Genomic DNA, 44,886 nt, shown 5'->3' with positions numbered 1-44,886 from the left:
CCCCTATTCCCCTTCCCCCACTTCCCCACGTCCCCATTTCCCGCAATGGGTGCAGCATGCCCGCGCATGCGTTCTACTCGATCCGCTCCAACGCGCCAGCCCCTCGTTGGCATCCAAGCAGGATTAAAGGGCCCCGCATTCGAGCGTGGATACGCGATTGATATCGTGATCTACGTCAATGATAAGTGAGGTTGCGCGTCGGTCTCGGCGTTAGGGCAAGAAGCCGAGCGAAACTAGCTGGCATACAAGTGAGTATCGACCAGCCGGCGACGAAACTGAGTTCCCAGCCCCTCGTTAAGGTGACGTAAATCTAGGCACCCGCCGGCTTTATCAAATTGGAATCGGAGGCAAGGGAATGGTACTGTACTGGACACGGTGGCGGAGCGCCTTGGCGCAGCAAGGGGCGTTGAAGCCGACAGCACGACGGACGACGAACGACGGACCAATGTCACGCAGCGTGTCGTAGGCTTCATGATGGCGGGCAACGCCGAGGCGCTCGCGGCGAGGAAGGGCGGGTGCACTGCCTCTACTAGCGCAGCGCCACAGCCTCGAAGCGCGCCACCACGGCATTGTCGGCGCCGAGCAGGTCGAGCTGGCGGCCCGCAAGGCGGGCGCGCCGTACCGTTTCCAGAGCCTGCAGGAACAGCGTTTCCTGGGCCATGCCCTGCGCGCAGGCCATCATGGTACCCGCCAGGCCTTTGAAGCGAAGCTGGTCGCCATCGGCTTCATAGCCGCCCATCAGGCTGTTACAGCCGCCATTGCCTGACAGCCGCGCTTCGCTCGTGGCGAGGATCACGTGCGGTTCGCGCTGGCGCTCCGCCACGCTGACCGGCGCATCGCCCTGCCGCGTGAGCTTCCAGTAGGTCGCGCGCAACGGGCTGTCAGGCACCTGTGCAGCTGGCTTTTCCGACAGCTTCTCCTTGCCCCTGGAAGCCGATAGCAGCTGCAACTGCAGCGCTCGATCGACAGCGTAGCAGCAAGCTGCTGGGCGACGCTGGACGGCGCGGGAAAGAAGATCGTCGGGCGCAAGCGGCATATTGCCGTGGATGCGAACGGCCGGTTGCTGATGGCGAGCTTGACGCCTGCAGACATCGCCGAAAGTACCGGGGCGCTGGCGGTCCTGGAGGCCCTAAAGAAGCGCTAGCCGGGACTGAAGCATCTGTTTGCAGATGGCGCATACGATCGTCGCACGTTGATGAATAAGGCCGCGGCGCTCGACTTCGTCGTGCAGGTGGTGCGCCGTCACGAGGATCAGGTTGGCTTCGCGGTGCTACCCCGGCGTTGGGTGGTGGAACGTACCTTCGGTTGGATGGTTCGCTGGCGTCGCCTGGTCAGGGACTACGAGCGGCGTCCCGATGTGTCCGAGGCCATGGTCTATATCGCAATGGGCGGACTGCTGATACGCAGAATTGCCGATCCTTGAATTATCAAACGGGCTCTCGGGCCGAGCGTTGTAGCTGCCATCCGTAAGAGTGGCGTTGAAGCCCGCCTACGCGTCGGCATGCAGGATGCCGCGGAAGCCGGCCAGACGAGCTTGGGGGTGCAAGCACTGGCGATTTGCAGCGCGCATCCGGGGCGCCAGTTCGTTCTATGTTCTGTTGATCGGTATGTTTCATGCCTAGTCCTATGCTGACGTCGAGATGCCAATGGAGTTGGAAACAACGAGCTATCCGAGCGACCCGACATTTGGCCAGCCAGGCGGCGCGGCCCTGAGGTATTGCAGGGTGAGCATCAGTACCCCCAGCAGACCGGCGATAATCCCAGCCAGCATTCCCAGGTAGCCAAGCAGGTCCAGAAGCAAGCCCGCCAGCATGGGCATCACCATCCGCGTCAAGGCGAGCAGACTGGACTGAATGCCATAGTCCAGGGCAGTCATGCCGGGGCGGGTGTGGTACATCATCAGGCCGAACAACAGGCCCGCGGCGGCCCCCATCGCCATGGCAATCGCTAGGGTGGTGGCAATCAACACCGAGTGCGGAGCGTGGCCGGCGACCGCAGCCGCCAACGCCACTACGGCCGCCAGATTGAGCAACGCGCCGGCAGGCAGTGCTGCGCGTACCCCATACCGTTCATCATGCTGGCGACGGCACCGACAAGGCCGCCCGCAACGCCCGCTACCCAGGCAACGTTCTCGGCCTTCATCCCTTGGTCGAGCAGGAGCGGCTTCAGGTAGACCCAGGTAGTCCCTATAAACGGGAAGTACAACAGCGACAGGGGAATCCATGCGGGATGTTCAGCAAACGAAAAATAGGTGATCCATTGCTTGAACCCTATGCGGGTCGATGCCGGGATGAGGTTGCGGGGCGCGCGGCCGGCGATGAGGCAGAGCAAGAGCAACAGGCAGACGCCCGACAACAAGCCACCGGCCAGGATTCGGAACGGCCACTCCCAGCCGGCCCGAGCCTGCACCACGAGCATGACGCCGCCACCGACGATGGCTCCCAGGGAAGTCGCTGCCGAGCGGACGGCACCAGAGCGAATACGCTCCGACTCCGGCAAGTATTGAATGGCCAAGCCATTGACCGGAACGTCGGCCCAGGTACCCGAATCAACTGCGCACCGGCACGATGCTGAACCGGGAGACACCCTGGGTTGCAGCCATTTCGGCCGCCAGTCCGGCCGGCGATAGCGCGCGCGCCTTGTCCGGCGCGACCAGGCTGACTCGCCACACGGCCTGGTTGTCGGCAAACGTGATGGTCAGGCTGTCGTGCAGCACGCGATAGCCGCGGGACTTTGCCCCGTCGATCAGCAGATCGATATCCGGCGCTTCGCCGGGCTGGAAAGTCAGAGACACATCCAGCGTCGTGCGCCCCGGAAGCCTGGACTCAAGTCGGTGCAACAGAGACATCGAGCTTACGCATAGCACGGCGAGCAGCAACGCGGCGGCATAGAAACCAACGCCGAGCAACACACCTATGGCCGAGGCGGCCCAGATGGATGCCGCGGTGGTGAGGCCGCGGATGCGCATGCCGTCCTTCATGATGACCCCGGCGCAGAGGAAACCGACGCCGGTGACCACGCCCTGGATAGTATGGGTCGGGTCTGCCTGGATGTGCGCTGTGGCGCCGCCGTACCAGAGCAGCGCGTGGCCGACGAACACCGTCAGCGCCGTGGACGCCATGCACACGAGGCCGTAGGTGCGCATGCCGGCGGCGCGGCCGTTGTACGAGCGCTCGTAGCCAACCAGCATGCCGAGCAGCAGTGCGCCCACCATGTTCAGCCCGATGAACGCGTTGGCGGCGAGAAAGGCGCCGCTCCAATAGTGCTGCAGATCTCCTAGCATAGGATTTCGCGATCAGGCTGCGAGCCAGGCATTCAACGAGCGCAAGGTGTCCTCGCTCAGTTCCCCCGCCGCGGCGGCAAGCCGCAGACGGCCAAGGAGGTAGTCCAGGCGTGCCTGAACCAGGTCAAGCTCAGCGGCGAACACGCGCTGCTGCGCGTCCAGTACGTCGGGCTCCGTACGGGTGCCAACGTCCCGGCCAAGCGTCGTCGCCGCGAGCGCGCTACGCGCCGAAGTCAACGACTGCTCGAGCGCGGCGACGCGCGACACGCCCGTTTTCACCGAGAGAAATCCGTCCTGCACATTCAAGCGCACGTCTCGCCGGGCGGCGGCAACCTCCTGCTCTGCCTGGCTCTTCCTCGCGACGGATTCCCGCTCGCGCGAATCCAGTCCGCCGCCCGCGTACAGCGGCATGTTGAGCTGCAAGCCGATCGTCGCGGTTCGGGTGTTGCTGGCCGCAACCCAGGGAGCCAGGTTGCCGGTTTGCCCTTGTGCGCCATAACGTGCCACGAGCGCGACGGTCGGGCGACTGCTGACGCGGTACTTGTCGATTTCCGCGCCGGCAATGTCGAGCGCAGACTGCTTGGTCTTGACGAGGTAACTCTGATCTTCACCCCTTGCCTGCCACGCCATGAGATTGTCTGGTTCCGGCGGTCGCGGCGCGAAATTGGGCGCCAGCCCGCTGAGCTGATCGGGGGGCATGCCGACCGTTTCCAGGAAGCGCGTGCGTCGCTGCTCTAGCGCAGACCGCGCCGTGACTTCGCGACTCTCTACGCCATCCAGGCGCGCCTGGGCTTCATGAAGATCGGTGATCTTGCCCTGGCCGATGTCGAAGCGCGCCTTCGCGCGGTCACGTTGCTGTCGCAAGGCCGCCTTCTCGGCCAGCACTACACGCAGCGTTTCCTCACCCAATACCACGCCGAAGTATGCCTCGGACACCCGCAAGGCCAGGTCCTGGCGGGACTGGTCGAACTGCGTTTGCGCCAGGTTCGATTGCTCGTGCAACTGCTTCCTCGTGGCGACCGCGGTCCTGTCGTACAGCGGCTGAATGAGCATCACGCCGGCCTGCCGCGCAGTGCCTGAACTATCGGCGGATACCAACGGCGCAGCCTCGGCCGGCGGGTTGCCGGACGAACGATTGTTGATCCGGTCCAGTGCCGCTTGCAGGCTTACGCGAGGACGCAGCAATGCGTCGCCCTGCACAGCCATCTCCCGCCCCGCAGTGAGTGCATCACCTGCAGCCAGGCTTGTCGGATCATGCGCCAATGCCTGCTGGTAGGCCCCCACGAGATCGATAGCGCCCGACGCTCCGGCGTTCAGGAAAAGCATGCAGCCCAACGCCACTTGCCCGGCCCGCAGGGCCATACTCAGTCTTTTCATCGAAATAACTCTCATCGTCATACTTGCGATCAGACGGTCTCCGGGCGCTTGGCCCGGTACCAGGTCGCATACAGAGCGGGAAGGAAGACGAGCGTCAGCACCGTGGCAACGGCGAGGCCTCCCATGATTGCCCACGCCATGGGGCCCCAGAACACGGAATGGGTAAGCGGCACCATCGCCAGAATTGCCGCCAAGGCAGTCAGCACGATCGGACGCAGCCGCCGCACCGCCGCTTCGACGATGGCTGTCCACAGTGCGACGCCCGCGCCCACGTCTTGATCGATCTGTACGACCAGGATCACCGAGTTGCGGATGATCATTCCAGCGAGGGCGATCACACCCAACATGGCGACAAAACCAAATGGAATCTGGAATGCGGCCATGATCGCGCTGACACCGATCAGCCCGAGCGGTGCGGTCAGCAAGACCATCGCCATCTTCTTCATGTCTTGCAGTTGAATCATCAGCAGCACGAGCACCGCGATGATCGTCACAGGCATCACCGCGAAAACGGAATGCTGGGCCTTTGCGCTCGATTCGTAAGCGCCGCCGATCTCGATGCCATAGCCGAGCGGTAGCGCCTTTTCCAGTGCGTCGATCTTCGGTTGCAGTGCACGCGTGACGTCGGGTGCCTGCGCCCCGGCGATATCGGCACGAACGGTCAACGTTGGCACGCGGTTACGCCGCCACAGCTCGCTGTCCTCGCTGTCAAGCGTGAGCCGGGCCACTTGCGAAACCGGCACAAACTTGCCATCGCGCACATAGATTTTGGCGTCCTTCAAGTTATTCAGGTCCGTGCGTTCCGCTGCGACAAGGCGCGAGACCACGTCGATACCCTGGTCTTCCTCGCGGTACTGCGTGATCGGCGTGCCCGACAGCGAAGCCTCAAGAGCCGCCTTGATCTGGCCTGAGCTGATGCCCAGTGCACGCGCCTTGTCCTGGTCGACGTCGACCTGCACGCGCTTGATGCGTTCGCCCCAGTCCTGGTTGACCTGGCGCACGTGGGGCTCTTCACGCATGATGTCCGCCACCTGCTGCCCGATTGCACGAATCTTGGCGTTGTCCTGCCCGTACACGCGGAACTGGACCGGGTAACCGACAGGCGGACCGTTTTCCAGTCGATTGACGCGCCCACGCACATTCGGGAATTCTCCGTCGAACAGCTTCTCGAGCTTCTCCTTCGCCCGCTCTCGTGCCTCGCCGCCCTTCGTCATCACCAGCATCTCGCCCAGGTTCAGATTGGGCGTCTGCACATCGAGCGGCAGGTAGAACCGTGGCGTACCGTTGCCAACAAAGCTGGTCACCGCCGCAATGTCCGGATCGCCTTTGAGCAGGTCTTCCAGCTTCTGGACCTCGCGCTGACTCGCCTCAAAGGTGGAGGCTTTCGGCATCCACAGGTCCACAATGAGTTCGGCCCGGTCTGACGCGGGGAAGAACTGCTGGGGTATCGCCTTGAACAGCACCAGTGCGCCGACAAATGCCGCGAGCGTGATGCCGAGTACCCATGCGCGCTGCTTAAGGCAGAAGTCAATGAAGTGGCGGAACTTGACATAGAAGCCGCGCTGGTAGACGGCATCCTCGTCATGCGATGCGTGCGCATGCTCCCTCAACAGCTTGAAGCCGATGTAAGGCGTAAAGAGGACGGCCACGATCCACGACAACAACAGCGAAATGCCCACCACCTGGAACAGCGAGTACACATATTCGCCAGTGCCCGACTTCGCAAAGCCGACCGGAAGGAAGCCCGCAGCCGTGATCAACGTGCCGGTGAGCATCGGGAAAGCCGTGGCCGTGTACGCGTAGGTGGCGGCGCGGAACTTGTCCCAGCCCTGCTCGAGCTTCAGTGCCATCATTTCGACGGCAATAATGGCGTCATCCACCAATAGTCCGAGCGCAATGATCAGCGCACCCAGCGAGATGCGCTGCAAGTCGATGCCCATCACATACATCGCCAGGAATGTCATGGCCAGCACGAGCGGGATGCTGAGCGCGACGACCAGTCCCGTGCGCAAGCCGAGCGACAGGAAGCTCACGACGAGCACAATGATCACTGCCTCGGCCAGACTCTTCTTGAACTCAAAAACGGAATGCTCGACGATACGTGGCTGGTCGCTTACGGCGTGGATCTGCACACCCACCGGCAAGGTGGACTCGATGCGCTTCACCGTTTCGTCCAGCTTTGTTCCAAGCCGGATCACGTCGCCGCCCTTGCGCATGCTCACCGCAAGTCCAATCGCCTCGTTGCCGTTGAAGCGCATCCTCGAGGTGGCAGGCTCCACAAAGCCCCGACGGACGTCGGCGATATCGCCAAGGCGGAAGGTACGCTGGCCGGCACGGATGCCGATGGCGCGAATTCCTTCGACCGAGTCAAACTCGCCACTGACAGCCAGCCGCACCTGTTCCGCGGTGGTTTGCACCGTCCCGCCCGATGTCACGACATTGGTTTGTTGGAGCGTCGACGCAATCAGTGCCGGGTCGATCCCCAGCGAGGCGAGCTTGGCGGTGGAGACTTCCACATAGATCTTCTGTTCCTGCTTGCCCACCAGATCGACCTTGTTGACGTCGCCGACACGAAGAAACTCGTTACGCGCGGCATCCGCAATCCGTCTCAGATCGTCATAATCGAAGCCGTCACCAGTGATGGCATAGAGGTTACCGAAGGTGTCCCCGAACTCGTCATTGAAGAATGGTCCCTGCGTGCCCTGTGGCAGGGTATGCCGGATGTCGCCCATCTTCTTCCGGACCTCGTACCACACGTCCGGCACTGCGCCCGGTGGTACGTCCTCGCGCAAGTTCACCTTGACCTGCGTTTCGCCCGGCTTCACATAGGTGGACGTATAGTCGATCTCCGCCACCTCTTGCAGCTTGCGCTCGATCTTGTCGGTGACCTGATCGGCCATCTGCTGGGCGGAGCTCCCCGGCCAGTACGCCTGGACGACCATCGTCTTGATCGTGAACTCCGGGTCTTCCTTCTGGCCCAGGCTGCCATATGCCAGCACGCCGGCCACGGACAACAGCAACAGCTGGAACGCGATCATCTGCTGGTGCTTCAGTGCCCATTCGGACAGGTTGATGCCTTTCACTTCACACCCCCCGCCTTGGCGACAGCTACCGCCTCGGCCACCTTCACCTGCTGGCCAGGCTGCAGTATATGCACGCCGGCACTCACGACGGTCTCTCCTCCCGCCAGTCCCCCAACCACGATCACGCTGTCGTTCTGCGCGGCGCCCAGCTTGACTTCACGCGCGATCACCCGCGACGTCTTCGGGTCAACCACCCACACCTGCCGGCCATGTTCATGATCGACAATGGCGGTCAGCGGCACGCGGACAACGCCGTTGCCGTCCACGTCCGGTGCTATGACAGACGCTGTCATCCCTAGCCGCAGGAGGTCCGGATCCGCGTCCTGAATGGAAATGCGTGCCGAGTACGTCCGCGTGATGCTGTCCGCATCCGGCGCAAGCTCCCGGAGCTTGCCGGTCCAGGACTTGTCCGGATGCGCCCAGGCCGTGATCGTCAGTGTCGACGCCTTGCGCAGTTCGTCTACTCGCGACTCCGGAATACTGATCGAGACCTCGCGTTCGCCGTCAGCCGCAACGGTCGCGATCGACTGCCCGGCCGCGACCACCTGCCCGGCCTCCGCATTGATTGCACTGACCACACCATCGCGGTCGGCCAGGAGCGTCGTAAAACCGCGCAGGTTGGCATTCAGCTGCTGGTGCGCCTGGGCAGAACGCAGTTGGGCTTCCGCCTGGTTGAGCGCCAGCCGCTGCTGGTCCAGCTCGGCTTGCGAGGCGAAGTTCTGCGCGAGCAATTGCTCGGTACGCCGAACATCCACCCGCGCCTGGGCTACCCGGCCTCTCGCCGCATCGGCCTCCGCACCCGCCGCAGCCACCTGCAACGTCTCCTGGGTGGGGTCGAGCTGGAACAACGGCTGGCCGCGCTTGACGTGGCTGCCCACTTCCACCATGCGCGCGACGATCTTGCCGGCTGTGCGGAATCCAAGCTGACTTTCGTAACGCGCGCGAATCTCGCCTGAGTAGGTCGCGCCGACCGACCCGGCGGTACGTCCGGCGACCACTGTCCGCACCGGCCTTACGTCCGCGTGCTCAGACGCAGAGTGCGGTGTACAGGCGGCTAGCAGATGTGCCGCGATGATGATAAGAGCTGCCGCTCGATAGTTCCTGTTCAATTTCTGCCCTCAAGTAAGGTCCGTCGCTCGCCTGCGAGTCATCAGCGATCCACGCCGCCGAGCCGCCCCAAGGACTCGTGCTGGCGTCTGCGACGGCAGGCCTGTTAGGGCTTTCGCCCTTCCCGATAGGCCGGAATATACATCATACTGACTTACATGTCATGATGACGTACAATTTATTTTATGCGTGGAGCGGGACGACTATGCCGTACCGGATTCCACATGAGACGAAGAAGGTGCATGGCGACCACAAGCAAGTGGACGCGCGCAGACAAGCACTGGATGCGGAGTGACGCGATGGGCCTGGACTGAAGGCGCAGGAAGCGCGGCTATGTCGACTCATTGACCATGAGGAAAAAAACAGATCAATGACCCCGATACAGAAGAGATTGGCAGCTGAAACGGAACCGTGGGAGACTCGCGACCACCGTCAGCGAGTTGCGGCAAAGCGGCGGCAGCGTATGCGCTCTCTGTTGCTGAACAGTGCGATGCGCTTGATGATAGAGAACAGCGCAGCAACGCCCTCCATCGATGACATCATTTCGGCCGCACGGGTGTCACGTGGAACGTTCTACAAGTACTTTCCGTCGTCTGACGCGATCGTGCGGGAGCTTGTCGGTAAGATTGCTGAACAATGGGAGCGGGCCGCCGACCCTGTTGTGCGCGGCCATGACGACCCGGCCGAGCACATCGCCAGGGGAATACGGCTGGCGTCGATACTTACGATACGCCAGCCGGGAGTGGCTGCAATCCTGGGTCGGCTGGGCTGGGCTGGCTACCAGGCGCCCAATATGCTGGAGTTTGTCCGCAGGGACATAGAGGAAGGTATTCGACGCAAGCGCTTCAAGCGCATGCCGACCGCCCTGGGGTTCAATATCGTTGCCGGCGCGGCAATGAGCGCGATGCACCACATGCTTGAAACCGAATGTCGCGAAGATTTCTCGGAGCTCGCCGCTGCGGTGGCATTGCGCGCCTTAGGCGTGGAGGAAGCGGTGGCTGATGCGATATCCAAGTCGCCGCTGGATGCGAGTGAAGTGCTATTCGATGGCTTGCTCACCGAAGCGAGCGGCGAAGTACCGTAGTGTTGGCTACGCTCGCAAGTTGGAGGGCTCGGCCATTTCTGCGAGCCTCTCCTGTGCCTTTTCGAGCAGTGATTCCGGCGGAACGACCAGCTTTGGCAAAGGCGCGGAGGTCAACTTTGTGGCACTCGATGCGGACACGCCGAGCGACCGCAACACCGCCCGGACAATCCGCTCGGGATAATCCTTGGTCGTTTTTCCCTGGGCCATACGGTGAACGGCGATTACCCCCGCGCCTGCCACCATGTCCAATGCAACATCGGCCGACGTCTCGTCAAACGTGCCCGTCTTCAGGCCTTCCTTGACATCCGAGGGCAGGTACTCGTACACGGCACTCTTCTTGCCGACCAAGGTCAGGCCTGTGCCGGATAGAAACTGCGCCACCACAGGATAGGATCGCGCAAGGTGCAGATACAAGCGAAAACCCGTTGCAACACGCAACGCCGGATCTTCGATATCGCCGACCACGCTCTCGATCATTTGCACCATGTCGCGACTGAGCGCTTCGCTGACAGCCACCAGCAGATCGTCGTTAGTGCGGAAGTAGTTGTAGAAGGAGCCTTGCGAGACGCCAGCTGCCGCGATGACTTCCGGAATCACGCTGACTCCGATACCTCTTTGCGCAAAGACGATCATCGCACTTTCAATGAGACGCATGCGCATCCGTGCACGCCGTTCGGCTGCAACGCGAGGGCGATGGTCTTTAGGATCAGGGGCGGCAGGCATCTTCAATTTTAGGACCTTATGTGATCGGATGATTATATCAATACGCCGCTACAACGCCGGCACCATGGCGTAGGCCACGTCCGGCCCTCCTTGACACGAACAAGCTCAGTGCCGTTCTCGGCTCGCACCGAGTGCGCAGCGTCTGCTGTCGCGACAACCAGCCGTTTGGCCGCGGCACGGATGTCATGCGGCGGGCCATCGCTAATTTCGACTTCGCAGACAACGTTCATGGACAGCGTTCTGAGGAAAGAAAGAGCCTGCATGCAGCTGGAAACGGTGGGACAAGGAGGTGCTTTGCAGCAGACGTGCCCGCCGCAACTCTTATAAGATACTTACTGTCATGATGACATTCAAGTCATTTTGTAGCAGAATGCGGGAATCTCGAATGAACCCGGTGCGCTCGACGCACTGCTTGCATCAATGCATCAGAACCACATTCCGCCGCCAGATCCACCGCAGGACATGCATCGGCTTGTTGCGTGCGAGCATTGCGACGCACTCCATATGCGCGTGACACTGCAACCGGGCGAACGTGCCACTTGCCTACGCTGCGGCGGCGCCCTCTATCGCAACAGTTCGCACGCCTATCGCCGCCTGCTGCCGCTTGTGGTGACCGCTCTGATCCTGTTCATGATCTCGAACGCGTACCCGATTGTCGCCATGGAACTCAAGGGCTCCCGCGTGGAGACCACGCTATGGGGCGCCGTGCAAGCACTCTACGCGCATGACATGTCGCCGGTGGCGATGCTCGTGTTCGCCACGACGATCCTGCTTCCGCTGGCCGAGTTGCTCATGATGTGCTACCTGCTCGTGCCAATGGCGCGGCACCGCATGCCCCCCGGTTTCGACCGCCTTGTGCGCGGCATTCTCCTGACGCGGCCGTGGGGCATGATCGAGGTATTCATGATTGGCGTGCTGGTGACGGTGGTAAAGCTGTCGACCATAGCGCAGGTGCTTGCTGGCGTCGCGCTCTGGTCGTTCGGTGCCCTCGTGGTCGTACTTGCCGCGATCCTGTCCTTTGATCCACGCGACCTGTGGCATTACCTCGACGCGCAGGGTGCAGATGACATACAAACCTGCACGCCGGACGCCGCACCATGACCGCGACTCAATTGCCCCACGCTACCGCTGCTTCGCGCGGACTGCTGTCATGTCACGCTTGCGACCGGCTCAGCCCGATGACGCTCGAGGCCGGACCGTGTCCGCGCTGCGGCGCCTTGCTGCATCATCGCAAGCCAGCCAGCGCGTCGCGCACCTGGGCCTTCCTGTTGGCCGCTTACCTTCTGTATATCCCAGCCAATCTGCTCCCGGTGATGGTGACGCAGTCAATTCTCGGTACACAGCGCGACACCATCATGTCCGGCGTGATCTATCTGTGGCTGTCCGGCTCGCACATGCTGGCGCTCGTGGTGCTGATCGCCAGCATTGTTGTCCCGCTGCTAAAGATGATGATCCTGACATTGCTGCTGATATCGGTGCGCCGCAGATCGACCTGGCGCATCCGAGAACAGACCCGGCTCTACGCGCTGGTCGAGGTCATCGGCCGATGGTCCATGCTCGACATCTTCGTCGTGGCACTGCTGGCCTCGTTGGTGCAGGTCGGGGCGCTGGCCGCGATTGCGCCCGGGGGCGGGGCCCTGGCCTTTGCCTCGGTTGTCGTGCTGACCATGCTCGCGTCACTGAGCTTTGATCCCCGTTTGCTGTGGGATGCGCTTGACGCATCGCCTCCCCCAATCGAATTTCCGCACTCCGATCATGCCTGAACACACTAATCATCCCCCACCTCATGATGTACCGCCGCCCGTGCGCAAGCCTCGCGCGCGTTGGCTACCCTCGCTCGTCTGGCTGATCCCTCTCGTTGCGGCAGTGGTCGGGCTCTCGTTGTTGATCAACACGCTAGCATCGCGCGGGCCCGAGATCACCGTCACATTTCGCACCGCCGAAGGCCTGACACCGGGCAAGACCCCCGTGCGCTACAAGGACGTCGATATCGGCTTGGTCAAGACGGCACGGCTGGCAGCGGACCGTTCGCATGTGATCGCAACGATTGCGTTGACCAAGGACGCGGAGACCTTCGCCGTGGCCGACACACGCTTCTGGGTGGTGCGGCCTCGCTTTGCAACCAGTGGCGTGTCGGGGCTCGAGACGCTGCTATCGGGCGCATATATCGGCGTGGATGCCGGCAAGTCAGGCGAGACGACGCGCAGCTTCACCGGACTCGAAGTCCCGCCGACTGTCACTGCCGACGCCTCAGGCAGGCAGTTCGTGCTGCGTGCGCAAGACCTGGGCTCGCTCGACATCGGCTCACCGGTCTACTATCGTCGCGTGCAGGTCGGGCATGTCGTAGCGTATCAACTCGAGCCGAACGGCCACGACATCACGCTGCGGATCTTTGTCAACAAGCCTTATGACAAGCTCGTCTGCGCCGATACGCGCTTCTGGCATGCCAGCGGCGTCGACCTCAAGCTCGATGCGAACGGGCTGAAGTTGTCCACGCAGTCGCTGGTCACCGTGATGCTTGGTGGCCTGGCCTTCCAGGCGCCGGAGCACTCGACCGCGCACGCCACGGCCGCCGAGAACACCGAGTTCCTGCTTGCGGCGGACCAGTCGGAAGCCATGAAGGAGCCGGAGGAACTCGCCCCCGCACTGGCAGTGCTCAACTTCGATCAGTCCGTGCGCGGCCTGTCTCCAGGTGCGCCAGTCGATTTCCGCGGTGTGACCGTCGGGCAAGTGCGCTCGATCGGTATCGAATACCAGCGTGACAAGAAGGCCTTCCGCATGCCCGTGGTGGTGGAACTCTATCCGTCTCGCATGGGTCTGCACGAGAAAGACGTAGCCGACGACGTGCGCAAGCTCGCCATCGTGCATAGCCTGGTACAGCGCGGCATGCGTGCGCAGTTGCGCACCGGCAACCTGCTGACAGGCCAACTCTATGTGGCACTCGATTTCTTTCCGAAGGCAACTCTGCCGGCTGATCTGGACCTGAACGGGTCGCTGCCTGAGTTCCCCACCACGCCAGGCACCTTCGACGAGCTGCAAGCCAAGCTTGGCGACATTGTGACCAAGATCGGCAAAGTGCCGTTTGACCAGATCGGGCAGGACGCGCGCACGGCGATGGTGTCCATGAACAAAATGCTCGTCAACGCGGACAAGCTCGTGGCACAGGTCAATGGCGATGTGGCACCTGAAGTGCTCGCCGCGCTGAAGGATGTGCGCCGCACGCTCGCCACTGCCAATGGCGCGCTGGCGCCCGACGCATCGCTGCAGCAGGATACGCGTCGGATGATGCAGGAACTCACGCAAACGGCAGTCTCGCTGCGCACGCTGACCGATTATCTCGAGCGGCATCCAGAAGCACTGCTGCAAGGCAAGAGGGAAGAGAAATGATGAAACGTATGACGCTGTTTTTTACGCTGGCCGCCGCGGCCACGACCATGATGTGCGGCTGCGCGTCACCCGAGGCGCGCTACTACACGCTGGCCGCCAGTCACTCCAACGCCTCGCCGGCCGTGACAGGGCGAGCCAGCCGTAGCAGCGAACCGTTGTGGATCGAGGTCACGCCGGTGCGCGTGCCCGAGCGGTTGAACCGCATTCAGCTGGTGGTGCGTGACGGCACCAGCGGGGAGGTGAAGCTGCTCGACACATCGCGCTGGACGTCCCCATTGCCCGACGAGCTACGCGATGCGCTGTCGCAGCAACTGCAATCGACGCTTGACGCGGTGGATGTCTACCAGCACGGCCTGCCGGCGACGCGGCCGGCCTTCCGGGTAACGGCCGAGGTGGTAAACCTCGACGCCAATGTGGGCAAGTGGGCAGCGGCGACCATCGCCTGGACCGTGCGGCGGCTGCCGGATGGCAAGGTTCTGAGCGGCCGCACCGAAACTGAGGTGCCCGCGCCCGGGCAGATGGAGGGCGTGGTGAATGCGTATCGGGAGATCCTCGCAGCAACCGCGGCCGACATAGCAGCCGGCGTGCAATCCCTTGACCACTAGACGTGACACACCCCGCACATTGTGCGCGGCGAAGCGGGCGACCAGCCCGCTTTTTTTGCGCCATCTAGGTGTTAACGACATACATGTCATTATGACACTTAGACTATTATTAAATCCGTAAACGACGTCGCCCGCCAACACATGCCGACGTCGCAAGCGCCGTGGCCCCTCCTTGGCGGCACCAGCATGCACGGCGCAAATCAAAAACAGCGACAAATGGACCGCTCAGCGGTTGGAGACCTCATGCCCAAATCGACTGGAATACTCCGTCAGCCGGAGTCGTACCCTGAGAGTCGGCTGCCACCTGGCGTGCAGCGACTGATTCGCCCACAGCCATGCGGCAGAGCCGTGGAGCTGGCGTTTCTTCGCTGGGAAAAGAAGGACCTGCCGGCGACTGAACGCTTCTGGCGCGATTTCGGCATGCATCTGGTCAGTGTCTCGCCTGACCGGATCACGGCCCGTGGCGTCGGGACGGCCCCTTGCATTGCCGTGGCCGAACGTTCGGCGGCGAGCCGCTTCGTTGGGCCTGCCTTTCGCATGTCCGACGATACCGACTTGCATCGGTACATCGATCGCTTTGGCGCCACGTGGTTGTCCGAACAGCAGATTCCCGGAGGCGGGCGCGGTGTCGAGCTATTCGATCCTTCCGGGCGCAGTGTCTGGCTCGTGCAAGGCCAGCAGCGTGTCGAACCTCTGCCCATGCGCTCGCCCATGACATTGACCAACACGGCGCAATATGCGCCGCGAGTCAACCGCACTGTTCGCGCCCCGATTGAGCCGGCCAGTATTGTCCGGCTGGGACATGTTGTATTTCAAACCGTGGACTTCGCCGCCATGGCGGGGTGGTACATGACCGTACTCGGCGTCATTCCGACCGACGTGCAGTACCTCGCGGATGGCAGTCCCAATCTGGCCTTCTGCCGGCTCGACCTTGGCCAGGCGCCAGCCGACCACCACACCCTCGTACTGGTGGGTGGCATCGAAGAGAAATACGAGCACAGCGCGTGCGAAGTCATCGATCTCGATGCGCTCGGGCAAGGTCAACAGGTGCTGCGTGCGCAAGGCCATTCGCACATGTGGGGCATCGGGCGGCATTTGCTGGGAAGCCAGTTGTTCGACTACTGGCGCGATCCGGACGGTTTCGAGCTGGAGCACTACACCGATGGCGATCTGTTCACCGCGGACTTCGAAACCGCTTACTCGCCGCTAGATTTCGGCGGCATCTGGGCCTGGGGCGCCGACGCACCGGCTTCCATGAAACCAAGAAAGACTTTGCGCAATGTGCTGAAGGTGCTGAGGCTGGTACGGCGCAAGGCAATTGCGCCGGCGCGGCTCAAGCTGATCGAAACAGCACTGGGTGCACCCGCCAGGCCCTGGCTTTAGAACCAAGCAATTCCCTAGGAAGTGTCATGTCTCGTACCGTAATTCGCTACATTCATTCGGATGGCCCGCAATGGGGCATTCTCTTTGGCGCACGCATCGCGCCGTTGCAGGTCAACGCCGCAACCACAGGCGAGTTGCTTGCCGAACACTGGCAAAGCATCTGGCAATTGCCGGCGACACAGGCGTCGATACCGCGCGAGGCCGTCGAGCTTCTGGCTCCCGTCACGCAGAACCAGCAATTCCTCTGCCAGGGGGTCAACTACCGCAGCCACGTCATGGAATCCGGGCTGCGTGTTGAGGATTTTCCCTTCAACACGATCTTTACGAAGGCGTCCTCATGCATCACGGCCGCGGATGCCCCGGTCGTCTCCCCGCCCCACGTCAAGCTGCTCGACTACGAGATCGAGCTCGGGCTGGTGCTGCGGCGGGATTTGCAACCGGGCGTGAAGGTCAGCCCTGACGCTCTCGGTGATTGGCTTGCCGGCGTGACCATCGTCAATGACCTGTCGGCGCGTGACGTGCAATTGCCGCAGGGGCAGTTCTACAAGGGCAAGAGCTATCGCGGCTTCGGGCCGGTTGGCCCTGGGCTCATATTGCTGACACCGGAAGAGTGGCAACGTTGGCCGGAATTGCGGATGCGCCTGGATGTCAACGGACAGCCCCGGCAGGACGCCTACTGCGCCGATATGATCCACGCGCCGGCGTCAACCTTGACGGAACTGGCATCCATGCACGACGTTCACACCGGCGACCTGATCGCCACCGGTACGCCTGCCGGTTGCGCGGCCCGCGCGCCGGGCAAGCTCGCCATGTTCATGGCGAAGCATTTTCTGAGCGACGCCGGTAAATGGCGCATGTTTGTGCGCCGCGGTATGACCGATCCTGCCTACCTTCGGCCCGGCGATAGCATCCGGGCCTCGATTCGCACGGATGACGGCACCATCGACCTGGGTGAGCAGACCACTGTTATCGCACCGGCATGACGACCACGCCAATTGGCGACGAAACACGTGGCATCCCATCGCAGTATTTGGAATGAGAGTGAAGTCTTATGAGCAGCCTAGCAATCAACCCCATGCCAGAGGTCGTCAGGCGACTGCAGGACGTGGAACAGATCGAACGGACGCCCTGGCAGGACGTGATCCACGCCACAAACACTTACACGGTGCTACGGACCGCTTGCGAGCGCTGGTCGGAACGCGTGGCCCTGCGACTGCTGCTGGACGGCAGCGCCTGCGCGCCGACGCGCGACGTCCGTTATTCCGAATTGCTGGAGGGCATCCATCGCACCGCCAATGCACTGCACCGCCTGGGTGTCACGCCGGGCGTGCCAGTCGCCATCCTGTTGCCGAACCTGATCGAGGGCCACCTGGCGCTATGGGGCGCGGAAGCTGCCGGCATCGCCAGCCCGATCAACCCGATGCTGGAATCCAGCTACGTTGCCCGGATCTGCGAAGAGACGGGAGCCAAAGTTGTGATCGCGCTGGGGCCCACCACGGAAGGGAGCGTCTGGGAAAAAGCGGTGGACGTCGCGGACAGGCTGCCTCGGGTCGAGACGATCCTGCAGGTCGACCCGACGGCCGCGATGGGGCGGCGTACCGGTTCCGGGGGTCATATCCCGCGCGGCAAGATGCCGAGCCGTCCCGGCGTGCAGGTGCTTGACTTCCACGACGCGCTGGCCGAATCCGACAGCACGCGGCTGATCAGCGGGCGGCGATTCACGCCCACCGAGCCGTGCGCCTATTTTCATACGGGTGGCACCACCGGGTACCCCAAGGTGGCCGTGCACAGTCACCTGAACGAAGCCGTGATGGCATGGGTCCTTCAACGGATCGACGACCGGCGCAATGTGATGCTGGCGGGGTTGCCGCTTTTCCACGTCAATGGCGCCATGGTGACCGGACTTGGCGCGCTTCATAGTGGTTCGGAGATCGTCATGCTGACCGCTGGCGGGTATCGGACGCCGGGCCTGCTGGACGCCTTCTGGGAGATTGCAAACCGATTTGGGGCCACCACGTTTTCCGCCGTACCAACCATCCTGGCGGCACTGCTTTCCAGGCCGTTGCCTGCGCACGGTATCCCGACCTTGCGCCACGTCCTCTGTGGTGCCGCGCCGCTACCCAGTCAGGTCGCACACGAGTTTGAAAAGCTCACCGGTGTTCGCATCCACGAGGGATATGGCCTGACGGAAGGTAGTTGCGTGTCGACCGTCAACCCGCCACAAGCCAAGCCCAAGGCCGGTACCGTTGGCATCCGCATTCCGTATCAGGAATTGAAGCTGTTCAAGCTATGCGCGGACGGCAGGCCCGCCGAGCTTGCCGAAGCCGGTACCACCGGCGTGATCGGCATACGCGGCCCCAATGTGTTTCCCGGCTACCTAAGGGAAGCCGACAACCGTGGCATCTGGATCGAGGGCGGATGGTTCAACACGGGCGACCTGGGCCGCCTTGACGCGGACGGATCTCTCACGCTGTGCGGCCGCGCGAAAGACCTGATCATCCGTGGCGGCCACAACATCGATCCGTCGATGATCGAGGACACGATCGCCGCACACCCCGAAGTCGCCATGGTCGCTGCGGTCGGGCAGCCGGACACCCATGCGGGCGAATTGCCGGTGGCTTTCGCGGTACTCAGGCCAGGCGCACAGGCTTGCAGCGAGACGTTGATGGCATACGCGCGGGAGAGGATACCTGAACGCGCGGCGGTGCCGGTGCGCATCGAAATCATGCCCGCACTGCCCCTTACCGCCGTCGGCAAGGTCTCCAAGCCAGACTTGCGGCTGCTCACCATCGAGCACGTCATCCAGGCGGCGCTTGCCGAGCATGGCATGTCCGACACCCGCGTCAAGGCCCGGCTCTGCCCCGAGCGCGGCGCCGTGGCCGACATCTCCGGTCCGGTCGCGTCACGTGAGGCGGCGATGGCCCTGGTGGCCCGCTATCCCGTGATTCCCGCATGGCAGGAGCAATGATGACGAACGCCGAGAAGGCCCCGCAGGGGAACATGCTCGATACGGATGTCCTGCTTGTTGGACTGGGGCCGGTGGGGGCAGCGCTGGCCAACCTGCTTGGCCGCTACGGAATCCGCGTCCTGGCCATCGACCGCGCCACGGAGATCTTTGCCAAGCCGCGCGCAATCGCGCTGGACAACGAGGCCCTGCGCATTCTGCAGCTCGTGGGCGTAGCGGAGGGAGAATTCGCCACGGTGGCAATTCCAAAGGTGCAATACCGCTCGCCGCTGTTCGGCCGCTTTGCGCGCATCAACAGCGCGAGGATCGTCGACGGCCATCCGATGCTCGTCACGTTCTACCAGCCGGAGCTGGAGGCGGTGCTGCGCAAGAAGCTGTCAGCGTACCGCACCGTGGACGTTCGCCTCGGGGCCGAACTCCAGTCCTTCGTCGATGATGGTCATCATGTGCATGCCGTCGTGAAATCAGCTGGCTCGCCCGACCTGCAGGTCAGGGCGAAATATATGGTGGGCATCGATGGCGCAGGTTCACTGGTCCGGCGTGAGTTGGGGCTTGATTTCGAGGGCCGCACATTCCAGCAGGACTGGCTGATCGTCGACGCTCTTGGCGTGCCGAATCCCATTGACCATTGCGAATTTCTCTGCGACCCGGCAAGGCCAACGCCGCATATGGTCGCGCCAGGGGGACGCCAGCGCTGGGAATTCATGTTGAAGCCGGGAGAACGCGCTGAGGAAATGGAGCGGCCTGAATCGGTGCGAAAACTACTAGCGCCGTGGTGCGATGTAGACAAGATCCAGATCGAACGCACTGCGGTATATCGATTTCACGCACGTGAAGCGAGGTCTTTCTCGAAAGGTCGATGTTTCCTGGCCGGTGATGCCGCTCACATTACGCCGCCTTTTGCCGGGCAAGGATTGGTGGCCGGCCTGCGGGACGTGGCAAACCTGGGGTGGAAGCTGGCGTGGGTGCTACGCGGCCAGGCGAGCGAGCATATTCTCGACAGCTATGACCAGGAACGCCGGCCTCACGCAAGAAAGATCATCAACCTGGCGCGCTTTCTTGGGGCACTTGTCATGCCGCGCAACCGAGCAGCGGCACTCGCCATACACGGGTGCATGAGCGCGATAAGGTTGTTGCCGCGCGGCCGTGCCTTGTTCGAAGACTTGAAAGTGAAGCCCGCAAACACGTTCGACAAAGGCTTGTTCGTGCGCGCGCCCGGCACCGAGAAATTGCGTGCCGGTTCAAGTTTTCCACAGGGCTGGGTCCGGCCGGCAGAAAGCGGAATCCCGACACTCAGCGACGAGTGCCTGGGGCTTGAGTGGGCAGTCATCGGATTCGGCTTCGACCCCGCGACGCGTCTGTCGTCTGAGCTCATGGTGCGCTGGTCTCTCGCTGGCGGCAAGGTGTGGCAATGGTGCCAGCTTGCCCAGGCGCAGCATCTCGCGCCCAAAGGCAGGCGCCTGGAAGCGTTGGATGAGGCCGTGTTGCCCCGCGTGGCCCCGCTCGACTGGTTGGTGGTGGTTCGCCCGGACCGATGCGTGCTCGCCGAAGGCCCGGCCTCTCAGGCCGAGCACATCCTCCAGCGCGCCCTTGATTTGATCAATCCGCCACAGCTACGCCTCGACATGCGCCTCCCCAAGGCCGCCTGAAGCACCCGTCGCCCCGCAGACAGATAACAAACGACAAACCTTCTGGCACCAGTTCATGGCGCCTGCGGGCGGGGCTTCTTTTACGCCGCTTCAATAACAAGGAGGAGACCCTTGTGCTGCAGACTTCTGCTTATTGCCTTTCCATCGCGGCAATCACTTGCCTTGCAAGCATGACCGCATATGCCGGAGAAGATTTTCAGGTGCGGTACAACGTCGCAGGCAGCATCGGAGGCGAAATGTTCACCCCCCCGGATGCCGCCGGGCTTGCAGTTGGCGTTGCAGCAACTTATATCGACATCAGGAAAGTGACCGGCAACGATGGCAACACACTGACGAAACCGATCCCCGGTGGCGCCATTCCACTTCCGTCCCCCACCCCCGTGACGGCGTATCCCACGTATGGCGCCAATACCGCCCAGATCCCTGCCTCGGGCACTTTCAAGCTGTTCAACCTCGGCGTTGGCTACATCACCAACGCGGACTATGGCGGCGGTCGCTTCGCGTTCGGCGGCGTTCTGCCGTACGGCGTCAAATCCCAATCGGTCAGGGCTACTGCCGCAACGCCAGCCGTGCAGGCGAACCCCGCAGTCCCCGCGGCTGCACAGCAGGCCATCGCAAGCCAGTTCGGCGCGGCATATCAGTCAAGCCTTGCCGGCGAAGCAGCCAGTTCCAGTGGCGACGTATCGGGCATCGGAGACCTGGAGTTGCAAGGCGGCTGGCTCTATACGACTGAGCAACTGCGCGTATTGCTGGGCGCGTCCCTCGTCATTCCGACAGGACGCTACAACGCATCGCCTGCACCCGACATAGGCACTGGTAATTTCTATACGCTGCGGCCGTCGGTGCAAGTGGCCTATCTGCCAACGCCGGACATCGCCTTCGCGGCAAAGGCAACCCTGGGCCTGAATACGAAGAATCGGGACAATGACCTCCGCAGCGGAAACTGGATCGGACTGGAAGGCGCGGCGGCATACAAAACCCGGATCGGCGTGTTCGGATTGCACACCGTCTTCGTTCAACAGTACCAGGACGACTCGAACAACCCCTGGGGCCCGAGCCGATACCGATCGCTCAATGCCGGTGCGTTCTATACCGCAATGGTGCCTGGCATTGACGCGGCGCTGACGTTGCAGTACATGGCGACAACCAGTTCGCGCAATGCAAAGGTCGGGAGCATGACCCAGATCCGTTTGATCAAGCTATTCTGACCCTCGGCGGCGATCACTTCGAGCTGGGACACGCCAACGAAGGAGCTATGAGCCATCACGCATCTCGCAGCCATTGAACAGGCTAGGCAGGCGTACGACCTCAGCAGCAAGGAGAGATAGCGCCGCATCTTCGCGCCGACGGACAAGGGAATCAAAATCTCCTCCATCCTCCATCAGGGGGTTCGAACGTTCAAGGGCGTCAGGTGAACTGACAGGGATTGATTCGATAGCCGAGACCAGACCGGGCCGAGGCCAGCTAAAACGGGTTCTAATCAACGCGAAGATTAGAGAGATGTCAGGCACCTCTGGATGGCGTCAATCACACAAAATGGGACTTGTCCGATTGCGCCAGCTATCGAGAAGAAGACGATCGAAAAAAGCCGCCCGGGGGGGCGGCTTTGGCCGACCTATTCGCGCCGCGGTACTTTGGGCGACAGCCGATCAATGAAGGCGCGCGCCTCCCCTACCGTCACTAGCGCGAGCGCTGCTTTGACCTCTGCGTCATCGAATCCGGCTTTCTGTGCATAGATTGCCGTCGACGTGACGATTGCCGCTTTAGCCAACGGCGCTAGCGGCGTCGAAGCCTGTTGGTTGAAGCCTGCCTGATTTGCGATCCAGCGACCGCAATCGAAATCTGCCAACTCCAGCGCGCGCCGGACGAAAGCTTCGTCCTTGATTCCACGATCCATATTGTCCTCCTGGTTCCTGTTGAGCCTGTCGTCGGTGACTTGCTCATCGACCGACATTCAGCAATCTACCCAACTCCGCGCATATATTTATCAATAATGGTAAATCTAACAAAATATCGCAAAGCAGATCTTCCGAAGGACGGTCTCTTCCAGCGCATCCGGCAGGTCCCGCCCAACGGACTGTCAGGCACCTGGGCCGATGGTTTCCCTCCCAGAAAACCAATACCAGCCGCGACACGAGTCAGGTACAGCGAGGCCTTTGAGGGCACGCCTGACGACCACTTGAGCAAAGAAGACCTGCTGCGCAAATACGGACTGATTCCTTCGTCGGCCCACAGCCGGGTGCCGGCTTTGATCAGAACACTGTCCGGGAAAGCCATGGCGGCCTGGAAGCGCAAGGGTGGGCTGGAGCATTAGGGAGCGCTTCTGAATTCGGAAATTAAAGCAAGAACTGCACAGGCCCACAGCACAGGGATACGCCCGCACCCCTAATATGGTAAGGAAAGCCTCAAGCCCAGCCCGGAGAGGCTCGTGTCCCCGGCTTCCCGCTCAATCCGCTGCGGCGATGTCCAACTATCTGGAAGGGTGAACCATGAGGAATGAAAGAGGCGGCTTGCGCAAGGATCTCGATGCATATCGGCTGCAGTGGCGCGTTCTGAGCTTCTATGAGCGCTTCGAGCAGATCATTGCCCACATCCTGAGCGCAGTGGTTTCAGTGATCATCGTCGTATCGCTCTGGCAACTGATACGCGCAGTCGCCATGTTGCTTATGTCGGGTGCACTGAACCCGCTGGATCATGGGACGTTTCAATCGGTGTTCGGCATGGTCATGACACTGCTGATCGCAATGGAGTTCAAGCATTCAATCACCAGGGTTATGGTGCGGCGCGACCACATTGTCCAAGTCAAGACCGTCATCCTCATTGCCCTGTTGGCGATAGCGCGCAAATTCATCATTCTCGACCCAGCCACGCCGCCCGCGCATATCGCTGCTCTTGCGGCTGCATTGGTTGCGCTTGGCATCGTTTACTGGTTGATGCGGCAGCGCGACGACCCGGTTGATGCCGCGATGGCTGAGCAAGGAAAGCCTGCGCCCATGAAGGCGGCGCATCAACGAGGCATGGAACGTGACGGCGACGATGAGGATGCGAATGCCTGAGCGACTCATGGCCTTCTCGAAAGCGGAAACCCATGTGCGCACGCGCTGCCGTCCTAGCCTTGTTCGCCACGGCGCTCCGCGCCGGTGGCCGGCGGCAACTTCAGGCCGATTGCGCGCGGCGTTCGGTACCACTGGCCCACTCCTGTGCGACAGCGACCTGCCCGCGCCTGCTGGGCGGCATCAATATGTCCGTATGGCGGCTGTCTCCCGCTGAGGGTAGCGGTGCAGCGAAGGAGGGCGAATGAGCATCAATACTGGTAGTGCAGCGAAAGGTCGACGACAGTATTGGTTGCCTTCTGCGTGATCGGACTGTGCGCTGCCGAACCTGTGAGTTGGCCGACCGCAATGTCGCCAGTGACAAACCAATGCTCCCGAAAGAACCAGATCGCAGAGATACCCGCGCCGTATGATTTGAGGCCCGCATCGGCCTTGTATTGCGGATAGCCCGAGCGCGTCGCCTGAGCCGAGGTGACGCCGAACCACCGGCTCATATAGCGTGCATCACCGAAGGTGACGGTAGGGCCGGCGAACCAGAAAAAGCGCTCCGAGCTGCCGGGCAGCGGCAGGTAGGCACCGATATCGCCGATCCAGCCGTCGGTGCCGCCCAGACTGCGCCGTACATCGATGCGCACCACCAAAGGGAATGCTGCCGACACCACATATTCGCCAAATAGCTTGGTCTCAACCGCGAAATTGATGTTGCCTAGTCCATTGAGTCGGCCGGGATCGTCGGCCATGCGGCGGCCCAGGTTGTAGCCTATGGCCACTCCCGCGCGCCAGTGATCCGCCCGCAGCAGATTCACGCCGACGCCCTCACCCGTTGAAAAAAATAACAGGTCGCGATAGCGGATATCGAAGCTGGGGCCCGCGAGCACGTGATAGCGCTGGGTACCTTCGTATACCGGTCGCAGGCTGGCGGCGGCCCCGACCTCGACCTGCCATTCGGGCACCTTGGCCCCATAGAGTTTCATCAACGGGACACCGGCTGAGTACTGCCACTCGGCCAGAGGCGACGGTGTCTGCGCGTGAGCGCTGAAAGCGGCAACGACCGCCAGGGCAGCCGGCCACCGGGCCGCGTTTCCCATCGGCGCTGCTGTTGCTGCTGTTGGCGATGGATTGCTGTAGTCCGCCATTCGTCCTCCGTCACCGGGCGGATTGGCCGCACAAAGCCGGGCCTGCTGCCGACCGGCTCCTTCGAGAGTCGGCGCCCGGAGAAAATGGCACTCAGGTATGTCATCCTGCTTTGGGATGTCACGCTCACTTTGCATTAAGACTACAAAATCCTTGCGGCTTTTTCAAAGCGCAGAGGCCTTGACTGTCATTCGCCGCGCGCGGGCAATATGCGGTGAGGCGCAAGGCCCGCACTAGCTTCTCGCTCGCGGCCTCTGTCGGAATCATCCGACATTGAATTCGGAGCCGGGCGCCTGCCTGCGCTCGAAGTTGCTACCTATCGTAGCTTCACGGCGACACGCAATTACAGCACTTGCAAGCATGCACCGCCACATTTTCACTCGCAGCATGCAGGCGCCGTGCGCAGCAGCGCGCCCAAGCTCAAACGAATAGAGGTGACACATGTTTCGATCTAAGACCAGTCTTATCCTTGGCCTAGCCCTAGCCGCAACGGCAATTCTCTCGGCATGCGGAGGCGGGGACGACAGCATCGGTGCTCGCATCGGCGTCAGCGAGCCGACCGTGCGCGTGATCCATGCCATTACCGGCGGCCCTAACCTGGACGTGCTGCAGAACGGCACCAAGACCAACCTGCTCAATGAGCCCTACAAGTTTGTTTCGAAGTATTTCAATGTGGACGAGGGCAACCAGACGTTCTCGTTCAATGTTGCCAACACAGCAACTGAACTCGGGAGAACCACGGTGAACACCCACACCGGCCACAAATACACGGTGGTGGCCCTGCCCGGTGCAACCGCGGCCGACATACTGCAGATCGACGACCCGTTTGAGAAGGGGCTGTTCTCTGACAAGGCTCGCGTTCGCAGCTTGAACGCATCGTTCAATGCACAGAATGTCGATATCTACCTGACCGTCCCGGCGGCTGACCTGGCAGCGGCGACGCCTACCTTTGCAGCAGTCGGCTACAAGGCGGCGGTACCTGCATCGGGCAGCGATTCGATTGACCTGAATGGCGGGACCTATCGCCTACGAATCACCACGGCTGGCACCAAGACCGTGATCTTTGACTCGGGAGCGCTGACGCTGGCTAACAACGCAGACTGGCTGATCACCACAATCCCGGTCGACGGTATCGGTGCAACGGTACCGAACAAGATCAAGGTACTGGTCGCCCGAGGCGATGACGAGTCACAAGCTGGGCTTGAGTTGGTGACCCAGTAGGAGGCTACATTCCTGGCGAGAGGCCGGTCCTGGGACCGGCTTTTTCTGGGGTCTTTGCGGCAATGCAATGCAGGGCGAGAGCGGACCACACTGGGCGGTTCCCTACTCGCATACGGTAATGCCAGCTTCCAGGATTCAATAGGCTGGTTGCCGACCGAAAATCCCTTTCGTGCTGTGATGTCAGGCGAGCGTCAATGGACCGTGGTCATCACAGTGATCCCCGTGGGGGTGATGCAGGTGGTCGCCAACCAGATAGTCGACATGGTCGCCGTGCGGCACGGCCTCGTGGCCACAGCCAGGGCCGTGCCTGTGGTTCGGGTCATGGGCACCGCAATGATGGTCAGGGGTGCACCGATCAGGGTTGGTGTCGCTGATGGCCAGCACATGCTCATCGATGTGATCGCCGTGCATATTGTGCAGGTGCCCGTCATGCAGATAGTCAACATGTCCCTCATGGCGCACGGCGACGTGTCCGCATTGCGGCCCGTGCTGGTGAGGATGATTGGTGGGGTGTTGCAGAGAGCAGTCGACCATGGCGCTAACTCCTTGATGGCTTCCCGGGTCCGGACCCGGGGGAGGCGGTTGCCCGGTGGACGGAAAGGAAAGCTTGTCGGTCGGCAACCCGCTTAGTGAAGCGTAGAACTTAGTATCACCGCGTGCAAGCGGGCGAGAGTGCCGTGTAGGCTACTCCCTGTCCTATTTGGTGTTCGCGGATGGCCTGGAATCCTGCATCTATGATGCATGTGGCTCGTCGGTGCCATCTTGGACGCCAGCGAGTATCGCCAGGTGCATACAGAAAAGCTAGCGCGGTACTGGATCTTGCGAAGGGCGTTGTTAGGTGGCAAACTCGCAACACCGTTGCAAAAAGCGCTTTGACGCCTCTTGAGCGTCTACCGCCATTTCTGCAGCCCTCGATGCCGCGACGCTCGCTTGCCCTCCTACTCAGCCTCTTCCTGCTCCTCGGGCAGGCCTGTGGCGCTGTTCACGCGTTGTCGCATATTCATGTGCATCTGCAGGGCAATCCGTGTGCCGCGCCCGCCAACACCGATCAGTGCGGGCCGGGCGATCCTGTCTGCCTGCAATGCCTGGCTTTTGCCGCAGCCACGGTGGCCATGCCTTCGCTGGGCTTCTGGCTGCTGATTGCCTGCGCGAGACGCTGGCACTACCCACGGCTCGCCGCGCGGTACATAGCTCGCTTAATTTCACTACGGCCCCGTAGCCGTGGCCCCCCTCTGTCTGGCGGATCGTTCGCGTAGTGCATTGGTGCGGGCACAGAGTCCCCGCGACACATCCACGCCATCAGAGGTATTGCAATGCCCCATTTCCCGCTTCGAGCCTTCACGGCCGGCGCTGCGTCGGCGCGCCCGGATACGCGAGCGACCAATGCCGCCCAGGCCATGCGCTGCAAGCCCTATAGGGAGAACGGCCGCGCCGTGGGAGAACCACACAGCAGCCGATCAGCTTCGAGCTGAACTGATTGCCGGATTCCTTCTGTAACTTCCGAACACTGAAATTCTCCAGGAGCTGCCATGCAGGACCTCGGACTACCCCACCTCTGGGCGCACGGCGATTTCGTCATTCGCGCGACCGCCATCATTCTACTGATCATGTCGGTGCTGTCATGGATCGTGATTATCTCCAAAGCTTGGGATCTGTTTCGTTTGCGGAAGATGGCAAATGGTGCGGAGAAACGCTTCTGGCACTCAGAGGATTTCGATCACGCACTCGACACGCTTGGCGCCAACGATGGCAATCCGTTTCGCATGCTGGCCATCACCGGCCGCGAAGCCGCGCAGCACCATCGCGCCAGCCAGACGCAACTGCGCGATGCCCTCGACATCTCCGACTGGCTGACCCGCTCGCTCAAGAGCGCAATTGACGAGGCCGTGGCACGCATGCAGTCGGGCCTGGCGGTGCTGGCTTCGGTGGGTTCGACGGCTCCGTTTGTCGGCCTGTTCGGCACCGTGTGGGGCATTTATCACGCTCTGATCAGCATCGGCGCCTCGGGCATACCGACCATCGACAAGGTGGCCGGCCCCGTGGGCGAAGCGTTGATCATGACCGCCTTCGGTCTGGCAGTTGCCATCCCGGCCGTGCTTGGCTACAACGCGCTGAGCCGCGGCAACAAGGGCGTCATCAGCAAGCTCAACCGCTTTGCGTACGACCTGCACACCTACTTCGTGACCGGCACCCACGTGCGCCCCACAACCCCGGGTACTCGTGCCGACGACAAGTCGGTGCGCCTGGCCGTCAAGAACTGACGCCCCACTGGGTTGCGAGTCCGGCGAACCGTTCAAAGAGATGAAGGACCCGACGCGACGACGCCTGAGTCGTTGCCGAGGCATTGGCGTTTGCGAGATCTTTGCCATGGGCGCTGCGCTCCACAATGCATGGTCTCGTCAACTATCGCTTCTGTTTGCGTCGTCGCGAGGCGCCGCGCGCCCACCTTACGTATATCGCAGCAAATTCGCTTTCGTTGTAGGAATACATCGGATGCCCGATTGCACATCATGTTTCTACACTGAACATACCGCCCGCGCTGCGAGACTGCGTCAGTCGCATCGCATTGCGCCAGCTATGCAGGCTGATCAGATTTGGCGACGGAGCACGCGCGACGACGCTCGCGGATAACAGCATCGCCAAGCGCTGAGGCCCACAGTGGCGAAGCGGCGCGGAAATAAGCGGCAATTGCCTTGCTTGCCCCTGCAGGTCTTCGCGGGCGCCAAACCTACACTGTGCCCGGGCCGTTGCCGGCCCTCCCTCGACATCGAGGCCTTCCAATTTAAAATAAGGAGCCAGATATGCAGAAGAACCAGAAACGCTACCCGACCCCACATGCGGATCAGTCTTCCACCGCGCTCGCCGGCAAGCGCGTTGCGCTGCTGGTCACCGACATGTTCGAACAGGTCGAACTCATCGGACCGCGCCAGGCCTTGCAGCAGGCCGGCGCCACTACCGTGATCGTGGCGCCGCAAGGTGGCGAAGTTCAGGGCGCGCATCACGAGACCAAGGCCGACCGTTTCAGCGTGCAGGCCGTGCTCGCCGAAGCGCATCCCGACGACTTCGATGCCGTTGTGCTGCCAGGCGGTGTCATGAATGCCGATACCTTGCGTATCAGGCCGGATGCGCAGCGCTTCGTGAAGAAAATGCAGGATGACGGCAAGCCGATCGCGGTGATCTGCCACGGCGCGTGGCTCTTGGTGTCCGCTGGCCTAGTCAAGGGCCGCACGCTGACCAGCTGGCCTTCGTTGGCCGACGATATCCGCAATGCCGGCGGTGAATGGGTGGACCGCGAGGTGGCCCGGGACGGCAACTGGGTCAGCAGCCGCAAGCCGGACGACATTCCGGCCTTCAACCGGGAGATGGTGGCTTTGCTCACCGCGGACGAAGGCGCACGGTAGGGCCGCACGGTGCCGGGCATCAGTCTCAGGCCGCCGCATTTCCCTTGCGAATGGGCCCGCCATGCCGGCGCCGGAAACTCGCGGGCCCCAAGTGCCACCGTCGGCGATGCGCATTTCTGCCAGCTCTGCCACCGGCGGACCATAGTTTTTACACGGCATACCGTTTGGCGCAGTCATCCACGCACCACGCTCCCGCCGGGCTTTCGCCGCGCGGCCTTTACCTTCCTTGCAATCGCCCCGGCTGGCTGACGCGTCTGGGTGGCCCGAATGGCTTGCCAACTGGCAGGACGATCGCCTCAAGCTGCAACTGATCCGCAGCATACTGGCCGCGCGGCGCGCCCACGCCGCTTTGTTTGCGTGTGGCGACTATCGGGCGGTCGCAATGGCAGGGCCGCTGGCGGCACACGCGCTCGCATTCGGGCGCCGCCATGGTCAGGTGCAGGCACTGGTAGTCGGTACGCGGTTTTCCGCGAAATTGGCCGCGCTCGACCAGCCCATACTGGGACGCGCGCAATGGCGCGACACCACGCTGCAGGCCGGGCATGGGGAGGACGGCCGTTGGGTGGATGTACTGACCAGCCGCGCGATGGTGGCGCAGAGAGGACAGCGCTCGGCTATTCGCCGGTTTCCTCTTTAACTACTGCTCGCCGTGCGGCAGCGTACCCCAGGATTGATACTGCGTCATCGTCCAGCATTGCGCGCTGCGTCGACAACTCCACCGACGGCGTTTCCGGGTACATGTCTGAAAGAAGCTCTTGAACGACCTTTTTCGACTCAAAAGGCCCAAAGTGAATGACGCTTGGCCCGATCACTTCTGCGAACACCCACTTACCAGTGTCTAGTGGATAGAACACCACCAAGGCTCGCTCATGCCGGTACATAATTGCCTCCAGATCTTGTCATGTGCCCCAAACATAACTATCGATTCTGGCGATTACCCTCCCATCAAACGGGCGGGTGCCACGCGATTTCTGCGCGAAATCATTGTAGGAAGTTTGACGGGAACGACAAGTAGCATTAGGCCCTGACGGGATAGGGCATTTATGCATACTCGGATCCACCGGTAACCCCCACCCGGGGGGCCGCCGCGGGTAAGTGAACTGCTCTGCCTCGGACCGACTTGACAACAAGACTGAAGTGAATCGAGCGGTCGAGTCAGCAAGGACTTCCTGATCCAATCCAAATATCAGCTACCGTCGTAGCCTGCGATAGGTGTTGAAATGCCGGATTGCCTGCATCCCGTTGCCTAGCGTTTCGTGAATCCTGGCTGCGTTGAAGTGAGCATCAGCGAAGTCCGGTGCAAGCGTGATGCATCGCTCGTAACTTGAGAGCGCCTCCCCTGTTCGGCTCATGTCCTCCAGGGCGACACCAAGATTGAAGTGGAGCAGCGGTTCGTCCGGCAGATGTGAGATTCCGAAACGATACAGTTCCACTGCGTCGCCAAACCGGCCGGTGTCGCACAGCATGCAGCCCAGGTTGAGGTAGGGATCAAGAAATGTGGGTTCGGCCTCCAGTGCGCGACGGTATGCTGCCTCGGCTTCGATCGGCTTCTCCGTTTCCAGTTCGGCGCCGACGAGAAACCAATCTTGTGCCTCGGCCGCTGGCGCCCGCGCATCGTGCAGAGACTCCACGACTGCCGCGCCCGGCTCTCCAGGCTCAAAGTCCATCAGCATCTGGCCCGACACGGCCTGCCATCCTCTACCCTCGTCCTTTGTCGCCACCTCGTTGCCCATCGCACGAATCCGCACACCGGTCAGCGGCTGGCCAGTGCCACGAGAGGCCTTCACCCGCGCAAGGGCACGGACGATCAATCTCGTTGGTATCCTCGCGTCATGCAGCGAATTCGCGGTCCTGAGCAGCACCATGTCCTGAAACGTGAACAGGAGTTGGCGGCGCGGCCCGCGTGTGGGCGTGATGATTCCCTCGGTGACCAACCTGGTGGCCACCGAGCGCGGGATGCCCAGCATCGTTTCGGCGTCCTTCAGGGTGTACGTCGGCATCGGCCTGTCACTTTTTCGCCGATGAGGCTCGCTTGGCCGGAGTTGGCGCCGGTGCCGCAGTGGCACGCTTCCCAGTCTTTTTGCTCTTGCCCTGCGCCGCAGCCGCTGTGGTCGCGGCCTTCGTTCCGCCCTGTTTGCCCCGGGCCATGCTTGCGCGCAGGGCCTCCATCAGGTCGATCACTTCGGCGCCCTCGCGTGGTTCCCGCCGCTCTTCGCTCACGGTGATCCTTTTGCCTGCGATCTTCTTGTCGATCGCCGCCAGGATGCGGTCTTTCTCCTCATCCTTGTAGGCCGTGGGGTCGTACCCATCCACCGAGTTCTGTTCGATCAGCTGTTTAGCCAAAGCCAACTCGGCTGGCTGGATCTCGGCTTTCTCCACGTGCAGATCCAGCATCGATCGGACCTCGTCAGCATAGAGCAGTTGCTGGAGCACCAAGCCCTCGTCGTTAGCCCGCACCTGCACCATGTACTGCTTGCCTTTCCAGACCCACTGCGCGAGGGCACAGGTCCCCGTCTTTCGCATGGCTTCGGCCAACAAGTTGTATGGCTTACCACCGCGCTTGTCCGGGCCCAGGTAGTAGGCCTTGTCGAAATAGATGGGGTCGACGGCTCCGGCCGGCATGAACGAGACGATATCGATCGTGTGCTTCGCCTCGTCTTCCAACGCCTTCAGTTCGTCCGGCTCAAACACAGCATAGTGATCCGGCTCGAACTCGTAGCCCTTGACCATCTCGGAGCGCTCGACCACCACATCCTCTCGGATGCACACATACTGCTGCTTGAGCCGGGAACCGCAGCCTTTGTGCAGCAGATTGAAGCCGACCCCCGAGTTGCTCTCCGTGGCACTGAAGATCTTCACGGGGATCGACACGAGGCCGAAGCTGAGAGAGAGGGAAGCAATGGAACGGGCAGCCATGGCGATCTCCGTGCAGGTCGGGAGTACATCGATCTAGCTTAGATCGTGCCCGCCGAATCGGCGGCGTTCCACTGTCACTTTGCGGACAGGCGAGCACTTCCTGGTAAAACATGTGCATGTAATTTCTGTCGGACCTGCATGGCGACCAGTGCCATACCACGTCGTGTCGGACAGCCGCCTATTGCCGCTTCCATGGGACGGGGAAATACTGCGATTACAGAAGACGAGGAAACCGAGACGGTCATGGCGAACAAGAATGTGCACGTCGTTCCACACGAAAGCGTAAAGCCCGCGCCGCCCGGTCTGTGAACCCAGTCCATGGCTAAGTCGGCCTCTACCAACGCGCTCAGCCTGGAGCGGTACCGCCAGAAGCGTGACTTCGCCGCGACGACGGAGCCGAGCGGCCAAGTGTCCGCCGCGGGCGCCGCCAGCGGCGCACTGAGCTTTGTCGTGCAGAAGCATGCGGCTCGCCGGCTCCACTACGACTTTCGTCTCGAGCTGGAGGGTACCCTCAAGAGTTGGGCGGTCCCCAAGGGACCCAGCCTGGATCCCACGGAGAAGCGGATGGCCGTGCATGTCGAGGATCACCCGCTGGATTATGCGAGCTTCGAAGGCGTGATCCCGCCCAAGGCATACGGGGCCGGCACGGTCATCGTTTGGGATCGAGGGACGTGGATACCGGTCGGCGATCCGGTGGCCGGCTACCACAGCGGCAAGCTGAAGTTCGAGCTACAAGGTGAGAAGCTACATGGCCATTGGACCTTGGTCAGGATGCACGGCCGCGGCGACGAGCGTCAGGATCCGTGGCTCTTGATCAAGGAGCGGGACGCGTTTGCGCGCTCTGCCGCAGAGTACGACATCACCGAAGCCCTGCCGGACAGCGTACTTGCCCAGGGCAACAGCAAATCGGCTGCCGGCGGTAACACGAAGATTGCGGTGCCAAAGCAGCATCGCCCGGGCCCGGGCCGACAGGTACTACCCGCCGCGGCACGCCCCGCCGCCCTTGCGCTTGCGTTGGCCCCACAACTGGCAACGCTCGCTTCAGCTGTGCCGCGCAACGCCAGGCAATGGGCCTATGAGATCAAGTTCGACGGCTATCGGTTGTTGGCACGGGTCGACGGCGACGACATCCGTCTCTTCACAAGCAATGGCCATGACTGGACATCCCGCCTCAAATCGCTTGCGGCGGAGATACGCGCTCTTGGCCTCGGCTCCGCCTGGCTGGATGGGGAAATCGTGATACTCAGCGACAAGGGCACCACGGACTTCCAGGCGCTGCAGAACGCCTTTGATAGATCGAAGGTGGAGGACATCCAGTACTTCGTCTTTGACCTCCCCTTCTTCCAAGGCCGCGACCTACGACAGGTTCCGTTGGCCGAGCGCAGGGCGCTGCTCAAGGCGGTGATAGCCGTGCCAGCCGCGACACGAGTCAGGTACAGCGAGGCCTTTGAGGGCACGCCTGACGACCTTCTTGCCGCAGCGTGCCAGATGGGCCTGGAAGGTCTGATTGGCAAGCGCGTCGACGCGCCCTATGTCTGCGCCCGGGCGCCCAGCTGGATCAAGCTCAAATGCAAACAGCGGCAAGAATTCGTCATCTGCGGATTCACGGCCCCGAAGGGTAGCCGACAAGGCCTCGGCGCGCTACTGCTTGGCGTGCACGATGAAACCGGGAGACTTCACTACGCAGGCAGCGTCGGCAGCGGTCTGGATTCGCGCATGCTGACCAAGTTGCTCGCCATGCTGACTGAACTGGAAGTGCCGGTCTGCCCGTTGGGGAAGCCACCACCGCGCTTAGCCGCCAGATGGGTCAAGCCGAAGCTGGTGGCCGAGGTTTCGTTCGCCGATTGGACCAAAGAAGGCCGAATCCGGCATGCCGTCTTCCATGCCCTGCGCGCTGACAAGGCAGCGGGGAGCGTGACAAGGGAGCGGCCGGTCGATGTGGAACAGCCCCGGCCTCGGCCAGCGTGCTCGGTCAAGGTATCCAACGCGGAGCGCGTGATTGATCCAACGACCGGGCTGACGAAAGGCGACCTGGCCGGCTTCTACGAAGCCATCGCGCCACACCTGCTGCCTCATCTGCGCGGGCGCCCCGTGTCCTTGGTACGCGGGCCAACGGGCATCGACGGCGAACTGTTCTTTCAGAAGCACGCCGAGACTATCAAGATTCCGGGGATCAACGTCCTCGATGCCAGCCTATGGGCAGGGCACCCGTCGCTCCTGGAGATCGCCAGCCAGACAGCCATTGTCGCCGCAGCGCAACTGAACGTGATCGAGTTCCATACGTGGAATGCGACCAAGCGTGCCATCGACAAGCCCGATCGCGTCATTTTCGATCTGGACCCTGGCGATGGGGTGCCATGGCGGCACGTGCTTGACGCCGCCATGCTCACGAAGACGTTGCTGGATGAGCTTGGCCTGGTGAGCTTTCTCAAGACCAGCGGCGGCAAAGGCCTGCATGTCGTTGTGCCCATTGCGCCCAAACTGCCGTGGCCCACGGTGAAGACGTTCTCACAAGATGTCGTTCTTCATATCGCCCAGACCATTCCGCAGCGCTTCGTTTCCAAGAGCGGGTCGCGCAATCGCGTGGGTAAGATCTACATCGACTACCTGCGCAACGGCCAAGGTGCGACGACGGTGTCCGCATTCTCTGCGCGCGCGCGGCCGGGTCTCGGGGTCTCGGTGCCGGTATCCTGGCAGGAACTGGAAGAACTGACAGCGGGCGATCACTGGACGATCCAGACCGCCCTGCAGCGCGTGGAAGCCGCCGGCTACGTCGATCCTTGGGCGGAGTACGCCGATACCAGAAAGGTGCAACAAATTGGCGCTGCCATCCGCAAGCTGGCTGGCCGGTCAATTGGAGGATGACATGGCAACCCTGGAGGCGTTTCCTGCCGCGGAGCGCGAAGCCTTTACCAACGCCTGTCGTCGGCACGGGTTCATCGCCGCCGACTTTAGCGTCTGCGACATGACCGGGGAGCAGGATCGCCTGGTCAGCGTGCTGAGGCCTGAGACTCCTTGGCGCTTCTTAGACGGCCGTAATGGCGGCTGGTGCCTAGATGGTCTTTGGCTGCCAAAAGCGGCCCACCTCCGGCGGAAACTGCGCCGGGACGCGGGCAAGGGTGTGGGCGTCAACCTGGGGAAAGGCCGTTACCTGGACGAAACCGCTGTTCGAATGTCCGCGTTGAGCCGTGGGCCACTTGTCTGTAGGTGGCCGGACTCTGACGTCCTCCTGCCGTGGGACCGAGTTGCCGATAGTGGATGCGCTTAGCCACGTAACCCGTCAGAAGCTGAATGCCGATGAGATCACGATGACCTGTTCATGCGACGCCGGGTTAAAACAGTAAACCGCGGCGGAGATGCGCTTGCCCTTCACTTGCGCGAAGACGCCGCGTTGCAGGTCGCGGCCGTTTTCATACACACGGGTGCGCTGTCCGGCAAAGCCGATGCGGAACCAGTCCACGGGACGGAACGCTAGCTCGGTCCAGGCATAGGTGTAGCTGGACGGCTTGGCGTTCGGCACGTATTCGAACTCGACATAGGCATCCGCATACCGCCCGGTTACCGCGGCCTCGAATCCGGGCACCACGCTGTTCGTGCTGCCCGTGACCGCCCCTAGGATCGGCGTGACATCGAGGCGCACGGCTTCGCCGGCGGAAAGGTTGTACCCGGCGAAGAATGAGTACGCGTCCTTGCCTTCATAGTTGCTCCGTGCTTCCAGGTGCAAGGCGCCGCGATTGGCGATCGCGATACCGGTGACGTAGGCATCGCTGCTGCGCGGCAGGTTGAGGTAAGCCGAAACCGCACCGCTCCACGTCGGCGCTTGCGCCGCGGGTGGCTGGCTTTCGCTTTCCTCGGCTGCGCGCGCATGCAGGGGCGTGGTTGCCGCGGCGAGCAGGAGGCAGTGCGCGGCAAGCCGGGCGGCCCACATGCTCAGCCTCCCAGCAGGATGATGGCCGCGGTCAGCACGACGCCCAGCACCGTCATGGCCAGGCCCGCCATCCAGCCGCCGAAGCCGGCATGGCGCCCGAGGGCGAGGCCGGCGCCGAACAGCATTAGGAGGGTCAGGACCCGCGATACCAGGAGCGCAGTCGAGACCTTGGGGACGACAAGGAAGGGAAGCGCAACCGGGAAAGTCGCGAGTACGACAATCAGGAAGATCGCCGCTGCCGCGAGAAGGTCCTGGGCGCCCAGAGTGGGCGTCACGGGCCAGTCGGATGTCCTGGCGATACAGCTGCGTATCGCCTCCAGTTCCGCGTCCTCCACCAGTGGCCGCAAGGCTGGTGAAAGCGCATTGCGCAGGCACGCGATGGCGTCAGACGGGTCGTTCGCGCTTCGCACCGCCTTGATTAGCGACAGTCTGCGCCCCCGTTCGGTCAGGGTGCGGACCAGGTACATCACGGCATCGACAAGCCCCCAGGCCAGGTTGCAGCCAAGGGCGGTAATGAACATGGTGCGGGCAGCATCCGCCGGGGCTGCCACTGCCGATACCGCCCCCACGAAGGTCAGCGCCATGAACAGGCCGAAGCACATCTCGGAAACCCGGTCGACAGTGTCGAGCAGGCGGGGCCGGGCTTCGGCGGCATGCGTATCGATTGAAGTAGTCAACACTGGCGCGCACCTCGACATGTCTGCCCCCGCTGAGGTCTTTGTCGATGCCATGACTGGCTTGATGGCATCGATACCGCGGATCTCAGGCGGGCAGACGCCTGGGCGCGACCGGACGGCGATGGCGGCGCCACCCGGATTGTCCGGCTGCCGCCGTTTGCAGTGTAGGCAAGAATTCACACCATGGCTGGAATCCGTCGCAAACGTCTCTTGACCGCTGTGCCGCATGGCCCAGCCGGCCGAATTGTGGATCGCCGATCGCAACATCAGCACCCGCGCGATTGGACACCGTTCCGCTCTTCCTAGGGGCCGCGTAATCGCGTGCATCGACCATCAAGCGCTCGAACTCGAGCGTTGGATTCCGATACTCGAAGGGGAGTGTCATTGCAGTATGCGTCCTGACCACTTTATCGGGAGCCAGTTTTGCTGGCGAACATCAGGGTCTGTTTCCCTAACATCGGCCCCCGGTAAGCCTGCGGGCTACGCCAGTGTTGAGCTTGACGGGCCGACCAGTCCTGACACTGTTCGTGATTTGAGAGCCTTAACACCGATGCCTGGATTCGCGCCACAAGCATCACTGGCCAAGAAGCCCGATTCCAGCGCTTCACTGAATGGGCGGCACTGCACCGAGCTTCTCTGCCAGCATCCGCTCATACACGCCAAAATGCGTATCCACCTCTGTTTGACTGACGACGACAACGTCAATCGTGATCTGCTCGAACGCCAAGCCGAACATCGTGGCAAGGGCCACTTCCAGGTGGGGGGCCGCCTCTCTGTCCTTTTCGAACGTCGTGCCGATGCTGATCACGTAAGCATCGCCTTGCGCCGTGACGTCCACCAACCGGGCCCGCGCGCTGAGGTTGTTATCGATCGCGATTGTGACCAACTCCGCCACGCGCCGCGTCCGCTCGGTAGGAAAGCCGCGCGTGCACTTGAGCCGCACCCGATGCCTGCCTAGCGTCACCCACTCAGAATCGAATTCCATCGAAGTCTCCTTCTCGGGAAGTGTTTGCCGCGAAAATAGGGGCCAGTCCGGCGATTTCAAGACCTCAGCGTCGCACGTGGATTCGCTGCAGGGTTGCAAGCCAGCACCGCACGATCCGAGCGCCGCGTATGCCAGAAAGGAGCCGCGAAGGCGCTACCTTGCATGGCCAGCAGGAACATCCCGGCGGAGCGCGGCAGGCTCACGCGAGTCTGTGCCCTTGAGGCAGCTCGCCATCTGGCTCCATGCCGGGCAGCTCCGCCGTATTTCTCAGCGCCGTGCCATCATCGACCACATCGATCCGAGGCTGGAAGCGCGACGAACTGAAGTCGCCGAACCATCGATCCAGTCCGCCGAAGGCCGCGAAGGGTTCATGCAGAAACTCGCCCATCGCACGCCATGGATCGCTTGAAAACAGCCGCGAAACGTTGCCCTCACCGAATGTCCGGCCAATTTCCGCGGGCACTGCGGTGGCGCCCTTGCGGATGCCACCGCGGTGCCGGCGGGCGACGGCAACTCACGCCACGTTGACTGCAATGCGGCGTGGACGCGCTTCGTCGCGACGCGGGATCGTCAGCTTGAGCACGCCGTCCTGCAGGTTCGCCTCGATCTTTGACGCGTCAAGGTCCGCACTCAACGTGAAAGAGCGTGCGAAGTGCGGCTGGCGAATTTCCGCGTGTTGCACCCGCAGTCCTTGGGGGGTGGGCACGACCGCTTCCGCCTCGATATGGAGGTTGCCGTCGTGAACATTCACCTCGAGCTTGTCCCTGGTCACACCCGGAAGGTCGGCCCAGAGGGTGACGCCGTTGCTGTCCTCGACGATGTCGACTGCGGGAAGCAGCGTGATCGTCGGCGTCGACCTGTCCTCGTGACCTTTTGTCACCGCGCTCTGGTCGCGTTCAGCCACTTGGGTTGTCTCGTTCATGGCATTCTCCTCGCGTTATTGGACCCTGATCGCCCGGGGCTTCGAGGCTTCGCGCTTACCGACACTGATAGACAGGCAGCCGTTGGCATAGCGCGCCTGAACATTGTCCGGGTCGGCGCTCTGCGGCAATTCGACCACACGCCGGAACGTGCCTGTGAATCGCTCTTGCGCGTACAGCCGGACCTCCGGATCATCCTCCGCTTGCGCCGTTTCGCGCTCGCCGCTGATGGTCAGCAAGCCCTTGTCGATCGACACCTCGAACTTGTCTGGCTTGAGCCCCGGCGCGAACGCGACGATCTCGATGGAATCGTCCGTGGCGCCGATATTGACGGGGGGGAATGCCCCGGGATGCTGGATGGGAAACCGCCGAACAAACTCGCCATCTGCCTTTGCATGCGGTCGAGTTCGCTGAAGGGGTCAGTTCCAAAGAAAAGATCGCTCATGGTCGTATCCTCCTTCGACGCAGCAAGGAGGCGAAGGGGCAACGCGCTCCCATCCACCTGCCAAGCCGCTGGCAAACAAACAGAAACACGCAGCGCGCAATGGTCGCGACTGCCTGAGCAAAAATAGTAATTGGCCACCCAAATTTCAAGGGGAGCAAGCCTGCGCCGTTTCGCGAAAGGACGTGGGCCGATTCGTGCTGCCCCGGACACGTTTTGGCACCTTTACCTGCACTGCAACCGCGGGGGGCTCCCGTTGCACGGCGCCACATTTTTGTGTCGCATGAAGCATATATTTCGTGCGCCGCGCGTTGCGGTAAGTCGATCGCCAGCCGGGCCGGAGACGCTGACTTCGTATTCCATGCGAGCCGGTCGTCGGCCTCGGCAGGGAAGCTGTCGATGGTGTTCAGCTTCGACGTATCCAGAGCCATATTGAGCGGACTGGATCCTGTCAACGCCGGCGCATCGCGGCGATGCACATCGTGGGTCACGAAGCCAATGTCATGGCTCGGAATCGTCAGGCACTCGGGGCGGGCAAGCGAGTCCCGGATGTCGTCCAGCCCGCTGGTCCAGTGCTCGGCCATGGTGTCGACGCTGAACTCGAAGTCCTTGTAATGCCCTTCGAAGAACTTGTTGCGGTAGATCAGGTGCACGACGTTAATGGCGCTGCCATCGGCAATCCGCTGCGCCTCGCGCATCAGAGGATGAGTCTCGCGGACAGACTGCGGCACGTGTTCCAGCAGTTCCTTGATCAGCCGCGCATGCTTCTGGCGGCCTTCCATGAACGCGGTGACGGAACGGGTCCGGCTCGAGTACTGAATGTCCTTGGTCCGCTCGGACACGTCAAGGAAGTTTCCGGGCAATGCCCCGCTCGCGCTCCACAGGTCCACCTGGAAGATCAGCGTGTCCTTGTGCTGCGATTCCCGCAGGATCTCGGTCAGCGGCGTGTTGGAAACGAGACCGCCATCCCAGTAGAACTCGCCGTCGATCTCTACGGCCGGAAAGCCAGGCGGGAGTGCGCCGGACGCCATGAAATGCTCCGGCGCAAGGCGCATCTTCGTGTTGTCGAAGTACACAAGATTGCGGGTGCGGACGTTGACCGCGCCAGCGGAAACACGCATGTCGCCATCGTTGATGCGATCGAAATCGGCGTATTTGAGCAGCGTCGCACGCAGCGCGCTCGTATCGTAGAAGCTCACCTCGCTTGGCGCACTGCCTTGGCTGCCAAAACTGTGCAGCGGCGCGCGAGGCAGGAAGAAACCCTGCTGGCCTTCCACCAGCGCGCGGCCTGCGGCCCACATGCTCGACCACTTGCGCGCGATGTCCCGGAAGCCGAATGCCGCCGGCACCCAGGCACCGACGTGGCCGATCATGTCCGGCGGCAGACTGATGGCCTGCCAGAATCCACGCAGCGCCTCTACGCGGCCCTCGGGGGCATTGCCGGCGATGATCGCAGTGTTCAGAGCGCCGATCGAAATGCCCGATACCCATGTCGGGTGAATGCCCGCTCCGGCCATGCCTTCATAGACGCCCGCCTGATAGGAGCCGAGTGCGCCGCCGCCGAGCTTGGCCACCGTTTCTTCGATGCCGGCGTTGACCGCTTCCTCGTTCGTGACGTCCATCGCCACGGCGATCGCCTTGCCGCCTTCGGCGACGATCGACTCGGCGACCTGGCGCGCATTCTGCAAATTCAGGTCGGCAATGACGACGGCCGCGCCGTCCTTTGCCAGCCGGCGCGCGCACTGTTCGCCAATACCACTGGCGGCGCCGGTAACGAGTGCGACTTTTCCTTGCAATGACATGGTTGCTCCTTGCGGGGGTTATTGATTGACGACCAGCTTCGGCGCCTGTGCCGGCGCGAGGTAGTCGCAAGCGACCTCGCCGATGTCGAGGGTGAGGTTGGCGATCAGATGCTTGGCTCCGACGACGCGGCGGACCGGCAGGTCGGCTACCGGTGCCAGCGCATGCGCGTGGAGTTCCAGGGCGCCCGGGCCCGCCCAGGCGCCCAGCACCGTGACATCGCGCAGGTGGAAGCGGACCAGTTCGCAGACCCGCGCCGAGCCGTCGACGTGCGGCAGGACCTTCAGCAGGTAGTTCGGCGTGTCGGCGAGATTTCGCCGTTCCGTTTCGAGATCGAGCGGGCGAAACTTGAAGCCCATCGTGCCGGTGGCTCAGCGCTTCCCGGTCCGTATCCTAGTCAATGCACCGGACCCCACCGTGTTTCGGATCGGCGCGTCGGCGGTGGCAATCGTGACGTCCGGCACCGCTTCGTCGTCGCACTGAGGGCAGCCACCATGGGTCTGATTCGCACCGAACTCGCGCCGTTCCCGGGGCGCGAGGAAGCAGTATTGCGGTTTGTCGTGGCCACGGCGCTGGTCATTGTCATCTCGATGGCGCTCGAGGTGCCGTCCCTGCCGCTGTCACTGATCATGGTGTTCTTCACCGCACAGGAGAATACCGTGCTGACCCGGCTGTCTGGCATCGTGCTCATGATCGGCGCGACTATCGCGGTTGTGATCGGCCTGTTGCTGGTCAAGTTCACGATCAACTATCCGATGCTGCGTATCCTGGCCATCGGTTGTGCGCTTGGCAGCGTCGTCGCGCTCGTGGCAGCGATCTTCATCATCCCGCATCTCGACTCCATCGCCGGCCTGCTGGTGCTCACGCTGCCTATCGTCGCCGTCGGCGCGTGGATCGCCGCCGGTTCGCCGCGCACGAACTACATCGGCGTGCAATTCGTGTTCGCCTATGCGCTGTCCCAACTCGGCCATTTCGCGCCGACGACCGACCTGACCGAGATTCGCGACCGCATGATCGGCATCCTGGTTGGTGCCGTGGTGTCGATTGCCGTCTCCACATGGATCTGGCCCGAGCGGGAAAGCGATGCCCTGAAGCAGATGCTGGCGCGCCTGTTGCGCAGCGTGGCTGGCCTCGCCCGCGCGGGCGGCGGCAAGCTCGGCACCTACGCGCTCGAAGCGCTGCTGGAACAGGCGCGCGACGTGCGCCGCAACCTCGTCGCCGCCAGCCAGGCGCGCACCGCACGTGGCCTCGAGCCTCGCACGCATGCCGAGACCGCGCAGGCACAACTGCTGCAACTGGATCAGCAGATCACCGTGGCCCAGACGCGCGTGCGTTCGCTGCGCGAGGGGCTGCGCGCGCTGACCGGTGCCGGTCCTGACGACCTGCCCGCCATCGCGCCGCGGCCGCTGCCGGACAGCGCCGGCGGCGTGCCATCGTCGCTCGGTTATGAATTGCTCGCGCGCCGACCCGACCTGCAAGCGATGCGGTGGTACGGGCAGGCGTCGATGGACCAGATCGACGCAGCCAAGGCGGCGTTCTATCCAAGCTTCGACATCCGCGCCTTCCTCGGCCTCGATTCGCTGCACCTTGCCGATCTGTTGCGCAGGTCGAGCCGCCAGATCAACGTGATCCCCGGCCTGAGCCTGCCAATTTTCGACAGTGGACGGCTCAACGCGAACCTCGCCGCGACGCGCTCGCAGAGCAATGCCCTGATCGCGCAGTACAACGAGTCGGTGCTCAACGCCGTGCGTGAGGTGGCGCAGGCGGGTATCGAACTAGACGGCCTGAACCGGCAAGCAGCGATGCAGGAAGGCAAGCTTAAGTCGGTCAGCTTCGCGTCCAACAGCGCCGAGGCGCATTACCGGCAAGGACTCCTCGACAAGCCGTCGGCCCTTGAAGCAAGATTGCCCCTGCTCATGGAACAGAGTCAGGCGGTGGAAATTCGCAGCAAGCAGATCCAGTCGGATATTGCGCTGACCAGGGCACTTGGAGGCGGATACACGTCCGGGCAGAGCACTCAATGACGCATTGGTGATGACGACCATTGACGCCTTGCATTTCACCTTCGCCAGCCGACTGATGCACGCAGGTCGGCAATGGCGGCGGATCTCCCACGCAGTAGTAGCCGCATACGGCATTTCCGCGGCATGTGCCAGGCCGCTATTGTCCATTGCAAGGCTGGGTGGCGGAGTGCGGCAGATCACTCTGGCGGAGTACGCTGGGATACAGGGGGCGTCACTGGTGAGGCTGCTCGATCAGCTATGCGCGGCAGGCATAGTGCGCAGGGAGGCGGATCAAGCTGACGCCACCATGACGCAGAGCATGATGTCACCATGAATAAATTGAATGGCATTGGCAGTATTAAATCATGATTGAAATGTTCTATGCATAGGTACACTTCGTAGCCAAGCCGCTCTCAGGACATTGATTTTTCTCTCAACAGCTCCCCGTACCGGGCCGGAAATTGAGCAGCGCTGTTGTTCACAGCATTTATGGAATAGAAATGACGCCCACCGATGTGAAAGCCACGCTATCGTTTTCCGATGGTTCCCCCAGCGTTGAGCTGCCGATTTATACGGGTACCGTTGGCCCCGACGTAATCGATATTCGCAAGCTGTACGGACAAACCGGCAAGTTCACCTATGACCCCGGTTTCATGTCGACGGCTTCGTGCAATTCGAAGATCACCTACATCGACGGGGACAAGGGTGAGCTGCTGTACCGCGGCTACCCGATCGAGCAGCTGGCCACCAAGTGCGACCACCTGGAAACCTGTTACCTGCTGCTCAAGGGCGAACTGCCCAATGCCAAGCAGAAGGAAGAATTCGTCGGCGCCGTGATGAACCACACCATGGTTCACGAGCAGATGCAGTTCTTCCTGCGCGGCTTCCGCCGCGATGCCCACCCGATGGCCGTCCTGACGGGCCTGGTGGGCGCCATGAGCGCGTTCTACCACGACGCCATGGACATCGATGACCCGCATCAGCGCGAAATCTCCGCGATCCGCCTGATCGCCAAGATGCCGACCCTGGTCGCCATGGCCTACAAGTACAACATCGGCCAGCCGTACATCTATCCGCAGAACGATCTGTCCTACTCGGGCAACTTCATGCAGATGATGTTCTCCACGCCGTGCGCCCCGTACAAGGTGAACCCGGTGCTCGAGCGCGCGCTCGACCGCATCTTCATCCTGCACGCAGACCACGAGCAGAACGCCTCCACCTCCACGGTGCGCCTGGCTGGTTCCTCGGGTACCAACCCGTTCGCCGCCATCGCCGCCGGCGTGGCTTGCCTGTGGGGCCCGGCCCACGGTGGCGCCAACGAAGCCGCCCTCAAGATGCTTGAGGAAATCGGCAGCGTCGACAACATCACCGAGTTCATCAAGCAGGTCAAGGACAAGAACTCGGGCGTGCGCCTGATGGGCTTTGGCCACCGCGTGTACAAGAACTACGATCCGCGTGCCAAGCTGATGCGCGAAACCTGCTATGAAGTGCTGAACGAACTGGGCCTGCACAACGACCCGCTGTTCAAGCTCGCCATGGAACTGGAAAAGATCGCGCTGGAAGACGAGTACTTCGTCAGCCGCAAGCTGTACCCGAACGTCGACTTCTACTCGGGCATCGTGCAACGCGCGCTCGGCATCCCGACGTCGCTGTTCACCTGCATCTTCGCCCTGGCACGCACTCCGGGCTGGATCTCGCAGTGGGAAGAAATGATCACCGATCCGGAATACAAGATCGGCCGTCCGCGCCAGCTGTTCAAT

Annotated in this window: 37 protein-coding genes and 6 pseudogenes; 21 read left to right on the top strand and 22 right to left on the bottom strand. The window is 62.3% G+C overall.

Going from position 1 to position 44,886, the window contains the following annotated elements; genetic code table 11:
* Nucleotides 1-529 precede the first annotated feature (529 nt).
* Complete coding sequence (locus tag A9975_RS33615) at nt 530-949, bottom strand: META domain-containing protein (protein WP_183036510.1); 420 nt, start codon at nt 947-949, stop codon at nt 530-532.
* Nucleotides 950-1,003: 54 nt separating this feature from the next.
* Between A9975_RS33615 and A9975_RS33610 the strand changes: the two are divergent.
* Nucleotides 1,004-1,423, top strand: a pseudogene (locus tag A9975_RS33610) (IS5 family transposase); the annotation flags it as partial.
* Between the two features lie 243 nt (nt 1,424-1,666).
* Here the strand turns inward: A9975_RS33610 and A9975_RS33605 are convergent.
* From A9975_RS33605 to A9975_RS33580, 6 genes are read right to left on the bottom strand one after another with little or no spacing between them, the layout of a single operon-like run.
* Nucleotides 1,667-1,966 carry a hypothetical protein gene (locus tag A9975_RS33605; protein ID WP_183036509.1) on the bottom strand — a complete coding sequence of 100 codons (300 nt, stop codon included), beginning with the start codon at nt 1,964-1,966 and terminating at the stop codon, nt 1,667-1,669.
* A gap of 44 nt (nt 1,967-2,010) precedes the next feature.
* Entirely contained in the window at nt 2,011-2,514 is a 504-nt protein-coding gene (locus A9975_RS33600) for an MFS transporter (protein ID WP_183036508.1), read from the bottom strand.
* 34 nt (nt 2,515-2,548) lie between these two features.
* Nucleotides 2,549-3,283 (bottom strand): MgtC/SapB family protein, encoded by a 735-nt coding sequence (locus A9975_RS33595; protein ID WP_183036507.1) that lies wholly within the window; start codon nt 3,281-3,283, stop codon nt 2,549-2,551.
* 12 nt (nt 3,284-3,295) lie between these two features.
* Nucleotides 3,296-4,660 (bottom strand): TolC family outer membrane protein, encoded by a 1,365-nt coding sequence (locus A9975_RS33590; protein ID WP_255504186.1) that lies wholly within the window; start codon nt 4,658-4,660, stop codon nt 3,296-3,298.
* A 29-nt stretch (nt 4,661-4,689) separates the two neighbouring features.
* The gene (locus tag A9975_RS33585) at nt 4,690-7,743 is read right to left on the bottom strand and encodes an efflux RND transporter permease subunit (protein ID WP_183036506.1); all 3,054 of its coding nucleotides are present in this window, start codon (nt 7,741-7,743) and stop codon (nt 4,690-4,692) included.
* Complete coding sequence (locus A9975_RS33580) at nt 7,740-8,741, bottom strand: efflux RND transporter periplasmic adaptor subunit (RefSeq protein WP_370565963.1); 1,002 nt, start codon at nt 8,739-8,741, stop codon at nt 7,740-7,742. Before A9975_RS33580 ends, A9975_RS33585 begins: the two co-directional genes overlap by 4 nt.
* Nucleotides 8,742-9,220: 479 nt before the next feature.
* Here A9975_RS33580 and A9975_RS33575 point away from each other — a divergent pair, with 479 nt between their 5' ends.
* Entirely contained in the window at nt 9,221-9,934 is a 714-nt protein-coding gene (locus tag A9975_RS33575; RefSeq protein ID WP_183036504.1) for a TetR/AcrR family transcriptional regulator, read from the top strand.
* 6 nt (nt 9,935-9,940) lie between these two features.
* Here A9975_RS33575 and A9975_RS33570 read toward each other — a convergent pair whose 3' ends face one another.
* On the bottom strand, nt 9,941-10,588 hold the full coding sequence (locus A9975_RS33570; protein ID WP_255504185.1) for a TetR/AcrR family transcriptional regulator: 648 nt from the start codon (nt 10,586-10,588) through the stop codon (nt 9,941-9,943).
* 489 nt (nt 10,589-11,077) lie between these two features.
* On the opposite strand from A9975_RS33570, the gene A9975_RS33565 reads away from it, so the two are divergent.
* The 9 genes from A9975_RS33565 to A9975_RS33525 all read left to right on the top strand — a co-directional run bounded on the left by A9975_RS33565 (nt 11,078) and on the right by A9975_RS33525 (nt 21,854).
* A complete protein-coding gene (locus tag A9975_RS33565) occupies nt 11,078-11,758 on the top strand; it encodes a paraquat-inducible protein A (RefSeq protein WP_183036502.1) in 681 nt (226 codons plus the stop codon).
* On the top strand, nt 11,755-12,420 hold the full coding sequence (locus tag A9975_RS33560; RefSeq protein WP_183036501.1) for a paraquat-inducible protein A: 666 nt from the start codon (nt 11,755-11,757) through the stop codon (nt 12,418-12,420). Before A9975_RS33565 ends, A9975_RS33560 begins: the two co-directional genes overlap by 4 nt.
* Nucleotides 12,413-14,044, top strand: a complete 1,632-nt coding sequence (locus A9975_RS33555) for an intermembrane transport protein PqiB (protein WP_183036500.1) — start codon at nt 12,413-12,415, stop codon at nt 14,042-14,044. Before A9975_RS33560 ends, A9975_RS33555 begins: the two co-directional genes overlap by 8 nt.
* Nucleotides 14,041-14,649, top strand: coding sequence for a membrane integrity-associated transporter subunit PqiC (locus A9975_RS33550; RefSeq protein WP_183036499.1), 609 nt, complete (start codon nt 14,041-14,043; stop codon nt 14,647-14,649). The genes A9975_RS33555 and A9975_RS33550 overlap by 4 nt, the downstream gene beginning before the upstream one ends.
* A gap of 348 nt (nt 14,650-14,997) precedes the next feature.
* On the top strand, nt 14,998-16,032 hold the full coding sequence (locus A9975_RS33545; RefSeq protein WP_370565962.1) for a VOC family protein: 1,035 nt from the start codon (nt 14,998-15,000) through the stop codon (nt 16,030-16,032).
* Between the two features lie 26 nt (nt 16,033-16,058).
* Entirely contained in the window at nt 16,059-17,015 is a 957-nt protein-coding gene (locus A9975_RS33540) for a fumarylacetoacetate hydrolase family protein (RefSeq protein WP_183036497.1), read from the top strand.
* A 68-nt stretch (nt 17,016-17,083) separates the two neighbouring features.
* Complete coding sequence (locus tag A9975_RS33535; protein WP_183036496.1) at nt 17,084-19,000, top strand: acyl-CoA synthetase; 1,917 nt, start codon at nt 17,084-17,086, stop codon at nt 18,998-19,000.
* Nucleotides 18,997-20,646: a bifunctional 3-(3-hydroxy-phenyl)propionate/3-hydroxycinnamic acid hydroxylase gene (locus tag A9975_RS33530; protein WP_255504183.1), complete on the top strand. Its 1,650-nt coding sequence runs from the start codon at nt 18,997-18,999 to the stop codon at nt 20,644-20,646. The genes A9975_RS33535 and A9975_RS33530 overlap by 4 nt, the downstream gene beginning before the upstream one ends.
* 113 nt (nt 20,647-20,759) lie before the next feature.
* A complete protein-coding gene (locus tag A9975_RS33525; protein ID WP_183036495.1) occupies nt 20,760-21,854 on the top strand; it encodes a transporter in 1,095 nt (364 codons plus the stop codon).
* 407 nt (nt 21,855-22,261) lie between these two features.
* Here A9975_RS33525 and A9975_RS33520 read toward each other — a convergent pair whose 3' ends face one another.
* Entirely contained in the window at nt 22,262-22,600 is a 339-nt protein-coding gene (locus A9975_RS33520; RefSeq protein ID WP_183036494.1) for a hypothetical protein, read from the bottom strand.
* 225 nt (nt 22,601-22,825) lie between these two features.
* On the opposite strand from A9975_RS33520, the gene A9975_RS38385 reads away from it, so the two are divergent.
* Nucleotides 22,826-22,960: a hypothetical protein gene (locus tag A9975_RS38385; RefSeq protein WP_255504182.1), complete on the top strand. Its 135-nt coding sequence runs from the start codon at nt 22,826-22,828 to the stop codon at nt 22,958-22,960.
* Between the two features lie 175 nt (nt 22,961-23,135).
* Entirely contained in the window at nt 23,136-23,702 is a 567-nt protein-coding gene (locus A9975_RS33515; protein WP_183036493.1) for a phosphate-starvation-inducible PsiE family protein, read from the top strand.
* A gap of 248 nt (nt 23,703-23,950) precedes the next feature.
* On the opposite strand, the gene A9975_RS33510 is transcribed toward A9975_RS33515, so the two are convergent.
* Nucleotides 23,951-24,835, bottom strand: a complete 885-nt coding sequence (locus A9975_RS33510) for a MipA/OmpV family protein (protein ID WP_370565961.1) — start codon at nt 24,833-24,835, stop codon at nt 23,951-23,953.
* A gap of 439 nt (nt 24,836-25,274) precedes the next feature.
* Between A9975_RS33510 and A9975_RS33505 the strand changes: the two genes are divergently transcribed.
* Entirely contained in the window at nt 25,275-26,054 is a 780-nt protein-coding gene (locus tag A9975_RS33505; protein WP_183036492.1) for a DUF4397 domain-containing protein, read from the top strand.
* A gap of 180 nt (nt 26,055-26,234) precedes the next feature.
* On the opposite strand, the gene A9975_RS33500 is transcribed toward A9975_RS33505, so the two are convergent.
* The gene (locus tag A9975_RS33500) at nt 26,235-26,588 is read right to left on the bottom strand and encodes a hypothetical protein (protein WP_183036491.1); all 354 of its coding nucleotides are present in this window, start codon (nt 26,586-26,588) and stop codon (nt 26,235-26,237) included.
* Between the two features lie 995 nt (nt 26,589-27,583).
* Here A9975_RS33500 and A9975_RS33495 point away from each other — a divergent pair.
* The 3 genes from A9975_RS33495 to A9975_RS33485 all read left to right on the top strand — a co-directional run bounded on the left by A9975_RS33495 (nt 27,584) and on the right by A9975_RS33485 (nt 30,092).
* Nucleotides 27,584-28,315 carry a MotA/TolQ/ExbB proton channel family protein gene (locus tag A9975_RS33495; RefSeq protein WP_183036490.1) on the top strand — a complete coding sequence of 244 codons (732 nt, stop codon included), beginning with the start codon at nt 27,584-27,586 and terminating at the stop codon, nt 28,313-28,315.
* Between the two features lie 540 nt (nt 28,316-28,855).
* A complete protein-coding gene (locus A9975_RS33490) occupies nt 28,856-29,455 on the top strand; it encodes a type 1 glutamine amidotransferase domain-containing protein (RefSeq protein WP_183036489.1) in 600 nt (199 codons plus the stop codon).
* A gap of 226 nt (nt 29,456-29,681) precedes the next feature.
* Nucleotides 29,682-30,092 carry a hypothetical protein gene (locus A9975_RS33485; RefSeq protein ID WP_183036488.1) on the top strand — a complete coding sequence of 137 codons (411 nt, stop codon included), beginning with the start codon at nt 29,682-29,684 and terminating at the stop codon, nt 30,090-30,092.
* Here A9975_RS33485 and A9975_RS33480 read toward each other — a convergent pair.
* The 3 genes from A9975_RS33480 to A9975_RS33470 all read right to left on the bottom strand — a co-directional run bounded on the left by A9975_RS33480 (nt 30,070) and on the right by A9975_RS33470 (nt 32,371).
* The gene (locus A9975_RS33480; RefSeq protein WP_183036487.1) at nt 30,070-30,315 is read right to left on the bottom strand and encodes a hypothetical protein; all 246 of its coding nucleotides are present in this window, start codon (nt 30,313-30,315) and stop codon (nt 30,070-30,072) included. The genes A9975_RS33485 and A9975_RS33480 overlap by 23 nt on opposite strands.
* Nucleotides 30,316-30,645: 330 nt before the next feature.
* Nucleotides 30,646-31,455, bottom strand: coding sequence for a tetratricopeptide repeat protein (locus A9975_RS33475; RefSeq protein WP_183036486.1), 810 nt, complete (start codon nt 31,453-31,455; stop codon nt 30,646-30,648).
* 7 nt (nt 31,456-31,462) lie between these two features.
* A complete protein-coding gene (locus tag A9975_RS33470) occupies nt 31,463-32,371 on the bottom strand; it encodes a Ku protein (protein WP_183036485.1) in 909 nt (302 codons plus the stop codon).
* Nucleotides 32,372-32,689: 318 nt separating this feature from the next.
* On the opposite strand from A9975_RS33470, the gene ligD reads away from it, so the two are divergent.
* Nucleotides 32,690-35,236, top strand: coding sequence for a DNA ligase D (gene ligD, locus A9975_RS33465; protein WP_183036484.1), 2,547 nt, complete (start codon nt 32,690-32,692; stop codon nt 35,234-35,236).
* Between the two features lie 415 nt (nt 35,237-35,651).
* Here ligD and A9975_RS33460 read toward each other — a convergent pair whose 3' ends face one another.
* The 8 genes and pseudogenes from A9975_RS33460 to A9975_RS33425 all read right to left on the bottom strand — a co-directional run.
* A complete protein-coding gene (locus tag A9975_RS33460) occupies nt 35,652-36,299 on the bottom strand; it encodes a hypothetical protein (protein WP_255504181.1) in 648 nt (215 codons plus the stop codon).
* A gap of 2 nt (nt 36,300-36,301) precedes the next feature.
* A complete protein-coding gene (locus A9975_RS33455) occupies nt 36,302-36,979 on the bottom strand; it encodes a hypothetical protein (protein ID WP_183036483.1) in 678 nt (225 codons plus the stop codon).
* A 601-nt stretch (nt 36,980-37,580) separates the two neighbouring features.
* Nucleotides 37,581-37,961, bottom strand: coding sequence for a hypothetical protein (locus A9975_RS33450; protein WP_183036482.1), 381 nt, complete (start codon nt 37,959-37,961; stop codon nt 37,581-37,583).
* 238 nt (nt 37,962-38,199) lie between these two features.
* Nucleotides 38,200-38,445, bottom strand: a pseudogene (locus A9975_RS33445) (Hsp20/alpha crystallin family protein); the annotation flags it as partial.
* A gap of 30 nt (nt 38,446-38,475) precedes the next feature.
* The gene (locus A9975_RS33440) at nt 38,476-38,883 is read right to left on the bottom strand and encodes an Hsp20/alpha crystallin family protein (RefSeq protein WP_183036481.1); all 408 of its coding nucleotides are present in this window, start codon (nt 38,881-38,883) and stop codon (nt 38,476-38,478) included.
* Nucleotides 38,884-38,898: 15 nt separating this feature from the next.
* A pseudogene (locus tag A9975_RS33435) lies at nt 38,899-39,326 on the bottom strand (Hsp20/alpha crystallin family protein).
* Nucleotides 39,327-39,793: 467 nt separating this feature from the next.
* A pseudogene (locus A9975_RS38380) lies at nt 39,794-41,125 on the bottom strand (SDR family NAD(P)-dependent oxidoreductase); the annotation flags it as partial.
* An 18-nt stretch (nt 41,126-41,143) separates the two neighbouring features.
* Nucleotides 41,144-41,494, bottom strand: a pseudogene (locus A9975_RS33425) (acetoacetate decarboxylase family protein); the annotation flags it as partial.
* Between the two features lie 123 nt (nt 41,495-41,617).
* On the opposite strand from A9975_RS33425, the gene A9975_RS33415 reads away from it, so the two are divergent.
* The 3 genes and pseudogenes from A9975_RS33415 to gltA all read left to right on the top strand — a co-directional run.
* Nucleotides 41,618-43,147, top strand: coding sequence for an FUSC family protein (locus A9975_RS33415; RefSeq protein WP_183036478.1), 1,530 nt, complete (start codon nt 41,618-41,620; stop codon nt 43,145-43,147).
* Nucleotides 43,148-43,157: 10 nt separating this feature from the next.
* Nucleotides 43,158-43,427 (top strand): annotated as a pseudogene (locus tag A9975_RS33410) (MarR family winged helix-turn-helix transcriptional regulator); the annotation flags it as partial.
* A gap of 199 nt (nt 43,428-43,626) precedes the next feature.
* Nucleotides 43,627-44,886 (top strand): citrate synthase (gene gltA / locus A9975_RS33405; protein WP_183036476.1); only part of this gene is annotated, 1,260 nt, incomplete at its 3' end.

The organism is Cupriavidus sp. UME77 (assembly GCF_014170355.1).
Classification (GTDB): Bacteria; Pseudomonadota; Gammaproteobacteria; order Burkholderiales; family Burkholderiaceae; genus Cupriavidus; species Cupriavidus basilensis.
This window is presented reverse-complemented; position numbering and strand designations above follow the sequence as displayed.

Excerpts from the sequence above, each read along its gene's own strand:
- A9975_RS33515 (WP_183036493.1), top strand. The coding sequence starts at position 23,136 with ATGAGGAATGAAAGAGGCGGCTTGCGCAAGGATCTCGATGCATATCGG.
- A9975_RS33550 (WP_183036499.1), top strand. The coding sequence starts at position 14,041 with ATGATGAAACGTATGACGCTGTTTTTTACGCTGGCCGCCGCGGCCACG.
- A9975_RS33560 (WP_183036501.1), top strand. The coding sequence starts at position 11,755 with ATGACCGCGACTCAATTGCCCCACGCTACCGCTGCTTCGCGCGGACTG.
- A9975_RS33595 (WP_183036507.1), bottom strand. The coding sequence starts at position 3,283 with ATGCTAGGAGATCTGCAGCACTATTGGAGCGGCGCCTTTCTCGCCGCC.
- A9975_RS33565 (WP_183036502.1), top strand. The coding sequence starts at position 11,078 with ATGCATCAGAACCACATTCCGCCGCCAGATCCACCGCAGGACATGCAT.
- A9975_RS33415 (WP_183036478.1), top strand. The coding sequence starts at position 41,618 with ATGGGTCTGATTCGCACCGAACTCGCGCCGTTCCCGGGGCGCGAGGAA.
- A9975_RS33540 (WP_183036497.1), top strand. The coding sequence starts at position 16,059 with ATGTCTCGTACCGTAATTCGCTACATTCATTCGGATGGCCCGCAATGG.
- A9975_RS33530 (WP_255504183.1), top strand. The coding sequence starts at position 18,997 with ATGATGACGAACGCCGAGAAGGCCCCGCAGGGGAACATGCTCGATACG.
- A9975_RS33590 (WP_255504186.1), bottom strand. The coding sequence starts at position 4,660 with ATGAAAAGACTGAGTATGGCCCTGCGGGCCGGGCAAGTGGCGTTGGGC.
- A9975_RS33535 (WP_183036496.1), top strand. The coding sequence starts at position 17,084 with ATGAGCAGCCTAGCAATCAACCCCATGCCAGAGGTCGTCAGGCGACTG.
- ligD (WP_183036484.1), top strand. The coding sequence starts at position 32,690 with ATGGCTAAGTCGGCCTCTACCAACGCGCTCAGCCTGGAGCGGTACCGC.
- A9975_RS33500 (WP_183036491.1), bottom strand. The coding sequence starts at position 26,588 with ATGGTCGACTGCTCTCTGCAACACCCCACCAATCATCCTCACCAGCAC.
- A9975_RS33440 (WP_183036481.1), bottom strand. The coding sequence starts at position 38,883 with ATGAACGAGACAACCCAAGTGGCTGAACGCGACCAGAGCGCGGTGACA.
- A9975_RS33490 (WP_183036489.1), top strand. The coding sequence starts at position 28,856 with ATGCAGAAGAACCAGAAACGCTACCCGACCCCACATGCGGATCAGTCT.
- A9975_RS33495 (WP_183036490.1), top strand. The coding sequence starts at position 27,584 with ATGCAGGACCTCGGACTACCCCACCTCTGGGCGCACGGCGATTTCGTC.
- A9975_RS33505 (WP_183036492.1), top strand. The coding sequence starts at position 25,275 with ATGTTTCGATCTAAGACCAGTCTTATCCTTGGCCTAGCCCTAGCCGCA.
- A9975_RS33575 (WP_183036504.1), top strand. The coding sequence starts at position 9,221 with ATGACCCCGATACAGAAGAGATTGGCAGCTGAAACGGAACCGTGGGAG.
- A9975_RS33555 (WP_183036500.1), top strand. The coding sequence starts at position 12,413 with ATGCCTGAACACACTAATCATCCCCCACCTCATGATGTACCGCCGCCC.
- A9975_RS33450 (WP_183036482.1), bottom strand. The coding sequence starts at position 37,961 with ATGGAATTCGATTCTGAGTGGGTGACGCTAGGCAGGCATCGGGTGCGG.
- A9975_RS33460 (WP_255504181.1), bottom strand. The coding sequence starts at position 36,299 with ATGTGGGCCGCCCGGCTTGCCGCGCACTGCCTCCTGCTCGCCGCGGCA.
- A9975_RS33510 (WP_370565961.1), bottom strand. The coding sequence starts at position 24,835 with ATGGCGGACTACAGCAATCCATCGCCAACAGCAGCAACAGCAGCGCCG.
- A9975_RS33570 (WP_255504185.1), bottom strand. The coding sequence starts at position 10,588 with ATGCGTCTCATTGAAAGTGCGATGATCGTCTTTGCGCAAAGAGGTATC.
- A9975_RS33470 (WP_183036485.1), bottom strand. The coding sequence starts at position 32,371 with ATGGCTGCCCGTTCCATTGCTTCCCTCTCTCTCAGCTTCGGCCTCGTG.
- A9975_RS33520 (WP_183036494.1), bottom strand. The coding sequence starts at position 22,600 with ATGTCGGTCGATGAGCAAGTCACCGACGACAGGCTCAACAGGAACCAG.
- A9975_RS33475 (WP_183036486.1), bottom strand. The coding sequence starts at position 31,455 with ATGCCGACGTACACCCTGAAGGACGCCGAAACGATGCTGGGCATCCCG.